The 55,073-nt window shown below is 60.3% G+C and carries 57 protein-coding genes and 1 pseudogene (2 of these 58 cut by a window edge); 33 read left to right on the top strand and 25 right to left on the bottom strand.

The genetic code is table 11. The features are described from left to right. Positions 1–1,408 carry the 3' portion of an MGH1-like glycoside hydrolase domain-containing protein gene (locus ACCD02_RS01635; RefSeq protein ID WP_413298195.1) on the top strand. The gene continues 1,229 nt to the left of window position 1, outside the view, so the window shows 1,408 of its 2,637 coding nt (coding positions 1,230–2,637); its start codon lies beyond the left edge, outside the window; the stop codon is at positions 1,406–1,408. A gap of 170 nt (positions 1,409–1,578) precedes the next feature. Here the strand turns inward: ACCD02_RS01635 and ACCD02_RS01630 are convergent, their stop codons facing one another. Genes ACCD02_RS01630 through glyQ form a run of 4 tightly spaced genes read right to left on the bottom strand, consistent with a single transcriptional unit; the run spans position 1,579 to position 5,969 of the window. Beyond that, positions 1,579–2,349, bottom strand: coding sequence for a lysophospholipid acyltransferase family protein (locus ACCD02_RS01630; protein ID WP_413298194.1), 771 nt, complete (start codon positions 2,347–2,349; stop codon positions 1,579–1,581). Positions 2,350–2,404: 55 nt separating this feature from the next. Then, a complete protein-coding gene (gmhB, locus tag ACCD02_RS01625) occupies positions 2,405–2,956 on the bottom strand; it encodes a D-glycero-beta-D-manno-heptose 1,7-bisphosphate 7-phosphatase (protein WP_413298193.1) in 552 nt (183 codons plus the stop codon). A 14-nt stretch (positions 2,957–2,970) separates the two neighbouring features. Next, positions 2,971–5,025 carry a glycine--tRNA ligase subunit beta gene (gene glyS / locus ACCD02_RS01620; protein ID WP_413298192.1) on the bottom strand — a complete coding sequence of 685 codons (2,055 nt, stop codon included), beginning with the start codon at positions 5,023–5,025 and terminating at the stop codon, positions 2,971–2,973. After that, positions 5,022–5,969 (bottom strand): glycine--tRNA ligase subunit alpha, encoded by a 948-nt coding sequence (gene glyQ / locus ACCD02_RS01615; protein ID WP_259101041.1) that lies wholly within the window; start codon positions 5,967–5,969, stop codon positions 5,022–5,024. The genes glyS and glyQ overlap by 4 nt, the downstream gene beginning before the upstream one ends. Before the next feature lie 81 nt (positions 5,970–6,050). Here glyQ and ACCD02_RS01610 point away from each other — a divergent pair, with 81 nt between their 5' ends. Both ACCD02_RS01610 and ACCD02_RS01605 read left to right on the top strand, forming a co-directional pair. Next, positions 6,051–6,602, top strand: a complete 552-nt coding sequence (locus ACCD02_RS01610) for a DNA-3-methyladenine glycosylase I (protein ID WP_413298191.1) — start codon at positions 6,051–6,053, stop codon at positions 6,600–6,602. Positions 6,603–6,640: 38 nt separating this feature from the next. Further along, entirely contained in the window at positions 6,641–7,528 is an 888-nt protein-coding gene (locus ACCD02_RS01605) for a lysophospholipid acyltransferase (protein WP_413298190.1), read from the top strand. A gap of 151 nt (positions 7,529–7,679) precedes the next feature. On the opposite strand, the gene trkA is transcribed toward ACCD02_RS01605, so the two are convergent. From trkA to def, 4 genes are all read right to left on the bottom strand, one after another. Beyond that, on the bottom strand, positions 7,680–9,053 hold the full coding sequence (gene trkA / locus ACCD02_RS01600; RefSeq protein WP_413298189.1) for a Trk system potassium transporter TrkA: 1,374 nt from the start codon (positions 9,051–9,053) through the stop codon (positions 7,680–7,682). Positions 9,054–9,214: 161 nt separating this feature from the next. After that, entirely contained in the window at positions 9,215–10,534 is a 1,320-nt protein-coding gene (gene rsmB / locus ACCD02_RS01595) for a 16S rRNA (cytosine(967)-C(5))-methyltransferase RsmB (RefSeq protein WP_413298188.1), read from the bottom strand. Next, entirely contained in the window at positions 10,531–11,478 is a 948-nt protein-coding gene (fmt, locus tag ACCD02_RS01590) for a methionyl-tRNA formyltransferase (protein WP_413298187.1), read from the bottom strand. The genes rsmB and fmt overlap by 4 nt, the downstream gene beginning before the upstream one ends. A gap of 139 nt (positions 11,479–11,617) precedes the next feature. After that, on the bottom strand, positions 11,618–12,124 hold the full coding sequence (gene def / locus ACCD02_RS01585) for a peptide deformylase (protein ID WP_413298186.1): 507 nt from the start codon (positions 12,122–12,124) through the stop codon (positions 11,618–11,620). A gap of 145 nt (positions 12,125–12,269) precedes the next feature. Between def and ACCD02_RS01580 the strand changes: the two genes are divergently transcribed. The 3 genes from ACCD02_RS01580 to ACCD02_RS01570 all read left to right on the top strand — a co-directional run bounded on the left by ACCD02_RS01580 (position 12,270) and on the right by ACCD02_RS01570 (position 15,117). Beyond that, positions 12,270–13,295: a LysM peptidoglycan-binding domain-containing protein gene (locus ACCD02_RS01580; protein ID WP_413298185.1), complete on the top strand. Its 1,026-nt coding sequence runs from the start codon at positions 12,270–12,272 to the stop codon at positions 13,293–13,295. Positions 13,296–13,417: 122 nt separating this feature from the next. Continuing rightward, positions 13,418–14,521: a DNA-processing protein DprA gene (gene dprA / locus ACCD02_RS01575; RefSeq protein WP_413298184.1), complete on the top strand. Its 1,104-nt coding sequence runs from the start codon at positions 13,418–13,420 to the stop codon at positions 14,519–14,521. Between the two features lie 38 nt (positions 14,522–14,559). Then, the gene (locus tag ACCD02_RS01570; RefSeq protein WP_259101056.1) at positions 14,560–15,117 is read left to right on the top strand and encodes an L-threonylcarbamoyladenylate synthase; all 558 of its coding nucleotides are present in this window, start codon (positions 14,560–14,562) and stop codon (positions 15,115–15,117) included. 10 nt (positions 15,118–15,127) lie between these two features. On the opposite strand, the gene ACCD02_RS01565 is transcribed toward ACCD02_RS01570, so the two are convergent. Continuing rightward, the gene (locus ACCD02_RS01565) at positions 15,128–16,105 is read right to left on the bottom strand and encodes an NADPH:quinone reductase (protein WP_413298183.1); all 978 of its coding nucleotides are present in this window, start codon (positions 16,103–16,105) and stop codon (positions 15,128–15,130) included. Positions 16,106–16,281: 176 nt separating this feature from the next. Here ACCD02_RS01565 and hemF point away from each other — a divergent pair, with 176 nt between their 5' ends. Next, positions 16,282–17,196, top strand: coding sequence for an oxygen-dependent coproporphyrinogen oxidase (gene hemF / locus ACCD02_RS01560; protein WP_413298182.1), 915 nt, complete (start codon positions 16,282–16,284; stop codon positions 17,194–17,196). Between the two features lie 21 nt (positions 17,197–17,217). After that, a complete protein-coding gene (gene aroE, locus ACCD02_RS01555; RefSeq protein ID WP_413298181.1) occupies positions 17,218–18,039 on the top strand; it encodes a shikimate dehydrogenase in 822 nt (273 codons plus the stop codon). A 154-nt stretch (positions 18,040–18,193) separates the two neighbouring features. On the opposite strand, the gene choX is transcribed toward aroE, so the two are convergent. Both choX and betC read right to left on the bottom strand, forming a co-directional pair. Beyond that, on the bottom strand, positions 18,194–19,120 hold the full coding sequence (choX, locus tag ACCD02_RS01550; protein WP_259101063.1) for a choline ABC transporter substrate-binding protein: 927 nt from the start codon (positions 19,118–19,120) through the stop codon (positions 18,194–18,196). Between the two features lie 38 nt (positions 19,121–19,158). Further along, positions 19,159–20,664, bottom strand: coding sequence for a choline-sulfatase (gene betC, locus ACCD02_RS01545; RefSeq protein ID WP_413298180.1), 1,506 nt, complete (start codon positions 20,662–20,664; stop codon positions 19,159–19,161). A 114-nt stretch (positions 20,665–20,778) separates the two neighbouring features. Between betC and ACCD02_RS01540 the strand changes: the two genes are divergently transcribed. Both ACCD02_RS01540 and ACCD02_RS01535 read left to right on the top strand, forming a co-directional pair. Beyond that, on the top strand, positions 20,779–21,729 hold the full coding sequence (locus tag ACCD02_RS01540; protein ID WP_413298179.1) for a choline sulfate utilization transcriptional regulator: 951 nt from the start codon (positions 20,779–20,781) through the stop codon (positions 21,727–21,729). Between the two features lie 75 nt (positions 21,730–21,804). Then, positions 21,805–22,137 (top strand): DOPA 4,5-dioxygenase family protein, encoded by a 333-nt coding sequence (locus ACCD02_RS01535; protein ID WP_413298178.1) that lies wholly within the window; start codon positions 21,805–21,807, stop codon positions 22,135–22,137. Between the two features lie 151 nt (positions 22,138–22,288). Here the strand turns inward: ACCD02_RS01535 and ACCD02_RS01530 are convergent, their stop codons facing one another. The 3 genes from ACCD02_RS01530 to trpB all read right to left on the bottom strand — a co-directional run bounded on the left by ACCD02_RS01530 (position 22,289) and on the right by trpB (position 24,904). Beyond that, positions 22,289–22,738, bottom strand: coding sequence for an anti-virulence regulator CigR family protein (locus ACCD02_RS01530; RefSeq protein WP_413298177.1), 450 nt, complete (start codon positions 22,736–22,738; stop codon positions 22,289–22,291). 127 nt (positions 22,739–22,865) lie between these two features. Then, positions 22,866–23,678, bottom strand: coding sequence for a tryptophan synthase subunit alpha (gene trpA / locus ACCD02_RS01525; RefSeq protein ID WP_413298176.1), 813 nt, complete (start codon positions 23,676–23,678; stop codon positions 22,866–22,868). Beyond that, positions 23,675–24,904, bottom strand: a complete 1,230-nt coding sequence (trpB, locus tag ACCD02_RS01520) for a tryptophan synthase subunit beta (protein WP_413298175.1) — start codon at positions 24,902–24,904, stop codon at positions 23,675–23,677. The genes trpA and trpB overlap by 4 nt, the downstream gene beginning before the upstream one ends. A 123-nt stretch (positions 24,905–25,027) precedes the next feature. Here trpB and ACCD02_RS01515 point away from each other — a divergent pair, with 123 nt between their 5' ends. Beyond that, on the top strand, positions 25,028–25,915 hold the full coding sequence (locus tag ACCD02_RS01515; protein WP_413298174.1) for a LysR family transcriptional regulator: 888 nt from the start codon (positions 25,028–25,030) through the stop codon (positions 25,913–25,915). Positions 25,916–26,023: 108 nt separating this feature from the next. On the opposite strand, the gene ACCD02_RS01510 is transcribed toward ACCD02_RS01515, so the two are convergent. Then, entirely contained in the window at positions 26,024–26,350 is a 327-nt protein-coding gene (locus ACCD02_RS01510; protein WP_413298173.1) for a DUF883 family protein, read from the bottom strand. A gap of 167 nt (positions 26,351–26,517) precedes the next feature. On the opposite strand from ACCD02_RS01510, the gene ACCD02_RS01505 reads away from it, so the two are divergent. Both ACCD02_RS01505 and ACCD02_RS01500 read left to right on the top strand, forming a co-directional pair. Continuing rightward, positions 26,518–26,733, top strand: a complete 216-nt coding sequence (locus ACCD02_RS01505; RefSeq protein WP_413298172.1) for a dodecin — start codon at positions 26,518–26,520, stop codon at positions 26,731–26,733. A gap of 124 nt (positions 26,734–26,857) precedes the next feature. Beyond that, positions 26,858–27,082, top strand: a complete 225-nt coding sequence (locus ACCD02_RS01500) for a DUF1161 domain-containing protein (RefSeq protein WP_413298171.1) — start codon at positions 26,858–26,860, stop codon at positions 27,080–27,082. A 178-nt stretch (positions 27,083–27,260) separates the two neighbouring features. Here the strand turns inward: ACCD02_RS01500 and ACCD02_RS01495 are convergent, their stop codons facing one another. Further along, complete coding sequence (locus ACCD02_RS01495; protein WP_413298169.1) at positions 27,261–28,262, bottom strand: LLM class flavin-dependent oxidoreductase; 1,002 nt, start codon at positions 28,260–28,262, stop codon at positions 27,261–27,263. A gap of 239 nt (positions 28,263–28,501) precedes the next feature. Here ACCD02_RS01495 and ACCD02_RS01490 point away from each other — a divergent pair, with 239 nt between their 5' ends. After that, positions 28,502–28,933 (top strand): OsmC family protein, encoded by a 432-nt coding sequence (locus ACCD02_RS01490; RefSeq protein ID WP_413298168.1) that lies wholly within the window; start codon positions 28,502–28,504, stop codon positions 28,931–28,933. Positions 28,934–29,011: 78 nt separating this feature from the next. Beyond that, complete coding sequence (locus tag ACCD02_RS01485) at positions 29,012–29,245, top strand: DUF1161 domain-containing protein (RefSeq protein ID WP_413298167.1); 234 nt, start codon at positions 29,012–29,014, stop codon at positions 29,243–29,245. Here the strand turns inward: ACCD02_RS01485 and ACCD02_RS01480 are convergent, their stop codons facing one another. Continuing rightward, complete coding sequence (locus ACCD02_RS01480; RefSeq protein WP_413298321.1) at positions 29,246–29,662, bottom strand: hypothetical protein; 417 nt, start codon at positions 29,660–29,662, stop codon at positions 29,246–29,248. 95 nt (positions 29,663–29,757) lie between these two features. On the opposite strand from ACCD02_RS01480, the gene ACCD02_RS01475 reads away from it, so the two are divergent. Further along, positions 29,758–30,804, top strand: a complete 1,047-nt coding sequence (locus tag ACCD02_RS01475; protein WP_413298165.1) for an aminopeptidase — start codon at positions 29,758–29,760, stop codon at positions 30,802–30,804. A 157-nt stretch (positions 30,805–30,961) separates the two neighbouring features. On the opposite strand, the gene ACCD02_RS01470 is transcribed toward ACCD02_RS01475, so the two are convergent. Both ACCD02_RS01470 and ACCD02_RS01465 read right to left on the bottom strand, forming a co-directional pair. Further along, positions 30,962–31,612, bottom strand: a complete 651-nt coding sequence (locus ACCD02_RS01470) for an HAD family hydrolase (protein ID WP_413298163.1) — start codon at positions 31,610–31,612, stop codon at positions 30,962–30,964. Positions 31,613–31,638: 26 nt separating this feature from the next. Further along, complete coding sequence (locus tag ACCD02_RS01465) at positions 31,639–32,184, bottom strand: gamma carbonic anhydrase family protein (protein ID WP_413298162.1); 546 nt, start codon at positions 32,182–32,184, stop codon at positions 31,639–31,641. A 112-nt stretch (positions 32,185–32,296) separates the two neighbouring features. Between ACCD02_RS01465 and prlC the strand changes: the two genes are divergently transcribed. The 5 genes from prlC (at position 32,297) to ACCD02_RS01440 (ending at position 38,548) form a co-directional block, all read left to right on the top strand. Beyond that, on the top strand, positions 32,297–34,348 hold the full coding sequence (gene prlC, locus ACCD02_RS01460) for an oligopeptidase A (RefSeq protein ID WP_413298161.1): 2,052 nt from the start codon (positions 32,297–32,299) through the stop codon (positions 34,346–34,348). After that, entirely contained in the window at positions 34,345–34,632 is a 288-nt protein-coding gene (locus ACCD02_RS01455) for a YheV family putative zinc ribbon protein (RefSeq protein WP_413298160.1), read from the top strand. The genes prlC and ACCD02_RS01455 overlap by 4 nt, the downstream gene beginning before the upstream one ends. Positions 34,633–34,845: 213 nt before the next feature. After that, a complete protein-coding gene (locus ACCD02_RS01450) occupies positions 34,846–35,904 on the top strand; it encodes a PA0069 family radical SAM protein (protein WP_413298159.1) in 1,059 nt (352 codons plus the stop codon). 290 nt (positions 35,905–36,194) lie between these two features. Beyond that, a complete protein-coding gene (locus ACCD02_RS01445; RefSeq protein WP_413298320.1) occupies positions 36,195–36,908 on the top strand; it encodes a carbonic anhydrase in 714 nt (237 codons plus the stop codon). A 110-nt stretch (positions 36,909–37,018) separates the two neighbouring features. Next, positions 37,019–38,548, top strand: coding sequence for a SulP family inorganic anion transporter (locus tag ACCD02_RS01440; protein ID WP_413298158.1), 1,530 nt, complete (start codon positions 37,019–37,021; stop codon positions 38,546–38,548). 47 nt (positions 38,549–38,595) lie between these two features. Here the strand turns inward: ACCD02_RS01440 and ACCD02_RS01435 are convergent, their stop codons facing one another. Continuing rightward, entirely contained in the window at positions 38,596–39,246 is a 651-nt protein-coding gene (locus ACCD02_RS01435) for a hypothetical protein (RefSeq protein WP_413298157.1), read from the bottom strand. Between the two features lie 376 nt (positions 39,247–39,622). Between ACCD02_RS01435 and coxB the strand changes: the two genes are divergently transcribed. The 4 genes from coxB to ACCD02_RS01415 all read left to right on the top strand — a co-directional run bounded on the left by coxB (position 39,623) and on the right by ACCD02_RS01415 (position 44,011). Then, positions 39,623–40,750, top strand: a complete 1,128-nt coding sequence (gene coxB, locus ACCD02_RS01430; RefSeq protein WP_413298156.1) for a cytochrome c oxidase subunit II — start codon at positions 39,623–39,625, stop codon at positions 40,748–40,750. Positions 40,751–40,928: 178 nt separating this feature from the next. Next, positions 40,929–42,554 carry a cytochrome c oxidase subunit I gene (ctaD, locus tag ACCD02_RS01425; RefSeq protein WP_413298155.1) on the top strand — a complete coding sequence of 542 codons (1,626 nt, stop codon included), beginning with the start codon at positions 40,929–40,931 and terminating at the stop codon, positions 42,552–42,554. Beyond that, a complete protein-coding gene (locus tag ACCD02_RS01420) occupies positions 42,551–43,108 on the top strand; it encodes a cytochrome c oxidase assembly protein (protein WP_413298154.1) in 558 nt (185 codons plus the stop codon). Before ctaD ends, ACCD02_RS01420 begins: the two co-directional genes overlap by 4 nt. Positions 43,109–43,123: 15 nt before the next feature. Then, positions 43,124–44,011 carry a cytochrome c oxidase subunit 3 gene (locus ACCD02_RS01415; protein WP_413298153.1) on the top strand — a complete coding sequence of 296 codons (888 nt, stop codon included), beginning with the start codon at positions 43,124–43,126 and terminating at the stop codon, positions 44,009–44,011. 145 nt (positions 44,012–44,156) lie between these two features. Here the strand turns inward: ACCD02_RS01415 and ACCD02_RS01410 are convergent, their stop codons facing one another. After that, entirely contained in the window at positions 44,157–44,360 is a 204-nt protein-coding gene (locus tag ACCD02_RS01410) for a twin transmembrane helix small protein (RefSeq protein WP_413298152.1), read from the bottom strand. A 24-nt stretch (positions 44,361–44,384) separates the two neighbouring features. On the opposite strand from ACCD02_RS01410, the gene ACCD02_RS01405 reads away from it, so the two are divergent. From ACCD02_RS01405 to ACCD02_RS01370, 8 genes and pseudogenes are all read left to right on the top strand, one after another. After that, positions 44,385–45,134 (top strand): SURF1 family protein, encoded by a 750-nt coding sequence (locus ACCD02_RS01405; RefSeq protein ID WP_413298151.1) that lies wholly within the window; start codon positions 44,385–44,387, stop codon positions 45,132–45,134. Then, complete coding sequence (locus ACCD02_RS01400) at positions 45,100–45,687, top strand: hypothetical protein (RefSeq protein ID WP_413298150.1); 588 nt, start codon at positions 45,100–45,102, stop codon at positions 45,685–45,687. Before ACCD02_RS01405 ends, ACCD02_RS01400 begins: the two co-directional genes overlap by 35 nt. A gap of 9 nt (positions 45,688–45,696) precedes the next feature. Then, on the top strand, positions 45,697–46,815 hold the full coding sequence (locus ACCD02_RS01395; protein ID WP_413298149.1) for a COX15/CtaA family protein: 1,119 nt from the start codon (positions 45,697–45,699) through the stop codon (positions 46,813–46,815). Then, positions 46,808–47,705 (top strand): annotated as a pseudogene (gene cyoE, locus ACCD02_RS01390) (heme o synthase). Before ACCD02_RS01395 ends, cyoE begins: the two are co-directional and overlap by 8 nt. After that, a complete protein-coding gene (locus ACCD02_RS01385) occupies positions 47,702–48,334 on the top strand; it encodes an SCO family protein (protein WP_413298148.1) in 633 nt (210 codons plus the stop codon). The pseudogene cyoE and the gene ACCD02_RS01385 overlap by 4 nt, the downstream one beginning before the upstream one ends. 88 nt (positions 48,335–48,422) lie before the next feature. Next, a complete protein-coding gene (locus ACCD02_RS01380; RefSeq protein ID WP_413298147.1) occupies positions 48,423–49,448 on the top strand; it encodes a hydrolase in 1,026 nt (341 codons plus the stop codon). A gap of 66 nt (positions 49,449–49,514) precedes the next feature. Next, on the top strand, positions 49,515–50,234 hold the full coding sequence (locus ACCD02_RS01375) for an AzlC family ABC transporter permease (protein ID WP_413298146.1): 720 nt from the start codon (positions 49,515–49,517) through the stop codon (positions 50,232–50,234). Continuing rightward, positions 50,231–50,551: an AzlD domain-containing protein gene (locus ACCD02_RS01370; protein WP_413298145.1), complete on the top strand. Its 321-nt coding sequence runs from the start codon at positions 50,231–50,233 to the stop codon at positions 50,549–50,551. Before ACCD02_RS01375 ends, ACCD02_RS01370 begins: the two co-directional genes overlap by 4 nt. Before the next feature lie 187 nt (positions 50,552–50,738). On the opposite strand, the gene ACCD02_RS01365 is transcribed toward ACCD02_RS01370, so the two are convergent. The 4 genes from ACCD02_RS01365 to ACCD02_RS01350 all read right to left on the bottom strand — a co-directional run. After that, on the bottom strand, positions 50,739–51,593 hold the full coding sequence (locus ACCD02_RS01365; protein ID WP_413298319.1) for a sulfurtransferase: 855 nt from the start codon (positions 51,591–51,593) through the stop codon (positions 50,739–50,741). 30 nt (positions 51,594–51,623) lie between these two features. Continuing rightward, complete coding sequence (locus ACCD02_RS01360; RefSeq protein WP_413298144.1) at positions 51,624–52,286, bottom strand: TetR/AcrR family transcriptional regulator; 663 nt, start codon at positions 52,284–52,286, stop codon at positions 51,624–51,626. A gap of 263 nt (positions 52,287–52,549) precedes the next feature. Next, positions 52,550–54,796 carry a catalase/peroxidase HPI gene (gene katG, locus ACCD02_RS01355; RefSeq protein WP_413298143.1) on the bottom strand — a complete coding sequence of 749 codons (2,247 nt, stop codon included), beginning with the start codon at positions 54,794–54,796 and terminating at the stop codon, positions 52,550–52,552. 169 nt (positions 54,797–54,965) lie between these two features. Further along, a protein-coding gene (locus ACCD02_RS01350; RefSeq protein WP_413298142.1) for a cytochrome b crosses the window boundary here: on the bottom strand, positions 54,966–55,073 show its end. It continues 438 nt past the right edge of the window; 108 of the gene's 546 nt are visible here — the last part of the coding sequence; its start codon lies off the right edge, out of view — the gene reads right to left on this strand; its stop codon occupies positions 54,966–54,968.

The following is a 55,073-nucleotide window of genomic DNA, read 5'->3' as shown; positions in this document are numbered from 1 at the left end:
TTTCGACATTCTGTCGATGCCGGACAAATGGGAATACCCATGGTATGCCTCATGGGATCAGGCCTTTCAGGCCGTGGCTTTTGCCCTGATCGATCCGGGCTTTGCCAAACAACAATTGCTCGCGCTGGTACAGGATCGCTTCATGCACCCCAATGGCCAGCTCCCGGCCTACGAGTGGCGTTTCGACGATGCAAACCCGCCTGTGCACGCTTGGGCGTCGTGGCGCGTGTACAAAATGGAACAGGCGCAGACAGGCACTGGTGATGCTGCTTTTCTCGAAAGAGTTTTCCACAAACTGCTGTTGAATTTTTCCTGGTGGGTCAATCGCAAGGACGCCGATGGTCGCAACCTGTTTCAGGGCGGTTTTCTTGGCCTCGATAATATCGGCGTGTTCGATCGCTCCGCCCCGCTCCCTGCGGGTTATCAACTGGACCAGGCCGACGGTACAGCCTGGGTGGCGGCCTACGCTCTGGACCTGATGCGCATTGCCCTGGAACTGGCCAAGCGCAATGCGGTGTATGTGGACATCTCGGTGAAGTTTTTCGAGCACTTCCTGTATATCGCCGGGGCAATCAACCTGGTGGACGACACCGGAGAAGGCTTGTGGGATGAACAGGATGGCTTCTTCTACGACATGCTGCGTTGCCCCGGTGGTGAGCGTCAGCCGGTGCGCCTGCGTTCGATTGTCGGCCTGATGCCGCTGTTTGCGGTCCAGGTGCTGGAGCAGCGCGAGCATGAAGGCCTGCCCGGTTTGCGCGAGCGCTTGCTGGGCTTTCTCCATCATCGCCCGGACCTGGCCGAACTGGTGTCGCGCTGGACCGAGCCGGGCAAGGGTAATCGCCTGTTGCTGGCTCTGCTCAGAGGGCAGCGAACCAAGGATCTGATCAAGCGCATGCTCGATGAGCAGGAGTTTCTGTCTGCCTACGGCATTCGCTCCATGTCCAAGTCTATCGCCGAGACACCGTTCAAGATGCGCATGAATGGCGATACCTTATGCGCCGACTATGAACCCGCCGAATCTGACTCACGTTTGTTCGGCGGCAACTCGAATTGGCGCGGGCCGCTATGGATGCCGATCAATTACATGTTGATCGAGTCCCTGCGTGAGTTTCACCGCTACTACGACGCAAACTTCTCTGTCGAGTACCCGACTGGCTCTGGCTATCTTGCATCGCTGGGCGAGGTGGCTCAGGGCCTTAGCGACCGTCTGGTGCGTCTGTTCCTGCGTGATGAAAGCGGCAATCGTCCGTCGATGTCTGGCTATCCGCAATTACAGGCAGATCCGGCAAGTCGCGACCTACTGCTGTTCCATGAGTATTTTCACGGTGAAAACGGCCGTGGCCTGGGCGCTTCGCATCAGACTGGATGGAGCGCATTGGTGGCTTTGCTGTTGCAGCCGGCCGGATAGCATTGCGGATAATAAAAAACCGACTTGATGAAGTCGGTTTTTTTGTCACTACGAAAACTTATGCACGTTTTTGGGTCTTTAATGAGCTTAAGAAATAAATAACAAAATTAGGTACTTAGAGTTATTTATCAGTCAGTTTTTCAAAAGCGTGCACAGGTTATCCACAAAAATCAGACAGCTGCTTTCTCATTGGTCGACACTGGTGCGACGGGTGAACCCATGGCGCGCTGGGTGTCTTCATTCCAGGCCTGAACGCGGTCATTCAGTGCGGCAATCGCGCGCGGGCCAGTGCCCTCGGCAAACATTGGTTCCCCGATCACTACTTCGATGGTCCCCGGCTTTTTCTGCCAGCCTTCTTTGGGCCAGTATTTACCGGCGTTATGGGCGATTGGCAGCACCGGTAACTCGGCGTTGACGGCCAATGCTGCGCCGCTGCGGGAGAACTTGCCAACCCGACCATAGGGAACGCGGGTGCCTTCCGGGAAGATCAATACCCAAACACCATCCTTGAGCAACTCGTCGCCCTTCTTCGCCACCACTTTCAACGCTGCCTTGGGATTGCCCCGGTCAATTGCGATAGGTCGCAACATGGCCATGGCCCAGCCGAAGAACGGCACATACAGCAGTTCACGCTTGAGCACCTGGCTCAAGGGATCAAAGTAGGCGGACAGAAAAAACGTTTCCCAGGTGCTCTGGTGATTGGAAACAATCACGCAGGGTGTCGTGGGGACATTTTCCGCGCCTTTTATATTTACCTGGATGTTCAGGAACACCCGCGTCAGCCACAGTGCGCAGCGGCACCAATAGACATTGATGAAGCGATAGCGTTTGTGGAATGGCAGAAACGGGGCGACAAAGAAACTCAGCGAGCACCACAGCAACGAGCTGGTGCCCAGCAGCAGGTAAAAGAAGAAGATTCTGATTGCCTGCACGATCGACATAGCGGCGTTTACCATACGGGCATTGCCCGCCATTGAAGCGTACCGGTACCGTCGACTAGCGGTTGTACGATACGCCATTGTGGATAAGTTCTGCGGCTACTGCCGCCAGATCGTCAAAAACCAGCGTGCCTTGCGGCAATTCACCCGCTTCGGTCTTGCGACCTTTGCCAGTCAATACCAAAACAGGTTGTGAATCGACGGCCTGAGCGGCCTGCAGGTCACCCTTGCTGTCGCCGACAAACCAGATACCCGCCAGATCCACCGCGTAATGCGTAGCGATGGTCTGCAACATGCCGGGTTTGGGCTTGCGGCATGCGCAGCCCTGGTCCGGACCATGCGGGCAGTAAACAATAAGGCCGACTTCGCCACCCTGCTCCGCCACCAGCTCGCGCAGGCGCGCGTGCATGGCATCGAGGGTCGCCAGGTCGTAATAACCTCGGGCAATGCCGGACTGGTTGGTAGCGACCGCCACCGTCCAGCCGGCCTTGCTCAATTGCGCGATGGCTTCGACCGAGCCAGGAATGGGAATCCACTCCTGCACCGACTTGATGTAAGCGTCGGAGTCTTCATTGATGACTCCGTCCCGGTCGAGTATCAGCAACTTCACGCGTCGTGCTCCGCTCAGCCCAGCAGGGAAATGTCAGCCACGCCCAGGAACAGGCCGCGCAGACGGGCCAGCAAGGCGTAACGGTTGGCCCGTACCGCCGGGTCTTCCGCGTTGACCATCACCGCTTCGAAGAACGCGTCCACCGGCTCGCGCAGGGCGGCCAGGCGTGCCAGGGATTCGTTGTACTGGCGGGCGGCGGCCATGGGCTGCACGGCCTGATCCGCTTGCTGGATCGCCGAGTACAGGGAGAACTCGTTGGCATTGTCGAAGTACTTCGGTTCGACGGTCTGGGCAACGTTGCCCTCGGCCTTGCTCAGCAGGTTTGAGACGCGCTTGTTCACGGCGGCCAATGCAGCAGCCTGCGGCAGTTTGCGGAAGCCCTGCACCGCCTGTACACGCTGGTCGAAATCGAGCGCAGAACCCGGCTTCAGAGCGCGGACCGACAGGTACACCGCCACTTCGACGCCTTCGTCTTCGTAACGCGCACGCAGGCGGTCGAAGATGAATTCCAGCACCTGGTCGGCCAGGCCGGCAGCCTTGACCTTGGCGCCGAACTGGGTGACCGCGAAGTTCACTGCCTGGATCAGGTCCAGGTCCAGCTGCTTGTCGATCAGGATACGCAGGATACCCAGTGCCGCGCGACGCAGGGCATACGGGTCCTTGCTGCCGGTGGGCAGCATGCCGATGCCGAAGATGCCGACGAGGGTGTCCAGCTTGTCGGCGATGGCGACGGCAGCACCGGTCAGGGTGGTCGGCAGTTCAGCGCCGGCACCGCGAGGCATGTACTGCTCGTTGAGGGCCAGGGCGACATCTTCGGCCTCACCGTCAGCCTTGGCGTAGTAGTAACCGGCGATGCCCTGCATTTCCGGGAATTCGCCGACCATTTCCGTGGCCAGGTCGCATTTGCACAGCAGACCGGCACGGGCTGCGCGCTGAGCGTCGCCGCCGATGCGTGGAGCGATGTAGGCTGCCAGTCTGGAGACCCGCTCGGCTTTGTCGTAGACACTGCCCAGCTGTGCCTGGAACACGACGTTCTTCAGGCGTTCGTTGAAGGTTTCCAGCTTCTGCTTCTTGTCCTGCTTGAAGAAGAATTCGGCATCGGTCAGGCGTGGGCGCACGACTTTCTCGTTACCCAGGACGATCTGGCTCGGGTCCTTGCTCTCGATGTTGGCCACGGTGATGAAGCGTGGCAGCAGCTTGCCTTCGGCATCCAGCAGGCAGAAATACTTCTGGTTGTCCTGCATGGTGGTGATCAGGGCTTCCTGCGGCACGTCGAGGAAGCGCTCCTCGAACGAGCACACCAGCGGCACTGGCCATTCGACCAGGCCGGTCACTTCATCCAGCAGCTCCGGCGGCACGATGGCGGTGCCTTCGTGTTGGGTCGCCAGTTCTTCGACGCGCTTGCTGATCAGTTGACGGCGTTCGTTGAAATCGGCCAGGACGTAAGCGTTGCGCAGGTCGTTGAGATAACTGGCCGGTGAAGAGATGCGTACATCTTGCGGATGGTGGAAACGGTGCCCGCGGGAGTCGCGGCCAGCGCTCTGGGCCAGGATCGTGCAATCGATCACCTGGTCACCGAGCAGCATCACCAGCCACTGGGTAGGACGCACGAACTCTTCTTTACGCGCTGCCCAACGCATGCGCTTGGCGATCGGCAGGTCGTTCAGCGAATCTTCGACGATGGTCGGCAGCAGGCTGGCGGTCGGCTTGCCGGCGATGCTCTGGGTGTAGCGCAGCTTGGGGCCGCTCTGATCGATTTCGCTCAGGTCGACGCCACACTTCTTGGCAAAGCCCAGGGCCGCCTGGGTCGGATTGCCTTCGGCATCGAAAGCCGCCTGACGTGGCGGGCCGTCCAGATTGATGCTGCGGTCCGGCTGTTGCGTGGCCAGATCAGTAATCAGTACTGCCAAGCGGCGCGGCGCGGCATAGACCTGCTTGGCGCTGTAGGTCAGGCCCGCACTCTGCAGGCCTTTCTCGATGCCAGCCAGAAACGCATCGGCCAGGCTGACGAGGGTTTTCGGTGGCAGTTCTTCGGTGCCCAGTTCAACCAGGAAATCTTGAGCACTCATTGCGCAGCCTCCAGCTTAGCCAACACTTCATCGCGTAAATCAGGGGGAGCCATCGGGAAGCCCAGCTTGGCCCGGGCCTGCAGGTAGGCCTGAGCCACCGAGCGGGCGAGCGTACGCACGCGCAGGATGTACTGCTGACGTGCAGTCACCGAGATCGCGCGGCGGGCATCCAGCAGGTTGAAGGTGTGGGAAGCCTTGAGGACCATCTCGTAGCCCGGCAATGGCAGCTCGAGCTCGATCAGGCGGGCTGCTTCGCTTTCGTAGAAGTCGAAAAATTCGAACAGCTTCTCGACGTTGGCGTGTTCGAAGTTGTAAGTCGATTGCTCCACTTCGTTCTGGTGGAACACGTCGCCGTAGGTCACTTTGCCGAACGGACCATCAGCCCAGACCAGGTCGTAGACCGAATCCACGCCCTGCTGATACATCGCCAGGCGCTCGAGGCCGTAGGTGATTTCGCCGGTAACCGGATAGCACTCCAGGCCGCCCACTTGCTGGAAGTAGGTGAACTGCGACACTTCCATGCCGTTGAGCCAGATTTCCCAGCCCAGGCCCCAGGCACCCAGGGTCGGCGATTCCCAGTTGTCTTCGACGAAGCGCACGTCGTGGACCAGCGGGTCCAGGCCAATGCGTTTGAGCGAGCCCAGGTACAGTTCCTGGAAGTTCTCCGGGTTCGGCTTCAGGATGACCTGGAACTGATAGTAGTGCTGCAAACGGTTCGGGTTTTCGCCGTAGCGGCCGTCAGTCGGGCGGCGGCTTGGCTGTACGTAAGCGGCGTTCCAGGTTTCCGGGCCGACGGCGCGCAGAAACGTGGCAGTGTGGAAAGTGCCGGCGCCTACTTCCATATCGTAGGGCTGAAGTACCACGCAACCTTGTTCGGCCCAGTATTGCTGGAGGGCGAGGATCAAGTCTTGGAAGGTACGCACGGCTGGCGTAGGCTGGCTCACGAAATTCACCTGTTTCTTGGGCTGCGATTTAAAGAGCGGGAGTATACCCGATTCGGCCGCGCCTCTACCCTTGGGAGCCCTATGGCACGCTGCTTTTGGTGCAACGAAGATCCAATTTACATGGACTATCACGATCAGGAGTGGGGCGTACCGCTGCGCGACGCGCAGATGTTGTTCGAGTTCCTCATGCTCGAAGGGTTCCAGGCGGGCCTGTCGTGGATCACGATTTTGAAAAAACGCGCGCGTTATCGTGAGGTCATGTTCAATTTTGATGCCCAGCGTCTGGCGCGTTTGACTGACGAAGAGATCGAAACCCTGATGCTCGATCCGGGCATCATTCGCAACCGCCTCAAGCTCAACGCCACCCGGCGCAACGCTCAGGCCTGGTTGAAGCTGGAAGATCCGGTGACTTTCCTCTGGTCCTTCGTCGGCGGGCAGCCAAAGATCAATCATTTTACTGGCCGTGGCGAGGTGCCTGCGGTGACGCCGCAAGCCGAAGCCATGAGCAAGGCGCTGAAGAAAGCCGGTTTCACCTTTGTCGGCCCGACTATCTGTTATGCCTTTATGCAGGCCACCGGTATGGTCATGGACCACACCGTCGACTGTGATCGATACGCCGAGCTGACTCGCTGACGGTTACAATGGCCGTCTTGAATTCTGGGGAGTGAGCTGTGGATAAGTTCAAAGGCGCCTTGATCGTCGGGGCGTTGCGATTGTTTGCGCTGCTGCCGTGGCGTGCCGTGCAGGCCGTAGGTACGGGCATCGGCTGGTTGATGTGGAAGCTGCCCAACCGTTCTCGGGAAGTGGTGCGGATCAACCTGAGCAAATGTTTTCCGGAACTGGACGCCGCCGAACGCGAGCGTCTGGTCGGGCGCAGCCTGATGGATATTGGCAAGACCTTGACCGAAAGCGCCTGCGCCTGGATCTGGCCTGCACAGAAATCCATCGATCTGGTGCGTGAGGTCGAAGGTCTCGATGTGCTCAAGGAAGCCCTGGCGTCCGGCAAGGGTGTGGTCGGCATCACCAGTCACCTGGGCAACTGGGAAGTGCTCAACCACTTCTATTGCAGCCAGTGCAAACCGATCATTTTCTATCGCCCGCCCAAGCTCAAGGCTGTGGACGATTTGCTGCGCAAGCAGCGCGTGCAGTTGGGCAACCGCGTGGCGGCGTCGACCAAGGAGGGCATTCTCAGCGTCATCAAGGAAGTGCGCAAAGGCGGTTCGGTGGGCATTCCTGCCGACCCCGAACCGGCTGAGTCGGCCGGTATTTTCGTGCCCTTCTGCGCCACCCAGGCCCTGACCAGCAAGTTCGTGCCCAACATGCTCGCCGGTGGCAAGGCGGTCGGGGTGTTCCTGCATGCCATGCGCCTGCCGGATGGCTCCGGTTACAAGGTCGTGCTGGAAGCGGCGCCCGAGGCCATGTACAGCGAAGACACCGCAACTTCAGCGGCGGCCATGAGCCAGGTAGTTGAGAAGTATGTACGCGCGTATCCGAGCCAGTACATGTGGACCATGAAGCGCTTCAAGAAACGCCCGGCCGGGGAAGAGCGCTGGTATTGATCGAGACGGACACTCGTTACATTGCGGGAGCGGATTCATCCGCGAAGAGGCCGGTATGATCGATGCATTTTCGTCGCTCAATATGCCGCTTTCGCGAATGAATTCGCTCCCACAACCGTTCCCACCACGCTTATCCCGACTCTGTCTTGCCTCAGAAAAAACTCAATCCCACCTGAAACAGTCGCTCCACATCGCGGATGTACTTTTTATCCACAAGGAACAGGATCACATGGTCGCCGGATTCGATCACGGTGATGTCGTGGGCGATCAGTACCTCATCATCGCGAATGATCGCGCCGATGGTAGTGCCGTGGGGCAGGGTAATATCCCGGATGGCCCGGCCGATTACCTTGCTTGAGCGGGCGTCGCCATGGGCCACGGCTTCTATGGCTTCTGCCGCGCCCCGACGCAGGGAGTGGACGCTGACGATGTCGCCGCGGCGCACGTGGGTCAGCAGGGTGCCGATGGTTGCCAGTTGCGGGCTGACGGCAATATCGATTTCGCCGCCCTGGACCAGGTCCACATAAGCAGGGTTGTTGATGATGGTCATGACCTTGCGCGCGCCCATGCGCTTGGCCAGCAGCGACGACATGATATTGGCCTCGTCGTCGTTGGTCAGGGCCAGGAACAGATCGGTATTGGCGATATTCTCTTCCAGCAACAGATCCCGGTCTGAGGCGCTGCCTTGCAGGATCACGGTGCTGTGCAGGTTGTCCGAGAGATAGCGACAACGTGCCGGGTTCATCTCGATGATCTTCACCTGATAGCGGCTTTCGATGGCCTCGGCCAGACGCTCGCCGATATGCCCGCCGCCGGCGATAACGATGCGCTTGTAGCCTGCATCCTGGCCGCGCATTTCCCCCATGACGGCACGGATATCGGCCTTGGCGGCAATGAAAAACACCTCGTCGTCGGCTTCGATTACCGTATCGCCCTTGGGCAGGATCGGCCGGTCACGGCGGAAAATCGCGGCGACCCGGGTGTCGACATTGGGCATGTGCGCGCGTAGCTGGCGCAGCTGCTGGCCTACCAGCGGCCCGCCGTAATACGCCTTGACCGCCACCAGTTGGGCCTTGCCTTCGCCGAAATCGATCACTTGCAGCGCGCCGGGGTATTCGATCAGGCGCTTGATGTAGTTGGTGACCACCTGCTCCGGACTGATCAGCACGTCCACCGGAATCGCATCGTTGTCGAACAAACCGGAGCGGGTCAGGTAGGCAGCTTCACGCACGCGGGCGATCTTGGTCGGGGTGTGGAACAGGGTGTAGGCGACCTGGCAGGCGACCATATTGGTCTCGTCGCTGTTGGTCACCGCCACCAGCATATCGGCATCATCGGCCCCGGCCTGGCGCAGCACGGTGGGAAACGAACCGCGGCCCTGCACCGTACGGATATCGAGACGATCACCCAGGTCGCGCAGGCGGTCGGCATCGGTGTCGACCACGGTGATGTCGTTGGCTTCGCTGGCCAGGTGCTCGGCCAGCGTACCGCCGACCTGTCCTGCGCCGAGGATGATGATTTTCATCCGTTCATTCCATGAGAAACTATTTTAAGGAGATTACGCCGCGTTTTCTGACCTGTAGGAGCTGCCGAAGGCTGCGAATGGCTGATACACCGCTTTCGCAGCCTTCGGCAGCTCCTACAAGACCGCATTCAAAATTGAAAGTTGATGTGGCCTGCACAGTCTCAACCCGCCGCAATCTTGATCAGCTTGGCATAGTAGAAACCATCATGCCCGCCCTCTTGCGCCAGCAACTGGCGACCGTGCGGCTGCTTCAGGCCGGGCGGCTGCTGGCCGAGCTGACCGGCGATATCCAGTTCCCGGGCGCCGGAAGTGCGCGCCAGGAACGCCTCGATGACTTCGGTGTTTTCCATCGGCAGGGTCGAGCAGGTGGCATACAGCAGGATGCCGCCCACTTGCAGGGTCGGCCACAGGGCGTCGAGCAGTTCGCCCTGCAGCGTGGCCAGGGCCGGAATGTCATCGGCCTGACGGGTCAGCTTGATATCCGGGTGGCGACGGATGACCCCGGTCGCCGAGCATGGCGCGTCGAGCAGGATGCGCTGGAACGGCTTGCCGTCCCACCATTGCGCGGTCTCGCGGCCATCGGCGGCAATCAGTTCGGCGCTCAGGCCGAGGCGTTCCAGGTTCTCGCGCACCCGCACCAGGCGCTTGGCTTCCAGGTCGACCGCCACGACGCCAGCCAGTTGCGGCTGTACTTCGAGGATATGGCAAGTCTTGCCACCAGGCGCGCAGCAGGCGTCCAGCACCCGTTGGCCGGGGGCCAGCTCCAGCAGATCAGCGGCCAGTTGCGCGGCTTCGTCCTGCACGCTGATCCAGCCTTCGGCAAAACCGGGCAAGGCACGTACATCTGTCGCTTCGGCGAGCACGATACCGTCCTGGCTGAAGGTGCAAGCGCTGGCTTGGAGGCCGCTGTCCTGCAACAGTTGCAGGTACTGGTCGCGGGATTTATGCCGGCGATTGACCCGCAGAATCATTGGCGGATGGGCATTGTTGGCGGCGCAGATGGCCTCCCAATGCTCGGGCCAGGCGGCTTTCAGGGCCTTTTGCAGCCAGCGCGGATGGGCGGTGCGTACCACAGGGTCGTGTTCGAGTTCGGCCAGCAGCGCTTCGCTTTCGCGCTGGGCGCGGCGCAACACGGCATTGAGCAGGGACTTGGCCCAGGGCTTTTTCAGCTTGTCGGCGCAACCGACGGTTTCGCCGATGGCAGCGTGGGCCGGAATGCGGCTGTAAAGCAACTGATACAGGCCGACCAACAGCAGTGCTTCGACGTCGGCATCGGCGGCTTTAAAGGGTTTTTGCAGCAACTTGGCCGCCAGTGCCGACAGCCGAGGCTGCCAGCGCGCGGTGCCGAAGGCCAGGTCCTGGGTCAGGCCACGGTCACGCAGCTCGACCTTGTCCAGTTGCGTGGGCAGGGAGCTATTGAGCGAAGCCTTGCCGCTAAGGACGGCGGCCAGTGCCTTGGCGGCGGCGAGGCGCGGGTTCATGCCTCACCCAACACAGTGCCGGTGGCGAACTTTTCACGGCGGCTATTGAACAGGTCGGTGAAGTTCAGCGGTTTGCCCCCCGGCAGTTGCAGGCGGGTCAAGCGCAGTGCCTGTTGGCCGCAGGCGACGATCAGGCCGTCTTTGCTGGCGCCCAGGATGGTACCCGGCGCACCCTCCCCCTCGATCAGGCTTGCTGCCAGCACTTTCAGGGCTTCGCCATTGAGGGTGCTATGGCAGATTGGCCACGGATTGAAGGCACGTACCAGACGCTCAAGCTCATCGGCGGGACGGCTCCAGTCGATGCGTGCTTCATCCTTATTGAGCTTGTGGGCGTAGGTGGCGAGGCTGTCGTCCTGCACTTCGCCGACCAGCGAGCCGTCGGCCAGCCCGGCAATGGCTTGCAACACAGCCGGAGGGCCCAGCTCGGCGAGGCGGTCATGCAGGCTGCCACCGGTGTCTTCAGCGGTGATCGGCGTGCTGACCTTGAGCAGCATCGGCCCGGTATCGAGCCCGGCTTCCATGCGCATCACCGTTACGCCACTTTGCGCATCGCCGGCCTGCACCGCCCGCTGGATCGGCGCCGCACCGCGCCAGCGCGGCAGCAGCGAGGCATGGCTGTTGATGCAGCCCAGACGCGGAATATCCAGCACCACCTGCGGCAGGATCAGGCCATAGGCAACCACCACCATCAGGTCCGGCTTGAGCGCCGCCAACTCGGCCTGGGCGGCTGCGTCGCGCAGGGTCGGCGGTTGCAATACTGCAAGACCCTTCTCTACCGCCAGCTGTTTGACCGGGCTTGGCATGAGTTTTTGCCCGCGACCGGCCGGGCGATCCGGCTGGGTATAGACCGCGACGATTTCGTAAGGGCTGTCGAGCAAGGCCTTGAGGTGTTCGGCGGCAAATTCGGGGGTGCCGGCGAAGACGATGCGCAGTGGCTCAGTCATGGGCTTCTCGTAGGAAAGGAAATTGGGGCAGTGGGAGCGAGGCTTGCCCGCGAAGGCGATTTTTCAGGCATCAAAAGATGCGTTGAATGTCCGGGTCTCTTCGCGGGCAAGCCTCGCTCCCTCAGGGGCATGCCGGGAATCAGGCGTTCTGCTTGTGCAGTTTTTCCAGCTTCTTCTTGATCCGGTCACGCTTGAGGTTGGACAGATAGTCCACGAACAGCTTGCCGTTCAAGTGATCGCACTCGTGCTGGATGCACACGGCGAGCAATCCCTCGGCAACCAGCTCGTAAGGTTGGCCATCGCGGTCCAGTGCCTTGATCCTGATCCGTTGAGGGCGGTCGACATTCTCATAGAATCCCGGCACCGAGAGGCAGCCTTCCTGATACTGCTGCATCTCGTCGGTGAGAAATTCGAACTCGGGGTTGATGAACACCCGGGGTTCGCTGCGATCTTCGCTCAGGTCCATGACCACGACGCGCTTGTGCACGTTGACCTGGGTCGCGGCCAGACCGATGCCAGGGGCCTCATACATGGTTTCAAACATGTCATCGACCAACTGGCGAATGCCGTCGTCGACCACCGCCACAGGTTTGGCGATGGTGCGAAGGCGCGAATCGGGAAATTCGAGGATGTTTAAAATAGCCATATATGTAAGAGCTGCACTGTAGGGTAAAGTCAAAATCGGCTGCTAGGCTTGGACGTCTGAAGCGGGCAACCCCTGTAGATTCCAGATACCGAGCCTGACGGGACTCAATGTTCACGCGAAGCAACATGATAAAGGGATTCACCGCATGAGGAAAACACTACTCGCCCTGCTGTTGCTGACCGCCAGCGGTCTTGTGCAGGCGCAAGTGCAACTCAAGGAAGGCCATCCACAGACTTACACGGTCGTTTCGGGTGACACACTTTGGGACATTTCCGGCAAGTTTCTGAGCGAGCCCTGGAAATGGAAGGAAATCTGGCACGCCAACCCGCAAATCCACGACCCTGACCTGATCTACCCCGGCGACTCGCTGGTGCTCTCTTACGTCAATGGCCAGCCGCAAGTGACGCTCAACCGTGGCGAATCCCACGGCACGGTCAAGCTGTCGCCGCGCATCCGCAGCACACCGATGGTCGATGCAATTCCGAGCATCCCGTTGGGCGCAATCAATGCCTTCTTGCTGAGCAACCGCATCGTCGATACCCCTGAGCAGTTCGACAAGGCACCCTATATCGTCGCCGGTAACGCCGAGCGCGTACTCAGTGGCCAGGGGGACCGCATCTACGTGCGTGGCAAACTGGATCCGGCGCATTCGGTATACGGCCTGTTCCGCCAGGGCAAGACCTACACCGATCCGAAGACCCAGGAAGTACTCGGCATCAACGCCGATGACATCGGCGGCGGTGAAGTGGTTGCCACTGAAGGTGATGTCTCCACCCTGCAACTGCAGCGCTCCACCCAGGAAGTGCGATTGGGCGACCGCTTGTTCGCCAGTGAAGAGCGGGCGATCAACTCGACCTTCATGCCCAGCTCACCGCAGACCAACATTGAGGGGCTGATCATCGATGTGCCCCGTGGCGTGACGCAGATCGGCGAGTACGACGTGGTTACCCTCGACAAGGGCAAACGTGACGGCCTGGCAGAGGGCAACGTACTGGCGATCTTCAAGACCGGCGAGACTGTCCGGGATCGCATCACCGGTGAACAAGTGAAGATTCCTGACGAGCGCTCCGGCCTGCTGATGGTGTTCCGCACTTACGACAAACTCAGTTACGGTCTGGTGTTGCGCGCCAGTCGTTCGCTGGCGGTCTTGGACAAGGTGCGCAATCCCTGACCTGTCGGTTCAGGATTGATACGTTTTCCTTCATTAATCCGTCACTTATCAAATTGTTGTCAACAGAGTTATCCACAGGCTTTCTGAAAACCTGAGGAGCGCCACAGATCAAGGATGATCTTATGCCACTGTTCGAAAAAACCGTCCCTTCGCCTGCCGAACTGGAAGCGCGGCTGCGCTTGCATCGCTTGCCGGAGGTCGGTCCGAAGCGCTTTCGCAAGCTCATCGATGCCTTCGGTTCAGCCTCTTCAGCCCTCAGTGCACCGGCCAGCGCGTGGCGCGCTCTGGGGTTGCCGAATGCCTGTGCCGAAGCTCGGCGCGACCCCGCCATTCGCGACGGCGCCAGTGCCGCGATGGCTTGGTTAGAGCGTCCGGGCCAGTATTTACTGATGTGGGACGATCAGAACTATCCCGCATTACTTGCGGAAATTTCCGACCCACCTCCGCTGTTATTTGTGGCAGGCGACCCCACTATCCTCGACAGACCGCAGTTGGGAATGGTCGGTAGCCGTCGTGCTTCCCGACCCGGCACCGACACAGCTACTGCCTTCGCCCGCAGCCTGGCGGGGGCCGGATTTGTCATTACCAGTGGCCTGGCCCTTGGTATCGATGGAGCTGCGCATCAGGGTGCGCTCGACGTTGGCGGGGCCACAATCGGTGTGCTTGGCACGGGCCTCGAAAAACTTTATCCACAGCGCCACCGGCAGTTGGCGCAGCGCATGCGCGAAGCAGGTAGCGCGGTGGTTTCCGAGTTCCCTTTGGACGCAGGTCCTCAGCCGCAAAACTTCCCGCGCCGTAACAGAATCATCAGCGGACTTTCCCTGGGTGTACTGGTGGTTGAGGCCAGCGTTGCCAGCGGTTCGCTGATCACCGCGCGCCTGGCCGCCGAACAAGGTCGCGAGGTGTATGCCATTCCCGGTTCGATTCACCATCCGGGTGCTCGTGGTTGTCATCAGTTGATCCGCGATGGCGCGGTGCTGGTGGAAACCGTCGAACATATCCTTGAGGCCCTGCGCGGCTGGCAGCTGCCCTGCGCCCCGACGCCAGAGCCGGCGGTCCTTGATCATCCTCTGTTGATCCTTTTGCATGCGGCACCCCACACCAGCGAGGCGCTGGCGAACTCCTCAGGCTGGCCGTTACCCAAAGTTCTGGCGGCACTGACCGAGCTTGAGCTGGAGGGCCGTATTATCTGTGAGGCCGGACGGTGGTTCGCCCGGGCTGGCTGAGGTTAAACTTCGCCCAGCCCTGAATCGGAGACAAAGCAATGGTCAGCAGTTGGCGTGTGCAACAAGCCGCGCGGGATATTCGAGCCGGAGCGGTGATTGCCTATCCAACCGAGGCGGTGTGGGGGCTGGGGTGTGATCCTTGGGATGAAGAGGCGGTGTACCGTCTGCTGGCGATCAAGTCACGGCCCGTGGAAAAAGGCCTGATCCTGATTGCCGACAATATTCACCAGTTCGATTTTCTGTTCGAAGATTTCCCGGAGTTGTGGCTCGACCGCATGGCCAGCACCTGGCCCGGCCCCAATACCTGGCTGGTGCCCCATCAGAACCTGTTGCCGGAATGGATCACCGGTATACACGACACCGTGGCCCTGCGTGTCAGTGATCACCCGACGGTGCGTGACCTGTGCGCCCTGGTCGGCCCGCTGATCTCGACCTCGGCCAACCCGGCAGGTCGCCCGGCTGCCCGCAGTCGCTTGCGGGTGGAACAGTATTTCCGTGGGCAGATCGATGGCGTGCTGGGCGGCGCCCTGGGTGGTCGCCGTAACCCCAGCGTGATTCGTGACCTGGCGACCGGGCAGGTCATCCGCCCGGCCTGATTTCAAGCCGTCACGGAATGAGGATGGTCGACCCCGTGGTGCGCCGGGCGGACAGCTCGGTTTGCGCCGTGGCGGCGTCCTTGAGGTCGTATTGCTGGACCTCGCCTACCTCGATCTTGCCGGTAGCGAGCATCTTGAACAGCTCGTCGGCCATGCCTTGCAGGCTTTCGGCGTTGTTGGCGTAGGTACCCAGGGTCGGCCGGGTGACATAGAGCGAACCCTTCTGCGCCAGAATCCCCAGATTGACCCCGCTGACTGCGCCGGAGGCGTTGCCGAAACTGACCATCAGGCCGCGCGGCTCCAAACAGTCCAGAGATGTTTCCCAAGTGTCTTTGCCGACGCCATCGTAGACCACCGGGCATTTCTTGCCGTTGGTCAGCTCCAGCACACGCTGGACCACGTTTTCATGGCTGTAGTCGATGGTTGCCCAGGCGCCCAGAGATTTGGCGTGGGCGGCCTTCTCGGCCGAGCTGACCGTACCGATCAGCTTGGCGCCGATCGCCCTGGCCCATTGGCAGGCCAGGGAGCCGACGCCACCGGCAGCGGCATGGAACAGCACGATTTCGTCGGCCTTCAGCTCGTAGGTCTGACGGAACAGGTACTGCACGGTCAGGCCCTTGAGCATGACGGCGGCGGCCAGTTCGAAGCTGATGGCATCCGGCAGCAGCACCAGATTGGCTTCCGGCAACGTGTGCACTTCGCTATAGCCGCCCAGCGGGCCACTGCCGTAGGCCACGCGGTCGCCGACCTTGAAGCGGGTCACTTCGCTGCCGACTGCCTCGACCACGCCTGCACCTTCGGTGCCCAGCCCGGACGGCATCGACGGCGCCGGGTACAGGCCGCTGCGGAAGTAAGTGTCGATGAAGTTGACGCCGATAGCCTTGTTACGCACTCGTACCTGTTGCGGGCCGGGCTCGGCAGGCTCGAAGTCGACATATTGCAGGACTTCAGGACCGCCAATCGTGCTGAACTGGATACGCTTTGCCATGTGCTCTCTCCATAGGTGGCATCAAATCACAGATGCGAAGACCGCCTATCCCACTCCTTCACTTGATCTTCGTCAACTGCGACGGCTCATGGCCCGGTGTTATGCTACGCGGCAAATTTGCCCGATGCCTCGTGGATCGGGCCACCCAGCCTTTTCAGCCGTTTGAAGGGATTGATATGTCCGCCCGCACCGAGGCCGTAAAAACTTACCTGCTCGATCTGCAAGATCGCATCTGCGCCGCCCTGGAACAGGAAGACGGCAAGGCGAGCTTCGTCGAGGATGCCTGGACCCGTCCGGCAGGCGGCGGTGGTCGTACGCGTGTGATCGGTGACGGCGATGTCATCGAAAAAGGCGGTGTCAACTTCTCCCACGTTTTCGGCAGCGGCCTGCCGCCGTCGGCCAGTGCTCATCGACCAGAGCTCGCCGGACGCGGTTTTGAAGCCTTGGGCGTGTCCCTGGTGATTCACCCGCATAACCCCCATGTGCCCACTTCCCACGCCAATGTGCGCTTTTTCATCGCTGAAAAAGAAGGCGAAGAGCCTGTCTGGTGGTTCGGTGGCGGTTTCGATCTGACCCCTTACTACGCCGTCGAAGAAGACTGCGTGCACTGGCACCGTGTCGCCGAGGCGGCCTGTGCGCCGTTCGGTGCCGACGTCTATCCGCGTTACAAAGCCTGGTGCGACACTTATTTTCACATCAAGCACCGTAACGAGCCGCGCGGTATTGGCGGCCTGTTCTTCGATGACTTGAACGAGTGGGACTTCGACACCAGCTTCGCTTTCATTCGGGCCATCGGCGACGCTTACATCGAGGCTTACCTGCCGATCATTCAGCGGCGCAAGGCAGATGCCTATACGGCGCAACAGCGCGAATTCCAGGAATTCCGCCGTGGCCGCTACGTCGAGTTCAACCTGGTCTACGACCGTGGCACTCTGTTCGGCCTGCAATCGGGCGGGCGCACCGAGTCGATCCTGATGTCGCTGCCACCGCAGGTGCGCTGGGGCTACGACTGGAAACCCGAGCCGGGCAGCGCAGAAGCGCGCCTGACCGAGTATTTCCTGCAGGATCGCGACTGGCTCGGGCAGGCTTAAAAACACATTCAGGAATACACAATGGATCACTACGTCGTCTTCGGTAATCCCATCGGTCACAGCAAATCGCCGCTGATCCATGGACTGTTTGCCGCACAAACCGGCCAACAGCTTGATTACCGCACGGCGCTGGCACCGCTGGATGGCTTTACCGCCTTTGCCCGGGACTTTTTCGCTCAGGGCCTTGGCGCCAACGTGACGGTGCCGTTCAAGGAGCAGGCTTATCGCCTGGCCGATAGCCTGACCGAGCGCGGACGCCGGGCGGGCGCGGTGAATACCTTGAGCAAACTGGCTGATGGTACGTTGCTGGGTGACAACACCGATGGCGCCGGCCTGGTACGTGACTTGACCGTCAATGCCGGGATCAACCTCACCGGGCAGCGCATCCTGCTGCTGGGCGCGGGCGGTGCCGTACGGGGTGCCCTGGAGCCGTTGCTGGCAGAACGCCCGGCGGTATTGGTGATCGCCAACCGCACCGTGGAAAAAGCCGAGCAACTGGCGCAGGAGTTCGCTGAACTGGGGCCGGTATTCGCCAGTGGTTACGATTGGCTGGAAGAGTCGGTGGACGTGATCATCAATGCCACCTCTGCCAGTCTGGCCGGTGAACTGCCGCCGATTTCACCCAGCCTGATCCAGCCCGGCAAAACCTTCTGCTACGACATGATGTATGGCAAGGAGCCGACCGCCTTTTGCCGTTGGGCCACGGAACATGGCGCGGCACAGGCGATGGATGGCTTGGGCATGCTGGTCGAACAGGCCGCCGAGGCGTTCCTGCTATGGCGTGGCGTGCGCCCGGATTCGGCGCCGGTACTGGCCGAGTTGCGGCGGCAGTTGGCGGCGTAGTGCGCCGTCCTGTCAAACGGTCGATAAAGAGCTTTTTTGTGGGGCCGGCTTCAGCCGGGAAGATGATATGGCAGACGATAGAAAGGTATCGATCCTGCCTGAGCCTTCCCGGCTGAAGCCGGTCTCACATTAGCCGTGCGATTGCCTGGAGTTATTACAACTTGGCCTTCACCGCCGGCAATGCGTCTTTGCCGTCCAGGGTCTTCACGCCATCAAGCCACTTGTCCAGCTGCGCCGGGTTGGCCTTGATCCAGGTTTTCACTGCGTCGGCGTTGCTGACCTTGTTGTTGCTCACGTCGGCCATGATGGAGTTCTCCATGTCCTGGGTGAAGGTCAGGTTGGTCAGCAGCTTGCCCACGTTCGGGCAGGCAGCGGCATAGCCTTTACGGGTCAGAGTGGACACGGTACCGGTATCACCGAAGTACTTCTCGCCGCCCTTGAGGTAATGCATACCTTTGATCTGCACGTTCATCGGGTGCGGGGTCCAGCCAAGGAAGACCACGAACTTCTGTTTCTTCACGGCCCGACCGACTTCGGCCAGCATCGCCTGTTCGCTGGACTCGATCAGCTTCCATTTACCCATATCGAATTCGTTTTTCTTGATGATATCGGCAATGTGCTGGTTGGCCGGTGCGCCGGCACCGATGCCGAAGACCTTGCTGTCGAATTTGTCGGCAAACTTGTTCAGGTCGGCGAAGTCATGCACACCCGCGTCCCAGACATAGTCCGGTACTGCGAGGGTGAATTCGGTGCCGTCGAGGTTCTTGGCGTACTGGGTTACATCGCCGGTAGCGATGAACTTGTCGTAGAAACCCTGCTGCGCAGGCATCCAGTTACCCAGGAAGACATCCATCTGCCCGTCCTTGAGGCCACCGTAGGCAATCGGCACCGCCAGGGTGTCGACCTTGGCCTTGTAGCCCATGCCGTCGAGCAGGAACGAGGTGATCGCGTTGGTTGCCGCGATATCGCTCCAGCCCGGGTCGGCCATTTTCACGGTGCTGCAAGATTCCCCATCGGCTTGCGCCGCAAAACTGGTCAGCGCAATCACGCTGGCCGCAAGTGCTGTGGATAGCTTCTTCATGGTTGGTGCCCCTTTGGTTTTTTTGGTCTTGGCAGGGTTCAAGGTTTCGGATAACGCGCCTTACGCTCCAGATCGTCTAGATCGATATGGTTGCGCATATATTGCTGACTGGCGTCTACCAGCGGCTGGTGATCCCAACTCTTCAGCTTGCCGATTGCCAGCGACCTGGCGACGAAGCGCCGACGACGCTGGCTGGCGAGCACCTGGTGGTGTATCGCCGGAATGTCCCACTTGGCCCGTGCTTCAGCCATGAAATCAAAGAACAACGCCTGGTGTTCAGCCGACTGGCTGAGGTCTTCCAGTTCCTTCGGATCGTTTTGCACATCGAACAGCAGGCACGGATCCTGTTCCGAATACATGAATTTGTAGGCGCCACGACGAATCATCATCAGCGGGCTGACCGTACCTTCGGCCATGTATTCGCCGAATACTTCATCGTGTCCGCCCTCGCCCTTGAGGTGCGGCATCAGCGAGCGACCATCCAGCGGCAAGCCACTGTCCAGCTCGCCGCCGGCCATATCGACGAAGGTCGGCAACAGGTCGGCGGTGGACACCGAAGCGCTTACCCGGCCTGCCTTGAACTGGCCCGGAGCGTAGACCAGCATCGGTACCCGCGCGGCCATTTCGAACCAGTGCATTTTGTACCAGAGGCCTTTTTCGCCGAGCATGTCGCCATGATCGCCGGAGAACACAATGATGGTGTCATCAGCCAGGCCGGTGTCTTCAAGGGTCTTGAGCAGCTTGCCGACGTTGTCATCGATATAGCTGCACGCACCGAAGTAGGCGCGACGAGCGTCACGAATCTTGTCGACGGGCATCGGCTTGTCCCACAGGTCATAGACCTTGAGCAGACGCTGGGAATGCGGGTCAAGGGCGTCCTGATCGGCGTGGGCCGGTGGCATCGGGATATCAGCATCGTCGTACAGGTCCCAGAACGGCTTGGGAATGGTGTACGGGTCATGAGGGTGAGTCATCGAAACGGTGAGGCAGAACGGCGCGTCGCCATCTTCACGGATGTGATCGAACAGATACTGCCGGGCTTTGAAGACCACTTCTTCGTCGAAGTCGAGCTGGTTGGTACGCACGCACGGGCCGGCTTGCAGCACCGACGACATGTTGTGGTACCAGCTCGGGCGCACGTCCGGCTCGTCCCAATTCACTGCCCAGCCATAGTCGGCGGGGTAGATATCACTGGTCAGGCGCTCTTCGTAGCCGTGCAACTGATCCGGGCCGCAGAAATGCATCTTGCCTGACAGCGCGGTCTTGTAGCCCATGCCGCGCAGATAGTGGGCGTAAGTCGGAATATCGCCTGGGAAATCGGCGGCGTTGTCGTAGGCGCCGATCTTGCTGGGCAACTGGCCACTGACCAGGGTGAAACGCGAGGGTGCGCACAGCGGGCTGTTGCAGTACGCGGAGTCAAACACCACGCCTTCGGCGGCGAGGCGGCTCAAATTCGGCATCTTGATTGGAGATGGGGCGTAAAACGGCAACATCGGCGCGGCCATTTGATCGGCCATGATGAAAAGAATGTTCTTGCGCTTCATGTTTTCGCGGCATTCCATAGTGAATATTTATGCGACAGTGCTGGCATTCACTATGGAAGCCATGGGTTTGGCGGTAAAGCCCACACAAAACAATAGCTAGGATAAGTACAGCTTATGTTTGAAAGCCTTGGGGAAATGTCTCTGGATTTGTTGCGAGCCTTCGAGGCTGCCGCACGTCTGCGCAGTTTTACCGCTGCCGCCATCGAACTGGGCACCACCCAGCCTGCGGTCAGCCAGCAGATCAAGCGCCTGGAGGAGCAACTGGCGACGCGCCTGTTCGACCGGATCTACCGAGGCATCGAACTGACCGAAGCCGGTGAAGTGCTGTTCAGCCATGTGCAGGCCGGTTTGCAGTCCATGGACAGCGGTCTGATTGCCGTTACCGGCCACCATCAGCACGAGGTGTTGCAGGTGGCGACGGACTTCGCCTTCGCCGCCTACTGGCTGATGCCGCGTCTGCATCGCTTCCACAAGGCCAACCCGGATGTCGACGTCAGCCTGGTGACCAGTGAGCGCAGTCACAGCATGTTGCGCGCCGATATCGATGTGGCTGTGCTATTCGGTGATGGCCGTTTCAAGCAGGGCGAGAGCCGCTGGCTGTTCAGCGAAGAAGTGTTCCCGGTATGCAGTCCGCAGCTACTGGCCGGTCGCGAGCCGCCGTTGCCCATTGACGTGTTGCGCGAGTTTCCGCTGCTGCACCTGCGTGGCGAAGGCAGCAGCAATTGGTTCGATTGGGCCGGGGTCTTCCGCGCCCTGAAAATCCCCCAGGCACCTGCGCCGGGGCAGTTGCGCTTCGACAACTACACGTTGCTGATCCAGGCGGCGATTGCTGGAGAAGGCGTGGCCATCGGCTGGCGCCATCTGGTGGACAACCTGCTCGATCAGGGTCTGCTGTGCCGTCCGGTGGAAGCTACAGCGATCTCGGCGTACGGCTATTACGTGGTTCTGCCGCAGCGCAAGCGACGGGTGCAGATCGTTCAGCAGTTCGTTGACTGGTTGGCCAGCGAGCAGTCACGCAGCGGCGATCATTTGGGTGGTCGACCGTTGCCATCGATTGCGGTGTGAATCTTGATCCAGGTCTGTGGATAGGTTGCGCAGACAGGCACACTCACTTTTTTGCTCTTTTGGAGGGATTCAGTAATGCCAGAAGTTCAGGGCTATCATGCCCATGTCTATTTCGACGCCGACAGCCTCGACCAGGCGCGGGTCCTGTGCGAGCAGGCGACGGAGAAATTCGGCCTGAAGATGGGCCGCATCCACGAGCGGCTGGTCGGGCCCCATGTGGACTGGAGCTGCCAACTTGCCTTTGGCCATGAGTGCTTCGCCGACGTCATGCTGTGGCTGGCGCTCAATCGCAAAGGCCTGGTAATACTGATTCATCCCCTGACTGGCGACGATCTGGCCGACCACACTGAACATGCGATGTGGATGGGCGAGGTACGGCCGCTGGATGTGGGGATGTTCAGGGTGTGAAGTGGTTCACCGCCGGTAGGGGCGAAATCTGTGGGAGCGAATTCATCCGCGAAGACGGTATTTCAGACGATACAGATGCCTCGGATGTACCGGCCTATTCGCGAATGAATTCGCTCCCACAGGTGTTCCATTTACAGGTCGCCGCGTTGGATCAATTCAACACACCCTGCAGAATCTCGTAGACGATCCCGGTACCAACGGCGATCAGCACGACGTCGGTGCCGGTACGGCGCCATTCGTAGCCGTCATACTGCGGCAGATATTGCAGCGAGCGCTGATCCAGACGCTTGCCGTAGCCCCGTGGCAACGGGTGGCCCTTGACGATATGGATATTCGGCGGCAGTGGCTGGCCACGGCCAATTACGTCGCGATGTTGTTGAAAAGTGTGACGAACATCGTCGAAATTGTCTGGCGGACGGTTGCCACCGCGATTGTTGCCGCGGTCGTTGCCATGGCCATTACCTTGCGGACCAGGACCATGTTGTTGGCCATGATTGTCATCAGGGCCACGGCGCTGATCGTGATCATCCGCATGAGTCAACGGGCTGATGCTGATCATCAAGATGCCCAGCCCGGCGAGCAAACGGTTCGGCAATTTCATGGGTGTTACTCCTGGATAATTCAGAGCGACAAAAAAGGCCCAGGACAGAGGTCCTGAGCCTTTCTATGTCGTACCTGATTAGTACCAGTAATGGCCTAATGATTCCTTTGTATCAAAACATTTACCTTCAGCTGACACGGGCCTTGCGCACGCCTTCGGCCAGTGCAGCACACAGGCTCAGGACGTCATCGACAGCCTGGTCCGGCGAAGCGGCGTTGGCGATCTTGTCCACCAGTGCCGACCCTACCACCACGCCGTCAGCCAAGCGGGCAATCGCAGCGGCCTGCTCCGGCGTGCGGATGCCGAAACCGACGCTTACTGGTAGCGAAGTGTGGCGACGCAGGCGGGCAATGGCTTCGCTGACGTGTTCGGTGGTGGCTGAACCGGCACCTGTCACACCGGCTACCGACACGTAGTAAACGAAGCCGGAGCTGCGTTCCAGCACGGTCGGCAGGCGCACGTCATCGGTGGTCGGCGTGGTCAGCCGGATAAAGTCGATACCCGATGCCTGGGCCGGAGTCGCCAGTTCGGCGTCGTGCTCAGGCGGCAGGTCAACGATGATCAGGCCATCGACGCCAGCGGCCTTGGCTTCAGCGACGAAGGCTTCAACACCAAAACGATGGATCGGGTTGTAGTAACCCATCAACACGATAGGCGTGGTCTGGTTGTCGACGCGGAATTCGCGAACCATTTGCAGGGTTTTCGGCAGTGTCTGCCCGGCATCCAGAGCGCGCAGGGTCGCCAGCTGGATTGACACGCCATCGGCCATCGGATCGGTAAAGGGCATGCCCAGCTCGATCACATCGGCGCCGGCAGCAGGCAGGCCCTTGAGGATTTTCAGGGAGGCGTCATAGCCAGGGTCGCCAGCGGTAACAAAGGTCACCAGAGCCGAACGGCCTTCAGTCTTCAGTTCGGCAAAACGTTGTTCGAGGCGGCTCATACCAGCTTCTCCTGAGTTTTTTCGGCGGCGGCCATGTGGTTCATGACGGTTTGCATGTCTTTGTCACCGCGACCGGAGAGGCAGACCACCATCAGGTGATCATCGCGCAGGTTGGTGGCGCGCTTCATGGCTTCGGCCAGGGCGTGGGCCGTCTCCAGAGCCGGGATAATGCCTTCCAGGCGGCAGCAGTCGTGGAAGGCTTCCAGCGCTTCTTCGTCGGTGATGCTGACGTATTCAACGCGTTTCACTTCGTGCAGGTAGGCGTGCTCCGGGCCGATGCCAGGGTAGTCCAGACCTGCCGAAATCGAGTGGGCATCGGTGATCTGGCCATCGGTATCTTGCAGCAAATAGGTGCGATTACCGTGCAGTACGCCGGGAACACCGCCGTTCAGGCTGGCTGCGTGCTTGTCGGTATCGACCCCGTGACCACCGGCTTCGACACCGACGATCTCGACGCTGGCGTCATCGAGGAACGGATGGAACAGGCCCATGGCGTTGGAACCGCCACCCACGCAAGCGATCAGGCTGTCCGGCAGGCGGCCTTCCTTCTCTTGCATCTGCACTTTGGTTTCCTTGCCGATGATCGACTGGAAGTCGCGAACCATCGACGGGTAAGGGTGCGGACCGGCCACGGTGCCGATCAGGTAGAAGGTGTCATCGACGTTGGTAACCCAGTCACGCAGGGCTTCGTTCATGGCGTCCTTGAGGGTGCCGGTGCCGGAAGTGACTGGCACGATTTCAGCGCCCAGCAGCTTCATGCGAAATACGTTGGCCTGTTGGCGCTCGATGTCGGTGGCGCCCATGTAGATCACGCAAGGCAGGCCGAAACGGGCGGCGACGGTGGCAGTGGCGACACCGTGCATGCCGGCACCGGTTTCGGCAATCAGGCGCTTCTTACCCATGCGCAGAGCCAGCAGGACCTGGCCGATGCAGTTGTTGATCTTGTGCGCGCCGGTGTGGTTCAGCTCTTCGCGCTTGAAGTAGATCTTGGCGCCGCCGCAGAACTCGGTCAGGCGCTCGGCGAAGTACAAGGGGTTCGGGCGACCGATGTAATCACGCTGGAAGTAAGCCAGTTTCTCGTTGAATTCAGGATCCGCCTTGGCCGCTTCGTACTCGCGGTTCAAGTCGAGGACCAGTGGCATCAGGGTTTCGGCGACATAGCGGCCGCCAAACGAGCCAAACAAGCCGTTGGCGTCGGCGCCTTTGCTGAAATTGGTCTGGGTCATGGGACCTCCACGTTTTGAAGTAATGGGATTAGCCGGTTGGGCAATGAACACACTTTAACCAGCGCATGTGACGAAGAAAATCGATAAGATCGCCGCAACCTGTCAGGAAAACTCACAGATATCATGAGCCGAGATCTTCCGCCCCTGAACGCCTTGCGCGCCTTTGAAGCCACCGCCCGTCTGAACAGCGTCAGTCAGGCTGCTGAACAGCTGCACGTCACCCATGGTGCGGTCAGCCGCCAGTTGAAAGTCCTTGAAGAACACTTGGGCCTGGCGTTGTTCAGTAAGGATGGGCGCGGCCTGAAACTCACAGATGCCGGCATACGCCTGCGTGATGCCAGTGGCGAGGCCTTCGACCGGTTGCGCGCGGTGTGCGCCGAATTGACTCATAACAGCGCTGAGGCGCCCTTTGTGTTGGGCTGCTCGGGCAGTTTGCTGGCGCGTTGGTTCATTCCCCGGTTGGGGCGCCTGAACGCTGATTTGCCGGACCTGCGCCTGCACTTGTCGGCGGGCGAAGGTGATCTCGATCCACGTCGACCGGGCCTGGATGCCCTGCTGGTCTTCGCCGAACCGCCTTGGCCGGTGGATATGCAGGTATTCGAGTTGGCCAGCGAGCGTATTGGCCCGGTGCTCAGCCCGCATTTCACTGGTTCCCAGGCCCTGCAACAGGCTCCCGCCCAGGCATTGCTGGGCGAAAGCCTGCTGCAAACCACCTCGCGGCCGCAAGCCTGGCCCAGTTGGGCGCAACAGAATGGCATCGATCCCCAGGCCTTGCGTTACGGCCAGAAGTTCGAGCATCTGTATTACCTGCTTGAGGCTGCAACGGCGGGCCTGGGCATCGCCATCGCCCCCGAACCGCTGGTAGCTGACGACCTGCGCGCCGGGCGTCTGGTTGCGCCTTGGGGTTTCAGTGAAACCCCGGCGCAACTGGCGCTATGGGTGCCCAAGCGCTCGGCGGACGAGCGCGCCCGCCAATTGGCGCAGTGGCTCAAGACGGAGCTAGAGGGTTAGCCTTAAGGTGGCCCGAGCGACCTGTTCGCGTATGAATCCGCTCCCACAGGTGCGATTTGCTTTTGTGGGGGCGAATTCTCTCGCGAATGATAATTTCGCACGTACCGATCAGTTAGCGCGCTTGCACAGCAGGTAAGCGGCCAGCAGACCCACAGCACCAACCGCTACACCGGCAGTAGTCCAAGGGTGTTCCTGGGCGTAGTCACGAGTAGCGACGCCGGTTTCGCGGGTTTTGACTTTGACGTCTTCGTAGACGTCGCTAAGCAGGCCGCGGGAATGGCTCAGGGCGCGCTCGGCGCTGGCCTTGAGGCTTTTCAGGGTCTTGTTGGACTCTTCGGAAGCGTCGTTTTTCAGGCTTTCAAGGGATTTGAGCAGGCTTTCGATTTCCGCTTCCATGCTTTGCAACGAGGCTTTACGAAGTGAATTAAGAGCCATGGTGTTTCTCCTTCAGGGTGAGAGGGTGTGTTGTTTCCGACTACAGCACTTCGCGAAAGTGCAACGCAGCTTCAGATCAAATATCTGAACTTCTCCCAGGAATTTGCCCACAGAGGTAAGGAGCGTCAGCACTGCTACGCTCCTACTCACCCTTTAGGAGAACTGCCATGACTGATCACCACACCTACAAAAAAATCGAGCTGGTTGGCTCGTCTACCACCACCATCGAAGACGCCATCAACAACGCTCTGGCCGAGGCAAGCAAAAGTCTCAAGCATCTGGAATGGTTTGAGGTGACGGAAACACGAGGCCATATCGAAAATGGCAAGGTCCAGCACTATCAGGTGACGCTGAAAGTCGGTTTCCGCATCGCCAATAGCTAAAAGCTGAACTTTTGCGCTGGCCGATTGCCACAACCTTTGACAAATACGTCGACATGGCTAATGTTTGCGGGCGATTTCCCCTTCGCGAAATCGTCTGTTTCAGCCTGATCAGGGAGTTTGACCGATGAAGAAGTTATTGTTGGCAGTGGGTCTGTTGAGTCTTGCCGGTGGCGCCATGGCGGCAGGCAAGCCTTGCGACGAATTGAAGGCTGATTTGGACGCGAAACTGCAAGCGAAAGGCGTTAAATCCTATTCGCTGGAAGTGGTCGCCAAAGGCGCTGCGGGCGACCAGAAGGTTGTCGGCTCTTGCGACGCTGGTACCAAAGAGATCGTCTACAAGCGCGGTTGATTGGTTGAGCTTTTAAAAAAACCGACCCTATCAGGCGTCGGTTTTTTTATGTGTGATATGCCACCCTGTGGGAGCGAATTCATTCGCGAAAGCGGCATTTCAGGCCATAAAGATCTATCGAATGTACGGGCCTCTTCGCGAATGAATTCGCTCCCACATTTGCCTTCCCTTTATCCCTTTATCCCTTTGCGATTTGCGCCAGAATCTCGTAAGAACGCAACCGATCGGCATGCTCATACATATCGCAGGTAAAGATCAGCTCATCGGCGTCGGTCTGTTCCAATAGCACATCGAGTTTGGCGCGAATTTTTTCCGGGCCGCCGACCATCGCCAGTCCCAGGAAACTCGCCACCGCTTCGCGCTCATGGGGCAGCCACAGGCCGTCCATGGTTTTGACCGGCGCGCGCTGCATCAGGCTTTGCCCGCGCATCAGGGCGAGGATGCGTTGGTACACCGAAGTTGCCAGGTAGTCGGCCTGTTCATCGGTATCAGCCGCCACCAGAGGCACGCCGAGCATCACGTACGGCTTATCCAGCACCGCCGATGGTTTGAAGTGGTTGCGATAGACGCGAATCGCTTCATGCATGTAGCGCGGCGCGAAGTGCGAGGCGAAGGCGTAGGGCAAACCGCGCATGCCCGCCAGTTGCGCACTGAAGAGGCTCGAACCGAGCAGCCAGATCGGCACTTCGGTGCCAGTACCTGGAACGGCGATCACCTTTTGCTCAGGTTTGCGCGGGCCGAGGTATTCCATCAGTTCGGTGACATCGTCCGGGAAATCATCGGCACTGCCCGAGCGCTCGCGGCGCAGAGCGCGGGCGGTCAATTGGTCAGAACCGGGCGCCCGACCCAGACCCAGATCGATACGGCCGGGATAGAGGCTCGCCAGTGTGCCAAACTGCTCGGCGATGACCAGTGGTGCATGGTTGGGCAGCATGATCCCGCCAGCGCCAACCCGAATGGTCGAGGTGCCGCCTGCCAGATAGCCCAGCAACACCGCAGTCGCCGAACTGGCGATGCCATCCATGTTGTGGTGTTCGGCGACCCAGAAGCGCTCGAAACCCAGTTTTTCAACGTGGCGAGCCAGATCGAGGGAGTTGTGCAGGGAATGGGCAACGCCTTTGTCCTGGCGCACGGGCACCAGATCGAGGGTGGAAATCTTCACATCGGCTAAACGTTTCATAGGCCGCAACATATCCTCATCAGGGAGTACGCAGGCCGGTCGATCAATTTTTGGCCGGTCTTCACGCACAGAATTAGCTTTAGTGTGTATGGGCAGACGGTCAGTTATCAATGGGCAGTAACAAAAAAGTCCTACGGTGGTGGTAGGTTTTTATCGCTCGTTGAACTTTTCAAAGCCGTCTATCCTCAGAACCTCATACCCGTGCGAAACCCCCTCACACCTTAAAGTCAGGAGACACCATGAGCATTGTCAAGAAAGCGTCCGCCCACTGGGAAGGTGACCTGAAGTCCGGTATCGGCAGTATTTCCACTGAAACCGGCGTGCTGCGTGAAGCACCTTACGGCTTCAAGGCCCGTTTTGAAGGCGGCAAGGGCACCAACCCGGAAGAACTGATCGGCGCGGCCCACGCGGGCTGCTTTTCCATGGCGCTGTCGATGATTCTGGGTAATGCCGGTCTGACTGCCGAGAGCATCGATACCCAGGCCGAAGTCACATTGGATCAGGTAGACGGTGGCTTTTCGATCACAGCCGTGAAGCTGATCCTCAAGGCGAAGATTCCGGGCGCAACCCAGGAACAGTTCGATGAGCTGACCAAAAATGCCAAAGAAGGCTGCCCGGTCTCCAAAGTGCTGAACGCAAATATCACCCTGGACGCCACGCTGCTCAGCTGATTGAAGCCGCGTTGCACCGATGACCTGCCCGGCCCGTCTGGGCAGGTCGTTTTTTTATGCTTAGCCAAGGAGTCGAGCATGAAACGTATTTTGCTGGCCATTGCCTGTTCTGCGCTGTGCACTGCGGCCCTGGCCGCGCCCAAACCCTGCGAAGAGCTCAAGGCCGAGATCGAAGCGAAGATCCAGGCGGCAAACGTCAATGCCTACACCCTGGAGATCGTCAGCAACGACGATGTGCACGATCAGAATATGGTCGTGGGCAGCTGCGAAAACGGCACGAAGAAGATCATCTACCAGAAGAACGATCGCTGATCAGATGCAATTGATATCGCCTTCACGGGCGACTTCCCGGCGCTCGGCATCAAACAGCCGTGCGGTGATGTCATTGGCGATATGGCGCACCTCAAGCTTGTAGCGCTCGCCTGCGGCAAAGTGGTCGTAGCGCACGTCGATATAGCAGGTCAGCTCGTTATACAGGTCCATTGTCAGGCCCAGGCCACCGGCCTGATACTCGTAGTCATAACGCACTTTCAGCGTATGGCTACCGGGCGCCATCTGGAAATAACGCCCGTCGTAGGTGGTCTTGCCATCGAGCTTGTCAGCCATCACCAGCTTGCCGGTAAAGGTATGCATATCGACCCAGGCCTGTTGCGGATCGACTGCGGGCAGCGGTCCGGCGCATCCGGCCAAAGTGGCGACGCAGGCAAGGATAACGAGTGGATAGCGCATCATGGGTCCCCAGGCTGAACGAACTGCCGATGATAGTTGCATTTGAGCCAGGCCGTGCGGCATAACGAAAGACGTTTTTTACCTGCGGGCTGCATATGCCGAGACTCAATGTATTACGCCCCGCACTGATGCTGGCGGCGGTATTGCTCAGCGGTTGTTCGAGCCTTTCTTACTACAGCCAGTTGGTCGATGGCCAGCTCAGCCTGCTGCGCGCCCGCGAGCCGGTGGCCGATGTGATTGCCGACCCCAACCGCGACCCGAAACTGCGCGAGCGCCTGCGCCATGCACAAGCCGCGCGAGACTTTGCCAGCCAAGTGTTGCACCTGCCGGATAACCGCAGCTATCGCCTGTATGCCGATCTCCACCGTCCTTACGTCGTCTGGAATGTCTTCGCCACCGATGAGTTTTCCCTGGCCCCCGTCACCCACTGCTTCCCGATTGCCGGTTGCGTGGCCTATCGCGGCTATTACAGCCAGGGCGGCGCCCGGGGCGATGCGGCGTTGCAGCGTCAAACGGGCAAGGATGTCTATGTCAGCGGTGTCGAAGCCTACTCGACCCTGGGCTGGTTCGATGACCCGATCCTCAGCTCCATGTCCGGTTGGGGAGACGAGCGCCTGTCCACTTTGATCTTTCATGAGCTGGCCCATCAGCGCTTCTATGTGAAAGACGACACCGAGTTCAACGAGTCCTACGCCAATTTCGTCGAGCAGGAGGGCACCCGCCAATGGCGCACCGCCCAGGGCCTGCCACCGGAAAGCCAGGTCCAGGCCCGGCAGCGCGAGCAGTTCATTGAACTTGTGCTGGATACCCGCGAGCGCCTGAAAACCCTGTACGCCCTGCCCTTGTCAGCCGCCGAGATGCGCACCCGCAAAGCCGCCGAATTCGAGCGCCTGCGCCGTGATTACCGCCAGATGCGGGATAACCAGTGGCATGGCGACAAGCGTTTCGATGCCTGGATCAATGCGCCGTTGAACAACGCCAAACTGTTGCCGTTCGGGCTGTATGACCAGTGGGTGCCGGCGTTTGCGGTGGTGTTCAAGCAGGTGAATGGGGATTGGCCTGCGTTTTTCACCGCCGTGGAAAAGCTCGGTCGCCTGCCCATCGATGAGCGCAAGGCAGCACTGCAAAAGCTGATGCCCTGAAGGTTACCCACCTTTTGGACACAAATTGTCTGGGAGCGAATTCTGTGGGAGCGAATTCATTCGCGAAAGCGGCATTCCACGCGACGAATATGTACCGAATGTACCGGCCTCTTCGCGAATGAATTCGCTCCCACAGGTCCTGCCACAGGGAGATATATCAGCGCTTGGCAAACGCCTCGCGCAGATCTGTCATCGTCTCAAAGTGATAAGTCGGTGCCTGCCCCGCCAACTCCTCATGGCTGCCAAACCCATACCCCACTGCCGCCACATCAAGCCCGTTACGCATGCCGCCAATCAGGTCGTGCTTGCGGTCGCCGACCATCAGGGTTTGCGCCGGGTCCAGGCCTTCTTCGGCCAGCAGATGGGCGATGAGGTCGACCTTGTCGGTACGGGTGCCGTCCAGCTCGCTGCCGTAAATCACTTTGAAGTAACGCGCGAAGTCGAAGTGCCGGGCTATTTCACGGGCGAACACCCAGGGTTTGGATGTGGCGATGTACAGGGTCCGGTTCTGCCCGGCCAGGGTGTCGAGCAGTTCAAACACGCCGTCGAACACGCGGTTTTCATACAACCCGGTAACCTTGAAGCGCTCGCGGTAGAAGCCCACGGCTTCCCAGGCCTTGGCTTCGTCGAAGCCGTAGAACTGCATGAACGCCTGCAACAGTGGTGGGCCGATGAAGTGTTCCAGGCGGGTGATGTCCGGCTCATCGATCCCCAGGCGCGCCAGGGCGAACTGGATTGAGCGGGTAATACCTTCGCGTGGGTCGGTCAGGGTGCCGTCGAGGTCGAACAGAATCGTTGGGTAATGCATGGGGTATCCGTTGGCAGATTCAGGGTTCAGGCGCGGTCGTAGCCTTCGGCCAGGTGCTGATCCTTGAGTTTCACGTAGTTGGCAGCGCTGTACGGGAAGAAGGCGATTTCCTTCTCGGTCAGGGCGCGCACCTGTTTGACCGGACGACCGACGTAGAGAAAGCCGCTTTCCAGCACCTTGCCCGGCGGCACCAGGCTGCCTGCGCCGATGATCACTTCGTCCTCGACCACGGCGCCGTCCATGATAGTGGTGCCCATGCCGATCAGGATGCGGTTGCCGACCGTGCAGCCATGCAGCATGGCTTTGTGGCCGATGGTCACGTCGTCGCCGATCAGCAGCGCGAAGCCGTCCGGATTGAAAGGCCCGGCATGGGTGATGTGCAGCACGCTGCCGTCCTGCACGCTGGTGCGGGCGCCGATACGGATGCGATGCATGTCGCCGCGGACCACGGTCAGTGGCCAGATCGAGCTGTCGGCGCCGATGTCTACGTCGCCGATAACCACTGCCGTTGAATCGACAAAGGCCCGTTCGCCGAGGGCGGGAGTGTGTTGCTGGAACGTGCGGATGGCCACGATAGGCTCCTTCTTTGCGCGCGATAGTCGCGGGATCGGGGTCTGCTTGCTGCGGTGAGCGCCGATTGTAATTAAGATGCTCGGGTGTTTCTTCCAGCCAAGGTGCAAAACCGTGAGCGCGAACAACCCTCTTTTGCAATCGTACGACCTGCCAGCCTTTTCGGCGATCCGTGCCGAGCATGTAAAACCTGCCATCGACCAGATTCTCGCTGACAACCGCGTGGCCATTGCCGATATCCTCGCCAAGCAGGGCAAGACGCCGACCTGGGCTGGCCTTGTGCTGGCCATGGACGAACTCAACGCGCGCCTGGGCGACGCCTGGAGCCCGGTCAGCCACCTCAACGCCGTGTGCAACAGCGCCGAGCTGCGTGAAGCCTATGAGTCCTGCCTGCCGGGCCTGAGCGCTTACTCCACGGAGCTGGGCCAGAACCGTGAGCTGTTCCAGGCCTATGAAGCCCTGGCCAACAGCCCGGAAGCCGCCGGTTTCGACGTGGCGCAGAAAACCATTCTCGAACACTCCCTGCGTGACTTCCGTCTGTCGGGCATCGATCTGCCGCCCGAGCAGCAAAAGCGTTACGCCGAAGTGCAGAGCAAGCTGTCGGAGCTGGGCAGCCAGTTCTCCAACCAGTTGCTGGATGCGACCCAGGCCTGGACCAAACTGGTCACCGATGAGTCGGCCCTGGCCGGTCTGACCGAGTCCGCCAAGCAGCAAATGGCCGCCGCGGCCAAGGCCAAGGATCTCGACGGTTTCCTGATCACTCTGGAATTCCCCAGCTATTACGCGGTAATGACCTACGCCGAAGACCGTGCCCTGCGCGAAGAGGTGTATGCCGCCTACTGCACCCGCGCCTCGGATCAGGGCCCGAATGCCGGGCAGAACGACAACGGCCCGGTGATGGAGCAGATTCTCGATCTGCGTCAGGAACTGGCCCGGCTGCTGGGCTTTGCCAGCTTTTCCGAGCTGAGCCTGGCGACCAAAATGGCCGAATCCAGCGACCAGGTGCTGACCTTCCTGCGTGACCTGGCCAAACGCAGCAAGCCGTTTGCCGCCCAGGACCTGCAACAGCTGCGCGCCTACGCTGCCGAACACGGCTGCCCGGACCTGCAAAGCTGGGACAGCGGTTTCTACGGCGAAAAACTGCGTGAGCAGCGCTACAGCGTGTCTCAGGAAGCCCTGCGTGCCTACTTCCCCATCGACAAAGTGCTGTCCGGGCTGTTTGCCATTGTCCAGCGCCTGTACGGCATCGAAATCGTCGAACAGAAAGGCTTCGATACCTGGCACCCGGATGTACGCCTGTTCGAGATCAGCGAGAAGGGCCAGCACGTCGGCCGCTTCTTCTTCGACCTCTATGCCCGCGCCAACAAACGCGGCGGTGCCTGGATGGATGGCGCTCGCGATCGTCGTCGCACCGTTGACGGCCACCTGCAGAACCCGGTGGCCAATCTGGTTTGTAACTTCACCCCGGCGGTGGGCGGCAAGCCTGCGCTGCTGACCCACGATGAAGTCACCACCCTGTTCCACGAATTCGGCCATGGCCTGCATCACTTGCTGACCCGTATCGAGCACGTCGGTGTCTCGGGCATCAACGGCGTGGCCTGGGATGCGGTCGAGCTGCCAAGCCAGTTCATGGAGAACTGGTGCTGGGAGCCGGAAGGCCTGGCACTGATCTCCGGTCATTACGAGACCGGAGCAGCCCTGCCTCAGGACCTGCTGGAAAAAATGCTTGCCGCCAAGAACTTCCAGTCCGGCTTGATGATGGTCCGCCAGCTGGAGTTCTCGCTGTTCGACTTCGAGCTGCACGCCACTCACGGTGATGGCCGCAGCGTCGCGCAAGTGCTTGAAGGCGTGCGCGACGAGGTGTCGGTCATGCGTCCACCGGCCTACAACCGCTTCCCCAACAGCTTCGCGCATATCTTCGCTGGCGGTTACGCGGCGGGTTACTACAGCTACAAGTGGGCTGAAGTGTTGTCGGCCGATGCCTTCTCGCGCTTCGAGGAAGACGGCGTGCTCAATGCCGAGACCGGTCGCGCTTTCCGTGAGGCGATCCTGGCCCGTGGCGGTTCCCAGGCACCGATGGTGCTGTTCGTCGATTTCCGCGGACGCGAGCCCTCGATTGACGCACTCTTGCGCCATTCAGGCTTGAGCGAGGAAGCGGCAGCATGACCGATACACCGCTGATCGTGACCAAGAAGCGCTTTATCGCCGGGGCGGTTTGCCCGGCGTGCAGCGAACCCGACAAACTCATGATGTGGAGCGAGAACGACGTGCCGCATCGTGAGTGCGTCGCCTGTGGATACAGCGATACGCTCAATGCCGACGGCAACTCTGTGCCCAAGGAATTGGGCACGCGGGTCAATAAGCCAGTGGTCAAACCGGCTGATCCGAAGGTGCAGGGCGTACAGTTTTTCCCGAATCCGAAGCTGAAAAAGCCGGTTGATCCCCATTAACGCGGGGCGGTAATTCAATTGTGGGAGCGAATTCATTCGCGAAGGCGGTTTTGCAGACGATAAATATTTATCAAATGTCCCGGCCTCTTCGCGAATGAATTCGCTCCCATAACAGTTTATGCAAACTGGCATCTCGCCTTTCATCTCGCGAGACTGGTGATCTGGACGGGTTTCTTTATACTGTACAAATAAACAGTATAGAGAGTCGTCCCCATGTCCATTGCTCTCCCGCCTCGCGGTCGCGGCACGGCGACCAATCCGCATAATCGTTTCGCGCCCAACCGCTCGGTGGCCGAGGACGACGGCTGGTATCAGGAAGTGCCGATGACTCAGGGCACTCAGGTGACTACCGAGACTGCCAAGAGCATCATTACCCGCAACAGCTCGCCGGATATTCCCTTCGACCGCTCCATTAATCCGTATCGCGGCTGCGAACACGGCTGTATCTACTGCTATGCGCGCCCTTCTCACGCCTATTGGGACATGTCGCCGGGGCTGGATTTTGAAACCAGACTCATTGCCAAGACCAATGCCGCCGCCCTGCTCGAGCAACAGCTGTCCAAGCCCGGCTATACGGTGGCGCCGATTACCCTGGGTGCCAACACCGATCCGTACCAGCCCATCGAACGTGAATACAAGATCACCCGCGCAACCCTTGAGGTACTGCTGCGCTACCGCCATCCGGTGAGCATCATCACCAAAGGCTCGCTGATCCTGCGCGACCTGGATCTGCTGGCCGAATTGGCCAAACAGCGACTGGTCTCGGTTTATATCAGCCTGACCACCCTGGACGACGAGCTCAAACGTATTCTCGAGCCCCGTGCCGCCGCGCCCAAGGCCCGGTTGCGGGCGATCCGCGTATTGCGTGACGCACGTGTGCCGGTAGGGGTGATTTGCGCGCCGATGATCCCGATGATCAATGACAACGAACTGGAAAGCCTGCTCAACGAGGCTCATGCAGCCGGTGCGCAGAGTGCCAGTTACATCATGCTGCGCCTGCCCCTGGAGGTGGCGCCGTTGTTCGAAGAGTGGTTGCAGGCGCATTACCCGCAGCGGGCGGAACATGTGATGAGTCTGGTACGCCAGAGCCGTGGCGGGCAGGTGTATGACAGCCGCTTCGGTTCGCGCATGCGCGGTGAAGGGCCATTTGCCGACCTGCTGGCCCAGCGTTATGCCGTGGCAATCAAGCGCCTGGGGTTGAACCAGCGGCGCGGGTTCAGCCTGGATTGCACGGCGTTCTGCCCGCCGGGTGGGCAGATGTCGTTGTTGTAGGAATATGTCGTATGTTTTTGTGGGACCGGCTTTAGCCGGGAAGGCACATGCAAATTCGATACATTTTTATCACTGCCAAATTGTTTTCCCGGCTGAAGCCGGTCCCACAGGTTATGCCCCCGGTGGTCGGTTGGATTCAGTTTCAATTAAGCTTTGCAGACTAGTCTGTCGCTTGAAGTGGCTTGTGGATGTCATCAAAAACGGAATTTTCCGACATACAGAAAAGAAAACGCTTCGAGATAAGGCAATAATCCACATCAATCCGTCAGAGAGGATGAGACATGAGCGACATGGATAAACAGACGTTGGCTGCATCGGCGCCAGCAGCAGACAGCCCCGAGGCAGCCTTGCAACACATCGTTGATGGCTTCAAGCACTTTCGCAAGGAAGTCTTCCCGGAGCAGGAAGAGCTGTTCAAGAAGCTCGCGACCGCGCAAAACCCGCGAGCCATGTTCATCACCTGCGCCGACTCGCGCATCGTTCCCGAACTGATTACCCACAGCTCTCCCGGCGACTTGTTCGTGACTCGTAACGTCGGTAACGTCGTGCCGCCTTATGGGCAGATGAATGGCGGTGTTTCCACCGCTATCGAGTACGCGGTACTGGCTCTGGGCGTGCAACACATCATCATCTGCGGTCACTCCGACTGCGGCGCCATGCGTGCCGTGCTCAACCCCGACTCCCTGGAAAAAATGCCGACGGTCAAGGCCTGGCTGCGCCACGCCGAAGTCGCGCGCACGGTGGTCGAAGACAATTGCCATTGCAGCGGCGAAAAAGAAACCATGCATGTGCTGACCCAGGAAAACGTCATCGCCCAGTTGCAGCATTTGCGTACCCACCCTTCGGTTGCGTCGAAGATCGCCAACGGCCAGCTGTTTATCCATGGCTGGGTCTACAGCATCGAGACCAGCGAAATCCTCGCCTACGACGCCGAGCAGGACACGTTCCTGCCCCTTGATGGCAGTTCGCATATACCCGTTGCGACACCCAAGTCACGGTTCTAGCCGTACGAGCTGAACACGACTAACGGTCGAATCCTTCTTTAAGCCTGACGCTGCGCTTCATACGCGCGGCAGGGCTTTGCCATGTCTGAAGAAAAACCCGGAGAGTCGTCATGGGTGCTACAGAACTGAAATCGTTGTTGCCACGGGAGCTGCTGGCGTCCGTGGTGGTGTTCCTGGTTGCCCTGCCCTTGTGCATGGGGATCGCCATCGCCTCGGGGATGCCCCCGGCCAAGGGGCTGATCACCGGTATTATTGGCGGTCTGGTGGTGGGCTGGCTGGCGGGGTCGCCGTTGCAGGTCAGTGGTCCGGCTGCCGGGCTTGCGGTGCTGGTCTTCGAACTGGTGCGCGAGCACGGCATGGCCATGCTCGGGCCTATTCTGCTGCTGGCCGGGTTGATGCAAGTGTTGGCCGGGCGTTTCAAGCTCGGCTGCTGGTTCCGGGTCACGGCGCCGGCGGTGGTCTACGGCATGCTGGCGGGGATCGGCGTACTGATCGTGCTATCGCAAGTGCATGTGATGTTCGACAGTGGCCCGAAACCTTCGGGGCTGGATAACCTGATTGCCTTCCCCACGACTCTGGTTGGCGCCTTCGGTCCGGGTAGCGCCCTGTATGCGGGGTTGTTGGGGTTGGGCACGATCCTGATCATGTGGCTCTGGGAAAAGCGCCGTCCGCAGGCGCTACGCTTCGTGCCAGGGGCTTTGCTGGGTGTGGGTGCGGCCACGGCTGCCAGCCTGCTGCTGGCATTGCCGGTCAAGCGCGTAGAGGTTCCCGCGAACCTGGCCGAAGCCATCGACTGGCTGCGTCCGGCCGACCTGCTCAATCTGGCGGATCCGGCCATTCTGGTCGCAGCCTTTGCGGTGGCCTTTATCGCCAGTGCCGAAACCTTGTTGTCGGCGGCGGCGGTGGACCGCATGCACAGCGGTGTGCGTTCGGACTTCGATAAGGAGCTGAGCGCCCAGGGCGTCGGCAATATGCTTTGCGGTCTGGTGGGTGCGCTGCCGATGACCGGTGTGATAGTGCGCAGTTCGGCAAACGTTCAGGCCGGGGCCAGGACGCGGATGTCGGCGATGTTCCACGGCCTGTGGCTGCTGGCCTTCGTATTGCTGTTGTCCAGCGTACTGCAGAGCATTCCGGTGGCGAGTCTGGCGGGTGTTCTGGTCTATACGGGCCTCAAGCTGGTGGACCTCAAAGCCTTTCGCGGGCTGGGTCGCTACGGGCGCATGCCAATGTTTACCTACGCAGCGACGGCCATCGCGATCGTCTCCACGGACCTGCTGACCGGGGTGCTGATCGGTTTTGCCCTGACCTTGATCAAGCTCGCATTCAAGGCAGCACGCCTGAAAATCAGCCTGGTTGAGCTGCAGCCGGAAGGGGAAATGGAGTTGCGTCTGATCGGTGCCGCGACCTTTCTCAAGGTGCCGGCCCTGACCCAGGCCCTGAACAGCATACCCAAGGGCAGCACCGTGCATGTGCCGTTGAATAACCTGAGTTACATCGACCACTCATGCCTGGAGTTGCTGGAGGAATGGGGGCGCGCGAATGCGGCGCAAGGCTCGCGACTGATCATTGAATCCCGAGGCTTGAAGCGGCGACTGGAGGGACGTGTGCGGACAACGGTGGGAATGGGAGGCGCGGCATGATGGAAATGCAGCCCGCAGTTGCCTGCGGGCCTTATACGGCAGGGGCTTTAGCCCTTGCCTTGTTCCATTTCCAGGCCAATGCCCAGTTGCCGTGACAGGCTCGGCCAACGCTTCCAGGCAGCCTCGGTATCGGGGCTGGCAAGGCGGTCGCGATAGGCTTCCACGGACTCCAGGGCAAAGCTGTCATCGTCGAGCATGCCGTCCACCGCATGGTGCACGGCTTCGTCCAGCTGATTGGCGAACTCTTCGCCGATCAACTGGTGAGCGATAACGCTGGCGACCGTCGTGTTGGACGGAATCAGCGGCTGGCCGAAATGCTTGATGTACAGATCGTTTACTTCCTCCACCAGACGATGGGCCAGATAGGCTTCGTCCAAGAGGCTGTCGAGTCCTTCGTGGCCTTCCATGATGGCCGGAGGAGCGGTGAAAAAGTGCTCGGCAATCTTCAGTACTGGTTTGATCTGACCTTCGATGCCCGCTTCGACGGCTACTTCATGGGCGGCGTCCAGCAGGTCCGGGACCAGATCGATATAGGCGGTGACAAAGCGGGTCAGTACGTCCCGTGCATCGACTTCGGGTAAATGAATGGCTGGGTGCAGGTGTGGCAGTTGGACTTCCAGTTGCTTTACCAGTTGGCCAGTTACGGCCTCGTGCTGATGGGCACGTTGTATCTGCTCGCGCAAAGCGGCGGTGTTCATGCAGTCTCCTGAAAACGGAAAAACCAGGCTGTTATTGATGGGAAGTCATACGTTAGCTCGCCTAAACGAATTGCTAAGACGTATTTGTCATAACGGCGTCACCTTTATGTGTGATAGCGACTAAAAAACCCTGCTTTTATGGGATTTATCATTTTTTTCATGATCGCAGGCGGGGTGACGACCGGACTTCGGGCTATTTGCGCGCCTTGCATGCGGCAGGCGCTGTCTATACTGCGACCTGAAAGGAAGATGGCTGATATCCAATTGCCTCCCTGCTCCAGCAGGTCAGGCGTGGGTCGGAGTATCTTGTGACAGCCAGCTCCCTTGTCCGCAGGTCATCACTTGCGGGAGATAAGAAAAACAGGGGAGCCCCGCAATGATGCGACATCCACACGCCTGGATGGGCCTGTTGTCGTGGTCGTTATCCGGTGAGGCGCTGGCCGCATGGACAACGAACATGGCGCCGGGAGTGACGCAGGTCAGTCAGGCCGTCTTCGACCTGCACATGACCATCTTCTGGATCTGTGTCGTGATCGGCCTGATCGTCTTCGTGGCCATGTTCTGGTCGATGATCGTCCACCGCCGCTCCACTGGCCAGGTCGCTGCCCGCTTTCATGAAAGCACCACGGTCGAAATTCTCTGGACCGTCATTCCCCTGCTGATCCTTGTCGCCATGGCCGTGCCAGCGACCCGCACGCTTATCCATATGTACGACAACAGTGAGTCGGATCTTGATATCCAGATCACCGGCTACCAATGGAAGTGGCATTACAAATACCTGGGTCAGGACGTCGAGTTCTTCAGCAACCTGGCCACGCCCGCCGAGCAGATTCATAACCAGCAGGCCAAGGGCGAGCATTACCTGCTGGAAGTGGACGAGCCACTGGTCGTGCCGGTGGGGGTGAAGATCCGCTTTCTGGTCACCGCCGCCGACGTGATCCACTCCTGGTGGGTGCCGGCGTTTGCGGTCAAGCGCGACGCTATCCCCGGTTTCATCAACGAAGCCTGGACCCGCATCGACAAGCCCGGCATCTACCGTGGCCAGTGCTCCGAGTTGTGCGGCAAGGACCATGGCTTCATGCCTATCGTCGTCGACGCGCGTTCCCAGGCCGATTACGACACCTGGCTGGCCGGGCGCAAAGCCGAAAGCGCCAAGCTCAGGGAACTGACGAGCAAGGACTGGACCCGGGAAGAGCTGGTCGAGCGCGGCGACAAGGTCTACCACACCACCTGTGTGGCCTGTCACCAGGCCGAGGGCCAAGGCATGCCGCCGCTGTTCCCGGCGCTCAAGGGTTCGAAAGTGGCCACCGGGCCGGTGGAAGAACACCTCAAGACCGTATTCAACGGCCGTCCGGGCACGGCAATGGCCGCCTTTGGCAAGCAACTCTCGGAAGTCGATATCGCCGCCGTGGTGACTTACGAACGCAATGCCTGGGGTAATAACAAGGGCGATATGGTCACGCCCAAAGACGTGCTGGCCCTCAAACAGGCGCAGAGCAAATGAACGCGACGATGATGAGGCGAATGGCGACTTGTGGGAGCGGGTTCATCCGCGAAGTCGGTAGTACGGGCGATAAATATCTGCCGAATGGAATGGCTTATTCGCGAATGAATTCGCTCCCACGGAATTCATACCCACAGGTTTACTCACGCAACCGATCTCCCATCGCAGGAGAGCCAATATGAGCGCAGTCATCGACGATGCCGGCCACGCCGGTCATGTTCACGGCCCTGCCAAAGGCCTGATGCGTTGGGTGCTGACCACCAATCACAAGGACATCGGCACGCTGTACCTGTGGTTCAGCTTCTGCATGTTCCTGCTCGGCGGCTCGTTCGCCATGGTGATTCGTGCCGAGTTGTTCCAGCCGGGGTTGCAGATCGTCGAGCCGGCATTCTTCAACCAGATGACCACCATGCATGGACTGGTGATGGTCTTCGGCGCGGTGATGCCGGCCTTTGTCGGCCTGGCCAACTGGATGATCCCGTTGATGATCGGGGCGCCGGACATGGCCCTGCCGAGGATGAACAACTTCAGTTTCTGGCTGTTGCCTGCGGCCTTCATTCTGTTGGTTTCGACCCTGTTCAGTCCCGGCGGCGGCCCCAACTTCGGCTGGACCTTCTACGCGCCGCTGTCCACCACCTACGCCCCGGCCAGCGTGACTTTCTTTATCTTCGCCATCCACCTGATGGGTATCAGCTCGATCATGGGCGCGATCAACGTGATTGCCACCATTCTTAATCTGCGCGCACCCGGCATGACGTTGATGAAAATGCCGCTGTTCGTCTGGACCTGGCTGATCACCGCTTTCCTGTTGATCGCAGTGATGCCGGTGCTGGCCGGCTGCGTGACCATGATGCTGATGGACATTCACTTCGGCACCAGCTTTTTCAGTGCCGCAGGTGGCGGTGATCCGGTGCTGTTCCAGCATGTATTCTGGTTCTTCGGGCATCCCGAGGTGTACATCATGATCCTGCCGGCGTTCGGCGCCGTCAGCTCGATCATCCCGGCGTTTTCGCGCAAACCGCTGTTTGGCTACACCTCCATGGTCTACGCCACGGCGAGCATCGCGTTCCTGTCGTTTATCGTCTGGGCCCACCATATGTTCGTGGTTGGCATCCCGCTGGTGGGTGAGTTGTTCTTCATGTACGCGACCATGCTCATCGCCGTGCCCACCGGGGTGAAGGTGTTCAATTGGGTGAGCACCATGTGGCAGGGCTCGCTGACCTTCGAGACGCCGATGCTGTTTGCCGTGGCCTTTGTGATCCTGTTCACCATTGGCGGTTTTTCCGGGCTGATGCTGGCGATAGCTCCGGCTGACTTTCAGTACCAGGACACCTACTTTGTCGTCGCCCATTTCCATTACGTGCTGGTACCGGGGGCGATCTTCGGCATCTTCGCCTCAGCCTACTACTGGCTGCCGAAATGGACCGGCCACATGTACGACGAAACCCTTGGCAAGCTGCACTTCTGGCTGTCGTTCGTCGGCATGAACATGGCTTTCTTCCCCATGCACTTTGTCGGGTTGGCGGGCATGCCGCGGCGGGTGCCGGACTACAACCTGCAGTTCGCCGACTTCAATATGGTCTCGTCCATTGGTGCGTTTACCTTCGGCGCCACGCAGATCTTCTTTCTATTTATTGTGATCAAGACCATTCGCGGCGGCCCGCCCGCCCCGGCCAAGCCCTGGGATGGTGCCGATGGCCTGGAATGGACCATCCCCTCGCCTGCGCCCTATCACACCTTCACCACGCCACCGGAGCTGGAAGAGCAACCGGCGGAGTACAAGCACAGCAGTGAACGGCCATGAACCAATCGCCCGAACTGCGCCGGCTGGTCACGCGCCTGCTGTTGCTGGCAGTGCTCATGTTTGCCTTCGGTTTTGCCCTGGTGCCGCTGTACACCGTGATGTGCAAGGCGTTCGGCATCAACGGCAAAACCGGCGATCAATACCGCAGCACTCAAATGATCGACGACAGCCGCAAGGTCCGGGTGCAGTTCCTGTCTACCAATGCGGCGGACATGGTCTGGGGCTTCTATCCCGAGGCTCAGGAATTGGATGTGCACCCCGGCGCGGTCAACCAGATGCTGTTCGTGGCGCAGAACCCGACCGACAAACCCATGACCGCCCAAGCGGTGCCGAGTATTTCACCGGGCACGGCGGCGGTGTACTTCCACAAGACCGAATGCTTCTGCTTCACCCAGCAGGTATTGCAGCCGGGTGAGCGCATCGAAATGCCGGTGCGTTTCATTGTCGACCGCGCCCTGCCCGACGAGGTGAAGCACCTGACCCTTGCCTACACGCTGTTCGACATCACCGCTCGCCAACCGCCGTCCGCGCCCGTCGCACGAAACGGCGGTTAGCCAGGAGACATGCAAATGGCCACGCATCACGAGCATTACTACGTTCCGGCCCAGAGCAAATGGCCGATCATCGCCACGATTGCCCTGGCCGTGACCATGTTCGGCCTGGGCACCTGGTTCAATGATATGAAGGCCGCCCGGGCCGGTCATGGGCCGTGGATCGTTCTGGTCGGCGGGCTGCTGGTGGCGTACATGATGTTCGGCTGGTTCGGTACGGTGATCCGCGAAAGCCGCGCCGGGCTGTACAGCGCGCAGATGGATCGCACGTTTCGCTGGGGCATGAGCTGGTTCATCTTTTCCGAGGTGATGTTCTTCATCGCCTTCTTTGGCGCGCTGTTTTATGTGCGCACCTGGTCCGGCCCCTGGCTGGGTGGCGAAGGCAGCAAAGGTATCGCCCATATGCTGTGGCCGGATTTCCAGTATGCCTGGCCAATGCTCAACACCCCCGACCCGGCCCGCTACCCGGCGCCCAAGGGCATTATTGATCCGTGGCACCTGCCGTTGATCAACACAATCCTGCTGGTCAGCTCCAGTGTCACCATCACCATCGCCCACCATGCCCTGAAAAAAGGCCATCGCGGCGCCTTGAAGCTATGGCTGGCCATTACCGTGCTGCTGGGCCTGAGCTTCCTGACCTTGCAGGCCGAGGAATATATCCACGCCTATAAAGAACTGGGCCTGACCCTGGGTTCGGGTGTCTACGGCGCGACCTTTTTCATGCTCACCGGCTTTCACGGTGCCCACGTCACCATTGGCTCGATCATTTTATTGGTGATGCTGATACGCATCCTGCGCGGGCATTTCGATGCCGAGCATCAGTTCGGCTTCGAGGCGGCGAGCTGGTATTGGCATTTTGTCGATGTGGTGTGGGTAGGGTTGTTCGTATTTGTGTACGTCCTGTAAAGGAGCCCGGTTGCGAAGTGCCAACTGTGGGAGCGAATTCTGTGGGAGCGAATTCATTCGCGAAGAGGCCGGTTCATTCCATACAGCTTCATCGCCTGAAATACCTCTTTCGCGAATGAATGCGCACACATGGAAATAACACGGCTTACCAAGGCGCATGTGACACCAACTGCCCGCTATAGAACCCCCAGGTAATTAACCCGAGGGTAATGACCGCCAGGCATACGCGTACGGTCAGGGCCTTGAGCAGGCGGGTGGAATGGCCGCCGTCCTTGACCAGGAAGAACAGCCCGCTGAACAGGCTGGCGATGGTGGCGAAGAGCATGATGACGATGACGACTTTGAGCATGGCGAAGCCTGCGGGAGTCAGGACATGCACACAAGTATAGGAGGCCGCTGGCCGACCCTGGTGGTGCTGGCATTGCTGCCGTTACTGATCGGTCTCGGCTGCTGGCAATTGGGCCGGGCCGAAGAGAAGCGGGTGATGCTGGCCCAGTACGCGCAACGCAAGGTCGCGCAGCCGCTAAGCAGCGCCGGGCTTGCGACGCTGGCCGACCCGGCCTGGCGTCGGGTGCGCTTGTCCGGGCACTTCGATGGAGACCATAGCCTGCTGCTGGACAACAGCCAGCGCGACGGCAGGATCGGCGTCGAGCTGCTTCAGCCCTTCGAGGATCAGGCCAGCGGGTTATGGCTGCTGGTCAATCGCGGCTGGCTGCCCTGGCCGGACCGGCGCACCCCGCCGACTTTCGATACCCCGGCGCAGGCGCTGAATCTCGAGGCCTGGGTCTATGTGCTGCCCGGTGCCACCTTCCAGTTGCATGCCGACCCGACGGGCGCGCCCTGGCCGCGTCTGGTCACGGCGGTGGATCCGGCGAAGCTCTGGGCCGAGCTGGGTCGTGAAGGATTTGCCCAACAGTTGCGTCTGGCACCCGGCCCGGCGGCCTATCGCCTTGACTGGCCGGTAGTGGCCATGGGGCCGGAAAAACATCTGGGTTATGCCGTGCAGTGGTTTGCCATGGCGGCGACCCTGACGGTGCTGGCCCTCTACCTGGGATGGCGCACGCGCAAAAATCGCAAGGAGAACGCCCATGGCCGCGACCAGCAACCCGTTCCACGCCTCTGAACCACGCCCGGACCGACGCAAAGGGCGCCTGCAGTTGTTACTGGTGCTGCTGGTGGCGCTGGGACCGATGATCCTGGCCACCAGCATGTACAAGTTCAAATTCTGGGTGCCGGACAACCGCATCTATCACGGCGAACTGATCGGTAATGGTCAGACCCGCACGGACCTCGGCGTGCACAGCGACGAAAAACGCTGGCAGTTGTTGGTCAGCGCCCCCGGACGTTGCGAGGCCGATTGCCAACAGTTGGTGTATCTGGCCCGACAGATTCAGATCGGCCTGGGGCGTGATGCCGGTCGCGCCAGTCATGCCCTGAGCAGTGCGCAACCGTTGGACGCGGCATACGCGGCGAAACTTGAACGTGAATACCCGCAATTGCGGCGCTATCCGCTGGATCTATCGGCCTTGCGCAAGATCGCGCCCGGTCTCGACGCCCCGCAGCTGTGGATCGTCGATCCTCACGGCAATCTGGTACTGCGCTACGGCGCCGGGGTCAATGGCAAGGATTTGCTGAATGACCTGCGGCATCTGCTGAAACTGTCGAATATCGGCTAGGAGGTCAGCATGACCAGGCCCGGATTTCGTCTTGCCCTGCTGGCCACCGTGCTGGCATTTCTGGTGGTGCTGCTGGGCGCCTATACCCGGCTGACTCATGCCGGCCTGGGTTGCCCGGACTGGCCCGGCTGTTACGGCTTTATCAGCGTGCCGCAGACGCCCGCGCAACTGGCCCATGCCGAGCGTCATTACCCGGACACCCCGGTGCAGGCCGACAAAGGCTGGAGCGAGATGACCCATCGCTATTTTGCCGGTGGCCTGACCCTGTCGATCCTGCTGCTGGCGGCACAGGGCTTGCGGCGGCGGCAACTGGCGGGACAGCCGGTGAAACTACCCTGGCTGATCCTCGCCGTGGTGCTGGCCCAGGCGACTTTCGGCATGTGGACGGTGACCCTCAGGCTTTGGCCGCAGATGGTCACCGCGCATTTGCTCGGCGGCATGTTGACCCTGAACCTGTTGTTTCTGCTGACGCTGCGCCTGAGCGGAGCCTGGGCACCTATGCCGCAACTGCCACCACGGCTGCGTCGACTTGCTGCCATAGGGTTGGTGCTGGTGGCGGTGCAGGTCGCTTTGGGTGGCTGGGTCAGCGCCAATTATGCGGCCATGGCCTGTACCGATCTGCCAACTTGCCAGGGGCAATGGTGGCCCGAAGCGGATTTCGGCAACGGCTTCCACCTGACGCAACCCATAGGTCAGCACTACCTGGGCGGCAAACTCGACAGCGAAGCCCGCACGGCGATCCACCTGACCCATCGCCTCGGCGCGGTACTGGTCACGCTGTCCGTGCTGAGCCTGGCCTGGCAGCTGCGGGCCGCCGGGCTCAAGGCTTTGGCCGGGTTGCTGGTTTCGGCTTTGGCCCTGCAAATTGGCCTGGGCCTGAGCAATGTATTGTTTCATTTGCCCCTGGCGGTGGCCGTGGCCCATAACTCGGGTGCAGCGCTGTTGCTGCTGGGGATGACGCTGGTCAATTACCGACTGCGGATAGCCACGCCGCAACCCTGTGGGAGCCGCCTTGGTGGCGATCGCGGTGGCATGAACGACCTGGATCGTCCGGTCTTTCTCCGACCGCAGATTCAACCCTATCGCCACCAAGGCGGCTCCCACGTTTTTGACAGGGGTCATCCGTGAACCTATTGATCGACACTCGCCACCCCCTCTGGCGCGACTACCTGGAACTCACCAAACCCAAGGTCGTCGCGCTGATGCTGATCACTTCGCTGATCGGCATGCTCCTGGCCAGCCACGAGACGCTGCCCTGGACGCTGCTGCTGTTTGGCAACCTGGGTATCGGCCTGTGCTCAGGCGGTGCGGCGGTGGTCAATCATGTGGTGGATCGGCGTATCGATGCGCTGATGTCCCGCACCCACAAACGGCCGGTGGCCGAAGGGCGTATCACGCCTTCTGCGGCTCTGGCCTTTGCCCTGCTGCTGGCCGTGAGCGGGCAAGTCCTGTTGCTGGAGTTCACCAATAGCCTGACGGCCTGGCTGACCCTGGCGTCGCTGTTGGGGTATGCGGTGATCTATACCGGCTTTCTCAAGCGCGCCACGCCGCAGAATATTGTGATCGGCGGCCTGGCCGGAGCCGCCCCGCCGTTGCTGGGCTGGGTGGCGGTCAGTGGCCAGGTCAGCGCTGAACCTCTGTTGCTGGTGTTGATCATCTTTGCCTGGACCCCGCCGCATTTCTGGGCCCTGGCGATTCATCGCAAGGAGGAATATGCCAAGGCCGCCATTCCCATGCTGCCGGTGACCCATGGCGAGGGTTACACCAAGTTGCATATCGTGCTCTACACCGGCATCTTGTTGGCCGCCAGCCTGATGCCCTTTGTGATTCGCATGAGCGGCCTGTTGTATTTGCTGTGCGCCACGGCCCTTGGCCTGCGCTTTCTGTATTGGGCCTGCGTGCTGTACCGTGGCACTCGACCACACGCGGCGATCAATACCTTCAAGTACTCTATTTATTATTTGTTCCTGTTGTTTGCCGCCCTGCTCGCCGACCATTACCTCTCGTTGATGCCATGACCCGAACCCAGAAAACCGTTTTCATCCTTGTCGCCATCGTCACCCTGATCATGGGCCTGACGGTCTACCGGGTGCTGTCCGGCAATAATCAGGGCGCCCAGGTCGGTCTGATCGACGCGGGCATTATCCTGCTGCCCCAGAGCCGCACGGTGCCGGATATGGTCATGACCAACCAGGACGGCCAGGCCGTGTCGCTGAGCGAGTTGAAGGGTAAATGGACGCTACTGTTCTTCGGCTACACCTTCTGCCCAGACATCTGCCCGACCACCCTCGCCCAACTTCGTCAGATTAAAAGCGAGCTGCCCAAGGAAGCGGTCAGCAACCTGCGTGTGGTACTGGTGAGCGTCGATCCAAACCGCGATACGCCGCAGCAGCTCAAGCAATACCTGGGTTACTTCGACAAGGATTTCGTCGGCCTCAGCGCCCCGGTCGCGCAGATCCAGAAGCTGGCCAATGCTGTGAGCATTCCATTCATCCCCGCCGACACCAGCAAGCCCAATTACACCGTCGATCACAGCGGCAACCTGGTGATCCTTGGCCCGGATGGCACGCAGCGCGGCTTTATCCGCGCGCCGATGAGCAATCCGAAACTGGTAGCGCAGCTGCCGAATCTGCTTGGCCGACAGTAGCCACGCCGCTCGGCAAAATTCCCTTACATGTCGCGGCGCTTAGTGGCAACGTACCGTTTTGAGTCTGTCATTCACGAAGGAGCCGTTCATGTCACGTCCTGAACACTCGTCCTTCGCCACCCATTTCGTCCCGGCGCCGGGGTTGAGTAATCCTCATCTGCAAACCCTATGGGGACCGTTGTGGCGCCGCACCATCCATCTGGAGCGCCCGCGCGAGCGCATCTGGCTCAAGGATGGCGACTTTCTCGACCTGGATTGGCATGGCCCGCATCAGGCTGACGCGCCACTGGTACTGGTGCTGCATGGCCTGACCGGCTCGTCGAACTCGCCCTACGTGGTCGGTCTGCAACAAGCCATGGCCGAGCAAGGCTGGGCTTCCGTGGCGCTGAACTGGCGCGGCTGCTCCGGTGAGCCCAATTTGCTGTCACGCAGCTATCACTCGGGGGCCAGCGAAGACCTGGTCGAAGTCATCGCCCATCTGCGTGCCCTGCGGCCCATGGCGCCGCTCTACGCCGTGGGTTATTCGTTGGGGGGTAATGTGCTGCTCAAGCACTTGGGCGAATCCGGGGCCAATAGTGAACTGCTCGGCGCCGTAGCGGTGTCGGTGCCGTTTCGCCTGGATGAGTGTGCTGATCGCATCGGCCAGGGGTTTTCCAGAATCTATCAACGGCACTTCATGCGTGAGATGGTCAATTACATTCGCGACAAGCAACGACGCTTCCAGCATGAAGGGCTGAGCGAAGGACTGGCCGAGCTGTCGGCCCTTGGCTCCCTGGAAAACATGCGCACGTTCTGGGATTTCGACGGCCGGGTCACAGCGCCCCTGCATGGTTTTGCCGATGCCGAGGACTACTATCGCCGTGCTTCCAGTCGTTATTTTCTCGGACAGATTCGCACGCCGACCCTGATCATTCAGTCCACCGACGACCCCTTCGTTTTTATCCACAGCCTGCCCGAAGCCCATGAGCTGTCGCCCTGCACCAAGCTGGAATTGCAGTCCCGGGGTGGTCATGTGGGGTTTGTCGACGGCACGTTGAAAAAGCCGGGGTATTACCTGGAGCGACGCATTCCGTTGTGGCTGACCAGTGCCCATAGCGGCGAATTGAAAAGCTGAGCTGCACAAATCTTCGAGACGTCAGGTTTTTCAGACTTTAAGCTGCCGGGACAAGGAGAACTATCTATGTCCCGCAGTCAGTTTTTTTCTCGCGGTCTTCGCGACAGCGTACCCATGCTGGTCGGTATCGCGCCTTTCGGTATCATTTTCGGCACATTGGCCGGTGTTTCCGGCCTGTCTCTGTGGCAGTCGGTCGGCATGTCGCTGTTCGTCTACGCCGGTTCCGCACAATTTATCGTGATCAGCCTGATGGGCGCCGGGGCCAGTGCCGCGGTGATTCTGGTCACCACTTTTATCGTCAATCTGCGCCATGTGCTGTACAGCGCGACCCTGCAACCCCAGGTCAGCGAGCTGCCGCAGCGCTGGCGCCTGCTGCTGGCATTCTGGCTGACCGATGAAACCTTTGCCGTGGTCCAGCGTTTCTATCTGGTCCATGGCCGCACGCCCCTGGCGCATTGGTATTGGCTCGGCGTGGCGAGTGCCTTATATGCCTGCTGGGTGTTGAGTTCCCTGGTCGGGGTGCTGTTTGGCCAGGCCGTGCCGGATATGGCCGGTTGGGGCCTGGAGTTCGCCATGCTGGCGACTTTTATCGGCATCGTCGTGCCGCTGCTGCGTAACAAACCTCAGATCGCTGCCGCCCTGGCTGCCGCCGCTGTGGCACTGCTGACCTACAGCTGGCCGTACAAACTTGGGCTGATGGCCGCAGCTTTCAGCGGCATTGCCGTGGGCGTGCTGCTTGAGCGCCGCAGAGCCGATGTGGACCAGCGCAGTGAGGTGCACTCATGAGTTACTGGTGGCTGATCCTCGGCATGACTGCCATTACCTTTCTCATGCGCTACAGCCTGTTTGCCTGGCCCGACATCAGCTTCCCGCCCGTGGTCCGTCAGGGACTGCACTATGTGCCGACTGCGGTGCTTACCGCTATCGTCGCCCCCGGCATGCTGCTGCCTGATGGCGAACACTGGCAGGTGAGCTTCGACAACGCTTATTTGCTGGCGGGGATCGTGGCGATCGCCATCGCGGCGTTCAGCCGGAATCTGCTGGCGACCATTGGCGGCGGGTTGCTGGTGTTCTTTGTGTTGCGTTGGGCGTTGGGGCAATGAACCTCATGTGAAATGAGATCTTGTAGGAGCTGCCGAAGGCTGCGAATGCGGCGTGTCGGCCTGTTCGCAGCTTCGGCAGCTCCTACAAATCCGATTGCGGGCGAGTCAGGCAATAAATGTGTTGCCTGTAATACCGCCATCGCCAGCAAGCTGGCTCCCACACATTCATTCCAAATCAGGTCCGGGTTTACTCCCCGGTCGCAACCTCACGGGCCGGATCGGTGATCCACTCGCTCCACGACCCTGCATAGAGCTTGCCCAACGGATAACCGGCCAGGCACATGGCGAACAGGTTGTGGCAGGCGGTGACACCGGAACCGCAATAGGACACCAGTTTTTCCGGCGAGCGCCCCTTCAGCTGTTCTTCGAAACGTTGCCTGAGCTGTTCTGCGGGCAGGAAGCGTCCATCCGGGCCGAGGTTTTCGTTGAAGGCCACGCATTGCGCCCCCGGAATATGCCCGGCCACCGGATCGATCGGCTCGACTTCGCCGCGAAAGCGCGCACCGGCACGGGCGTCGATCAGCGTCATCTCAGGGTTGCCCAGTTTGCTCTGCAGCTTTTCGGCCGTCAGCAGCAGCGACATGTCCGGCTTGCCGGCAAAGCGGCCCTGATAGTTGCTCGGCGGATCAAGGCTCAGAGGCAGGCCCGCCGCATGCCAGGCCTTGAGGCCGCCATCGAGCAGGTAGACGCCGCTGCGCTTGCCCAGCCAGGCCAGGCTCCACCAGGCACGGGCCGCGTACATGCCGGGGCCGTCGTCGTAGAGCACGATTTCGCTGTCAGGGTCGATGCCCCAGTTCTGCAAGCGCTGCACCAGTGCCTGCGGGGCGGGCAGCGGATGACGACCGGTCACGCCTTTGCTGATCGGGCCGCTGAGGTCGCGCTCCAGATCGGCGAAGTGAGCACCGGCAATGTGGCCTCCGGCGTAGCTGCGCTGGCCGTAATCCAGGTCTTCCAGGGCAAAGCGGCAATCGAGAATGACCAACCCCGGTTGCTCCAGACGGTCGGCCAGTTGTTGCGGGCTGATCAGTTGCGCAAGTGACATCTCGAACTCCTGTGGATAAGTCATGGACGGTTACTCCAGCGCCTGTAGCAAGGGCACGTAGAACGCCTCGCACAGCGCATTCACCTCGTCCCGCGCGGTCGCGGTGACGTAGGCGGATTCAAGCATCAGTACCTGATAGACACCGCGACGTATGGCATCTTCGTTCAGATACGCAGGATTTTCTCGAGTGGTGCACAGAAAACGCACCCATGAGGTCAGGATAATCCAGGTATTGAGGGTCAGGGATTCGATCTGCACCTTGTCCATGCCCAGGATCCCCGCCTCGACGAAGCTTGCGTAGATCGCTTTGGCCTGGATCAGGCAGTGCTGGGAAAAGCGTCGGTAGCGTGCCGCCAGCTCAGGGTCGGCATCCAGTAAATGTTCAAGGTCGCGGTGCAGGAAACGGTAGCGCCACATCCCATCAAGGATTTCCAGCAGGTAGTGACGCATGTCTTCAACTTTGGGCAGGCGCCCCTTGGGCGGGTGCAGGAAGCTCTGGACCAGGGTTTCGTATTCGCTGAACAGCTCGGCGATGATCGCCTGCTTGTTGGGGAAGTGGTAGTACAGATTGCCCGGTGAAATTTCCATGTGCGCGGCGATGTGATTGGTACTCACGCTGCGCTCACCGTGCTGGTTGAACAGCGCAAGACTGCTCTGCACGATGCGTTCACGGGTTTTCAGGCGTGGGGCCATGCTAGTGTCCTGTCTCGCAAATAAGCTGTTCAATCTGGACGGCGTCTGATTTCGCCAGGCTGCGTTGCCGCTCCTCCCCATAGCCCTGCTATGACTCGTCGCGGCGCCTTACCTGACAAAACCAGCCACTTGACCAGAATGAACGTATTTGCGAGACAGGACACTGGATCGACATCTATTGGAGTAATGTCGATCTTAACGCAAAGGTAGGCCAAAGGAGCGAGGCTTTCGCGGGCAAGCCTCGCTCCTGCAGATCAGTGAATCTATTCCAGATCAAACCGATCCAGATTCATCACCTTGGTCCAGGCCTTCACAAAGTCGGCCACGAACTTGCCTTCGGCGTCTGCGCTGCCATAGACCTCGGCAATCGCCCGCAACTGGGCATGGGAGCCGAACACCAGATCGACACGGGTGGCGGTCCATTTCGGCGCGCCGGTCTTGCGGTCATGGCCTTCGAAGGTTGTGCGCGAGGCCGGTTTCCACTCGGTGCCCATGTCCAGCAGGTTGATGAAGAAGTCATTGCTCAGCGCTTGCGGGCGTTGGGTGAAAACGCCGTGGGCGCTGTCACCGACATTGGCCTTGAGCACACGCAGGCCGCCAAGCAGCACAGTCATCTCCGGAGCGGTCAGGGTCAGCAGTTGCGCCTTGTCCACCAGCAGGGCTTCGGCGGATACGCTGTACTGGCCCGCCATATAGTTACGGAAGCCGTCGGCAATGGGTTCCAGGTAGCCGAACGACTCGACGTCGGTCTGCTCCTGGCTCGCGTCCATTCGGCCTGGGGTAAACGGCACGCTGACGTTATGCCCGGCGTTCTTCGCTGCCAGTTCCACACCGACGCTGCCGCCGAGCACTATCAGGTCCGCCAGGGAGACTTTCTTGCCGCTGGCATTGAAGGCGCTCTGGATACCTTCCAGGGTGTTCAGCACCACTGCCAGTTGCTCAGGCTGATTGACCGCCCAGTCCTTTTGCGGCGCAAGGCGCAGACGACCGCCGTTGGCGCCGCCGCGCCTGTCCGAACCGCGGAAAGTCGAAGCGGCCGCCCAGGCGGTGGTAACCAGTTGCGCCACGCTCAGGCCCGAAGCGGCAATACTGGCCTTGAGGGCGGCGATATCGCTGTCGTCCACCAACGGGTGATCGACTGCCGGAATCGGATCCTGCCAGAGCAGTTCTTCGGCGGGCATTTCCGGGCCGAGGTAACGGGCCAGCGGGCCCATGTCGCGGTGGGTCAGCTTGAACCAGGCGCGGGCGAAGGCGTCGGTGAGTTGCTCAGGGTTATTCAGGAAGCGCCGGGCAATAGGCTCGTAGATCGGATCAAAGCGCAGGGCCAGGTCCGAGGTCAGCATGGTCGGCGCGTGACGTTTGCTCGGGTCATGGGCATCCGGGATCTTGCCCGCGCCTGCACCGTTTTTCGGTGTCCATTGATGGGCGCCGGCCGGGCTCTTGGTCAGCTCCCAGTCGAAGGCGAACATGTTTTCCAGGTACTCGTTGCTCCAGCGGGTCGGCGTCGAGGTCCAGGTGACTTCCAGGCCGCTGGAAATGGTGTCGCCGCCCTTGCCGGTGCCGAAGCTGTTTTTCCAGCCGAAGCCTTGTTCTTCGAGGCCTGCGGCTTCAGGCTCAGGGCCGACGTGAGTGGCCGGGCCTGCACCGTGAGTCTTGCCGAAGGCGTGGCCACCGGCAATCAGGGCGACGGTTTCTTCATCATTCATGGCCATGCGGCCGAAGGTTTCGCGGATGTCCTTGGCCGACGCGACGGGATCAGGCACGCCTTCCGGGCCTTCCGGGTTCACGTAGATCAGGCCCATCTGTACGGCGGCCAGAGGGTTTTCCAGGGTGCGCTCGCCCTGGTTGGTGCGGCTTTCTTCGTTACCGTGCTTTTCCGGCTCGGCGACCAGAGTGCCTTCGCCCGGTGGCTGGGTCTGCTGACCATAACGGACGTCGCCGCCCAGCCAGGTCTTCTCGTTGCCCCAGTACACGTCTTCCTCCGGTTCCCAGACGTCAGGGCGCCCGCCGGAGAAACCGAAGGTCTTGAAGCCCATGGATTCCAGGGCGACGTTGCCGGTGAGGATGATCAGGTCGGCCCACGAGATCTTGCGACCGTATTTCTGTTTGATCGGCCATATCAGGCGACGGGCCTTGTCCAGGCTGACGTTGTCCGGCCAGCTGTTGAGCGGTGCAAAACGTTGCTGCCCCGCCCCGGCGCCGCCCCGACCATCAGCGGTGCGATAAGTCCCGGCACTGTGCCAGGCCATACGAATGAAGAACGGGCCGTAATGGCCAAAGTCCGCTGGCCACCAGTCCTGGGAGTCAGTCATCAGCGCATGCAGGTCGCGCTTTACCGCTTCAAGATCCAGGCTTTTGAATTCCTTGGCGTAGTCAAAGGCCTTGCCCATTGGGTCGGACAGTGATGAATGCTGGTGCAGGATTTTCAGGTTCAGTTGGTCCGGCCACCAGTCGCGGTTACTGGTACCGCCGCCTGCGGCGTGGTTGAACGGGCATTTGGATTCGGTCATGTCTGCTCCTCTCTAGGTCGTTTCATCCGGCTAATGGTCATAGCGCAAAACCTGTGGGAGCCGCCTTGGTGGCGATCACGCCGGAACTGGCGACAGCGTGGGCCATGTCGATCTGCGTCGCTCATGCCACCGCTATCGTCAGCAAGCCGGCTCCTACAAAAAATCGTGTTTATCCCCTGGGTTTGCCGCGCAACATGCTGCCGAGCACTTCATCCCTTCTGATCCAGCCATGAAAAAGCGCCGCCGCAAGGTGGGCGAGGATGGTCAGGAAAAACAG

The organism is Pseudomonas sp. Pseusp88, assembly GCF_047303955.1.
Lineage (GTDB): Bacteria > Pseudomonadota > Gammaproteobacteria > Pseudomonadales > Pseudomonadaceae > Aquipseudomonas.
Note: the sequence above shows the minus strand (reverse complement) of the source record. Positions and strands in the feature narration are given on the sequence as shown.

Bases quoted from the DNA above. Each gene is read 5' to 3' on its own strand.
- hemF (WP_413298182.1), top strand. From the start codon at position 16,282: ATGTCCGCCCGCACCGAGGCCGTAAAAACTTACCTGCTCGATCTGCAA.
- betC (WP_413298180.1), bottom strand. From the start codon at position 20,664: ATGAAGCGCAAGAACATTCTTTTCATCATGGCCGATCAAATGGCCGCG.
- ACCD02_RS01400 (WP_413298150.1), top strand. From the start codon at position 45,100: ATGGCCGCGACCAGCAACCCGTTCCACGCCTCTGAACCACGCCCGGAC.
- katG (WP_413298143.1), bottom strand. From the start codon at position 54,796: ATGACCGAATCCAAATGCCCGTTCAACCACGCCGCAGGCGGCGGTACC.
- choX (WP_259101063.1), bottom strand. From the start codon at position 19,120: ATGAAGAAGCTATCCACAGCACTTGCGGCCAGCGTGATTGCGCTGACC.
- coxB (WP_413298156.1), top strand. From the start codon at position 39,623: ATGATGCGACATCCACACGCCTGGATGGGCCTGTTGTCGTGGTCGTTA.
- ACCD02_RS01410 (WP_413298152.1), bottom strand. From the start codon at position 44,360: ATGCTCAAAGTCGTCATCGTCATCATGCTCTTCGCCACCATCGCCAGC.
- ACCD02_RS01495 (WP_413298169.1), bottom strand. From the start codon at position 28,262: ATGAAACGTTTAGCCGATGTGAAGATTTCCACCCTCGATCTGGTGCCC.
- ACCD02_RS01515 (WP_413298174.1), top strand. From the start codon at position 25,028: ATGAGCCGAGATCTTCCGCCCCTGAACGCCTTGCGCGCCTTTGAAGCC.
- ACCD02_RS01370 (WP_413298145.1), top strand. From the start codon at position 50,231: ATGAGTTACTGGTGGCTGATCCTCGGCATGACTGCCATTACCTTTCTC.
- trpB (WP_413298175.1), bottom strand. From the start codon at position 24,904: ATGACCCAGACCAATTTCAGCAAAGGCGCCGACGCCAACGGCTTGTTT.
- ACCD02_RS01530 (WP_413298177.1), bottom strand. From the start codon at position 22,738: ATGAAATTGCCGAACCGTTTGCTCGCCGGGCTGGGCATCTTGATGATC.
- ACCD02_RS01435 (WP_413298157.1), bottom strand. From the start codon at position 39,246: ATGAACACCGCCGCTTTGCGCGAGCAGATACAACGTGCCCATCAGCAC.
- ACCD02_RS01375 (WP_413298146.1), top strand. From the start codon at position 49,515: ATGTCCCGCAGTCAGTTTTTTTCTCGCGGTCTTCGCGACAGCGTACCC.
- ACCD02_RS01445 (WP_413298320.1), top strand. From the start codon at position 36,195: ATGGATAAACAGACGTTGGCTGCATCGGCGCCAGCAGCAGACAGCCCC.
- ACCD02_RS01485 (WP_413298167.1), top strand. From the start codon at position 29,012: ATGAAACGTATTTTGCTGGCCATTGCCTGTTCTGCGCTGTGCACTGCG.
- ACCD02_RS01450 (WP_413298159.1), top strand. From the start codon at position 34,846: ATGTCCATTGCTCTCCCGCCTCGCGGTCGCGGCACGGCGACCAATCCG.
- ACCD02_RS01540 (WP_413298179.1), top strand. From the start codon at position 20,779: ATGTTTGAAAGCCTTGGGGAAATGTCTCTGGATTTGTTGCGAGCCTTC.
- ACCD02_RS01610 (WP_413298191.1), top strand. From the start codon at position 6,051: ATGGCACGCTGCTTTTGGTGCAACGAAGATCCAATTTACATGGACTAT.
- ACCD02_RS01365 (WP_413298319.1), bottom strand. From the start codon at position 51,593: ATGTCACTTGCGCAACTGATCAGCCCGCAACAACTGGCCGACCGTCTG.
- ACCD02_RS01535 (WP_413298178.1), top strand. From the start codon at position 21,805: ATGCCAGAAGTTCAGGGCTATCATGCCCATGTCTATTTCGACGCCGAC.
- ACCD02_RS01475 (WP_413298165.1), top strand. From the start codon at position 29,758: ATGCCGAGACTCAATGTATTACGCCCCGCACTGATGCTGGCGGCGGTA.
- fmt (WP_413298187.1), bottom strand. From the start codon at position 11,478: ATGACTGAGCCACTGCGCATCGTCTTCGCCGGCACCCCCGAATTTGCC.
- ACCD02_RS01490 (WP_413298168.1), top strand. From the start codon at position 28,502: ATGAGCATTGTCAAGAAAGCGTCCGCCCACTGGGAAGGTGACCTGAAG.
- ACCD02_RS01565 (WP_413298183.1), bottom strand. From the start codon at position 16,105: ATGGCAAAGCGTATCCAGTTCAGCACGATTGGCGGTCCTGAAGTCCTG.
- ACCD02_RS01500 (WP_413298171.1), top strand. From the start codon at position 26,858: ATGAAGAAGTTATTGTTGGCAGTGGGTCTGTTGAGTCTTGCCGGTGGC.
- ACCD02_RS01360 (WP_413298144.1), bottom strand. From the start codon at position 52,286: ATGGCCCCACGCCTGAAAACCCGTGAACGCATCGTGCAGAGCAGTCTT.
- ACCD02_RS01380 (WP_413298147.1), top strand. From the start codon at position 48,423: ATGTCACGTCCTGAACACTCGTCCTTCGCCACCCATTTCGTCCCGGCG.
- ACCD02_RS01510 (WP_413298173.1), bottom strand. From the start codon at position 26,350: ATGGCTCTTAATTCACTTCGTAAAGCCTCGTTGCAAAGCATGGAAGCG.
- rsmB (WP_413298188.1), bottom strand. From the start codon at position 10,534: ATGAACCCGCGCCTCGCCGCCGCCAAGGCACTGGCCGCCGTCCTTAGC.
- glyS (WP_413298192.1), bottom strand. From the start codon at position 5,025: ATGAGTGCTCAAGATTTCCTGGTTGAACTGGGCACCGAAGAACTGCCA.
- ACCD02_RS01455 (WP_413298160.1), top strand. From the start codon at position 34,345: ATGACCGATACACCGCTGATCGTGACCAAGAAGCGCTTTATCGCCGGG.
- ACCD02_RS01470 (WP_413298163.1), bottom strand. From the start codon at position 31,612: ATGCATTACCCAACGATTCTGTTCGACCTCGACGGCACCCTGACCGAC.
- ACCD02_RS01385 (WP_413298148.1), top strand. From the start codon at position 47,702: ATGACCCGAACCCAGAAAACCGTTTTCATCCTTGTCGCCATCGTCACC.
- ACCD02_RS01480 (WP_413298321.1), bottom strand. From the start codon at position 29,662: ATGCGCTATCCACTCGTTATCCTTGCCTGCGTCGCCACTTTGGCCGGA.
- ACCD02_RS01440 (WP_413298158.1), top strand. From the start codon at position 37,019: ATGGGTGCTACAGAACTGAAATCGTTGTTGCCACGGGAGCTGCTGGCG.
- dprA (WP_413298184.1), top strand. From the start codon at position 13,418: ATGCCACTGTTCGAAAAAACCGTCCCTTCGCCTGCCGAACTGGAAGCG.
- ACCD02_RS01570 (WP_259101056.1), top strand. From the start codon at position 14,560: ATGGTCAGCAGTTGGCGTGTGCAACAAGCCGCGCGGGATATTCGAGCC.
- aroE (WP_413298181.1), top strand. From the start codon at position 17,218: ATGGATCACTACGTCGTCTTCGGTAATCCCATCGGTCACAGCAAATCG.
- ACCD02_RS01630 (WP_413298194.1), bottom strand. From the start codon at position 2,349: ATGTCGATCGTGCAGGCAATCAGAATCTTCTTCTTTTACCTGCTGCTG.
- trpA (WP_413298176.1), bottom strand. From the start codon at position 23,678: ATGAGCCGCCTCGAACAACGTTTTGCCGAACTGAAGACTGAAGGCCGT.
- def (WP_413298186.1), bottom strand. From the start codon at position 12,124: ATGGCTATTTTAAACATCCTCGAATTTCCCGATTCGCGCCTTCGCACC.
- trkA (WP_413298189.1), bottom strand. From the start codon at position 9,053: ATGAAAATCATCATCCTCGGCGCAGGACAGGTCGGCGGTACGCTGGCC.
- ctaD (WP_413298155.1), top strand. From the start codon at position 40,929: ATGAGCGCAGTCATCGACGATGCCGGCCACGCCGGTCATGTTCACGGC.
- ACCD02_RS01415 (WP_413298153.1), top strand. From the start codon at position 43,124: ATGGCCACGCATCACGAGCATTACTACGTTCCGGCCCAGAGCAAATGG.
- ACCD02_RS01420 (WP_413298154.1), top strand. From the start codon at position 42,551: ATGAACCAATCGCCCGAACTGCGCCGGCTGGTCACGCGCCTGCTGTTG.
- ACCD02_RS01505 (WP_413298172.1), top strand. From the start codon at position 26,518: ATGACTGATCACCACACCTACAAAAAAATCGAGCTGGTTGGCTCGTCT.
- ACCD02_RS01405 (WP_413298151.1), top strand. From the start codon at position 44,385: ATGCACACAAGTATAGGAGGCCGCTGGCCGACCCTGGTGGTGCTGGCA.
- ACCD02_RS01395 (WP_413298149.1), top strand. From the start codon at position 45,697: ATGACCAGGCCCGGATTTCGTCTTGCCCTGCTGGCCACCGTGCTGGCA.
- ACCD02_RS01580 (WP_413298185.1), top strand. From the start codon at position 12,270: ATGAGGAAAACACTACTCGCCCTGCTGTTGCTGACCGCCAGCGGTCTT.